52 protein-coding genes and 1 tRNA gene (1 of these 53 running past the window's edge) are annotated in these 57,671 nt (G+C 36.5%); 32 read left to right on the plus strand and 21 right to left on the minus strand.

All coding sequences use genetic code 11. The features are described from left to right. The 3 genes from I9192_RS09360 to I9192_RS09370 form a co-directional block, all read left to right on the plus strand. A protein-coding gene (locus tag I9192_RS09360) for an OmpA family protein (protein ID WP_151961815.1) crosses the window boundary here: on the plus strand, positions 1–762 show its final stretch. The gene continues 777 nt to the left of window position 1, outside the view; only the last 762 of its 1,539 coding nucleotides appear in the window; the start codon falls outside the window, past its left edge; its stop codon occupies positions 760–762. Between the two features lie 122 nt (positions 763–884). Continuing rightward, positions 885–1,922 (plus strand): hypothetical protein, encoded by a 1,038-nt coding sequence (locus I9192_RS09365; RefSeq protein WP_005029451.1) that lies wholly within the window; start codon positions 885–887, stop codon positions 1,920–1,922. 106 nt (positions 1,923–2,028) lie between these two features. Further along, the gene (locus I9192_RS09370; RefSeq protein WP_005029449.1) at positions 2,029–2,808 is read left to right on the plus strand and encodes a Rossmann-like and DUF2520 domain-containing protein; all 780 of its coding nucleotides are present in this window, start codon (positions 2,029–2,031) and stop codon (positions 2,806–2,808) included. Between the two features lie 39 nt (positions 2,809–2,847). On the opposite strand, the gene I9192_RS09375 is transcribed toward I9192_RS09370, so the two are convergent. Together I9192_RS09375 and I9192_RS09380 are read right to left on the minus strand one after the other, a co-directional pair. Continuing rightward, the gene (locus I9192_RS09375) at positions 2,848–3,009 is read right to left on the minus strand and encodes a hypothetical protein (protein WP_004831130.1); all 162 of its coding nucleotides are present in this window, start codon (positions 3,007–3,009) and stop codon (positions 2,848–2,850) included. A gap of 124 nt (positions 3,010–3,133) precedes the next feature. Further along, positions 3,134–4,537, minus strand: a complete 1,404-nt coding sequence (locus tag I9192_RS09380) for an aminotransferase-like domain-containing protein (protein ID WP_200150352.1) — start codon at positions 4,535–4,537, stop codon at positions 3,134–3,136. Between the two features lie 161 nt (positions 4,538–4,698). On the opposite strand from I9192_RS09380, the gene I9192_RS09385 reads away from it, so the two are divergent. Continuing rightward, positions 4,699–5,544 carry a hypothetical protein gene (locus tag I9192_RS09385; RefSeq protein WP_227567283.1) on the plus strand — a complete coding sequence of 282 codons (846 nt, stop codon included), beginning with the start codon at positions 4,699–4,701 and terminating at the stop codon, positions 5,542–5,544. A gap of 59 nt (positions 5,545–5,603) precedes the next feature. Here the strand turns inward: I9192_RS09385 and trmB are convergent, their stop codons facing one another. The 3 genes from trmB to I9192_RS09400 form a co-directional block, all read right to left on the minus strand. Then, entirely contained in the window at positions 5,604–6,320 is a 717-nt protein-coding gene (gene trmB, locus I9192_RS09390; protein WP_004831127.1) for a tRNA (guanosine(46)-N7)-methyltransferase TrmB, read from the minus strand. Positions 6,321–6,514: 194 nt separating this feature from the next. Further along, a complete protein-coding gene (locus tag I9192_RS09395) occupies positions 6,515–7,069 on the minus strand; it encodes a lipocalin family protein (RefSeq protein WP_004831126.1) in 555 nt (184 codons plus the stop codon). A gap of 154 nt (positions 7,070–7,223) precedes the next feature. Further along, positions 7,224–8,132, minus strand: coding sequence for a LysR family transcriptional regulator (locus I9192_RS09400; protein ID WP_005029445.1), 909 nt, complete (start codon positions 8,130–8,132; stop codon positions 7,224–7,226). Positions 8,133–8,224: 92 nt separating this feature from the next. Between I9192_RS09400 and I9192_RS09405 the strand changes: the two genes are divergently transcribed. The 4 genes from I9192_RS09405 to I9192_RS09420 all read left to right on the plus strand — a co-directional run bounded on the left by I9192_RS09405 (position 8,225) and on the right by I9192_RS09420 (position 11,672). Then, on the plus strand, positions 8,225–8,647 hold the full coding sequence (locus tag I9192_RS09405) for a PACE efflux transporter (RefSeq protein ID WP_009583960.1): 423 nt from the start codon (positions 8,225–8,227) through the stop codon (positions 8,645–8,647). A 240-nt stretch (positions 8,648–8,887) separates the two neighbouring features. Then, positions 8,888–10,147: a putative DNA modification/repair radical SAM protein gene (locus tag I9192_RS09410; RefSeq protein WP_005029443.1), complete on the plus strand. Its 1,260-nt coding sequence runs from the start codon at positions 8,888–8,890 to the stop codon at positions 10,145–10,147. Further along, positions 10,148–10,927, plus strand: coding sequence for a TIGR03915 family putative DNA repair protein (locus I9192_RS09415; RefSeq protein ID WP_005029442.1), 780 nt, complete (start codon positions 10,148–10,150; stop codon positions 10,925–10,927). Positions 10,928–11,081: 154 nt separating this feature from the next. Beyond that, a complete protein-coding gene (locus I9192_RS09420; protein WP_005029441.1) occupies positions 11,082–11,672 on the plus strand; it encodes a Type 1 glutamine amidotransferase-like domain-containing protein in 591 nt (196 codons plus the stop codon). Positions 11,673–12,568: 896 nt separating this feature from the next. Here I9192_RS09420 and I9192_RS09425 read toward each other — a convergent pair. Continuing rightward, on the minus strand, positions 12,569–13,378 hold the full coding sequence (locus tag I9192_RS09425; protein ID WP_005029438.1) for a siderophore-interacting protein: 810 nt from the start codon (positions 13,376–13,378) through the stop codon (positions 12,569–12,571). 574 nt (positions 13,379–13,952) lie between these two features. On the opposite strand from I9192_RS09425, the gene I9192_RS09430 reads away from it, so the two are divergent. Then, positions 13,953–14,029: transfer RNA gene (locus I9192_RS09430), tRNA-Ile, on the plus strand. Positions 14,030–14,394: 365 nt separating this feature from the next. Beyond that, a complete protein-coding gene (locus I9192_RS09435) occupies positions 14,395–14,985 on the plus strand; it encodes a hypothetical protein (RefSeq protein WP_005029437.1) in 591 nt (196 codons plus the stop codon). Positions 14,986–15,263: 278 nt separating this feature from the next. Here I9192_RS09435 and I9192_RS09440 read toward each other — a convergent pair whose 3' ends face one another. Beyond that, complete coding sequence (locus I9192_RS09440; RefSeq protein WP_005029436.1) at positions 15,264–16,463, minus strand: MFS transporter; 1,200 nt, start codon at positions 16,461–16,463, stop codon at positions 15,264–15,266. Positions 16,464–16,597: 134 nt separating this feature from the next. Here I9192_RS09440 and I9192_RS09445 point away from each other — a divergent pair, with 134 nt between their 5' ends. Then, positions 16,598–17,182, plus strand: a complete 585-nt coding sequence (locus I9192_RS09445; RefSeq protein ID WP_005029434.1) for a TetR/AcrR family transcriptional regulator — start codon at positions 16,598–16,600, stop codon at positions 17,180–17,182. 242 nt (positions 17,183–17,424) lie between these two features. Here the strand turns inward: I9192_RS09445 and I9192_RS09450 are convergent, their stop codons facing one another. The 3 genes from I9192_RS09450 to I9192_RS09460 all read right to left on the minus strand — a co-directional run bounded on the left by I9192_RS09450 (position 17,425) and on the right by I9192_RS09460 (position 20,674). Then, positions 17,425–18,450 carry an IS30-like element ISAba125 family transposase gene (locus I9192_RS09450; RefSeq protein WP_004994718.1) on the minus strand — a complete coding sequence of 342 codons (1,026 nt, stop codon included), beginning with the start codon at positions 18,448–18,450 and terminating at the stop codon, positions 17,425–17,427. A gap of 129 nt (positions 18,451–18,579) precedes the next feature. Next, positions 18,580–19,110 (minus strand): porin family protein, encoded by a 531-nt coding sequence (locus I9192_RS09455; RefSeq protein ID WP_004831114.1) that lies wholly within the window; start codon positions 19,108–19,110, stop codon positions 18,580–18,582. Between the two features lie 457 nt (positions 19,111–19,567). After that, the gene (locus tag I9192_RS09460; RefSeq protein WP_042088622.1) at positions 19,568–20,674 is read right to left on the minus strand and encodes an OmpW/AlkL family protein; all 1,107 of its coding nucleotides are present in this window, start codon (positions 20,672–20,674) and stop codon (positions 19,568–19,570) included. 884 nt (positions 20,675–21,558) lie between these two features. Here I9192_RS09460 and I9192_RS09465 point away from each other — a divergent pair. Together I9192_RS09465 and I9192_RS09470 are read left to right on the plus strand one after the other, a co-directional pair. Further along, complete coding sequence (locus tag I9192_RS09465; protein WP_005029431.1) at positions 21,559–22,122, plus strand: 1-acyl-sn-glycerol-3-phosphate acyltransferase; 564 nt, start codon at positions 21,559–21,561, stop codon at positions 22,120–22,122. Between the two features lie 106 nt (positions 22,123–22,228). After that, complete coding sequence (locus I9192_RS09470) at positions 22,229–22,978, plus strand: YebC/PmpR family DNA-binding transcriptional regulator (protein WP_004831110.1); 750 nt, start codon at positions 22,229–22,231, stop codon at positions 22,976–22,978. Positions 22,979–23,636: 658 nt separating this feature from the next. Here the strand turns inward: I9192_RS09470 and I9192_RS09475 are convergent. After that, on the minus strand, positions 23,637–24,110 hold the full coding sequence (locus I9192_RS09475) for an Lrp/AsnC family transcriptional regulator (RefSeq protein WP_004831109.1): 474 nt from the start codon (positions 24,108–24,110) through the stop codon (positions 23,637–23,639). A gap of 249 nt (positions 24,111–24,359) precedes the next feature. Here I9192_RS09475 and I9192_RS09480 point away from each other — a divergent pair, with 249 nt between their 5' ends. The 5 genes from I9192_RS09480 to I9192_RS09500 all read left to right on the plus strand — a co-directional run bounded on the left by I9192_RS09480 (position 24,360) and on the right by I9192_RS09500 (position 27,890). Then, positions 24,360–25,142: a HesA/MoeB/ThiF family protein gene (locus I9192_RS09480; protein ID WP_005029429.1), complete on the plus strand. Its 783-nt coding sequence runs from the start codon at positions 24,360–24,362 to the stop codon at positions 25,140–25,142. 39 nt (positions 25,143–25,181) lie between these two features. Further along, the gene (locus I9192_RS09485) at positions 25,182–26,480 is read left to right on the plus strand and encodes an ABC1 kinase family protein (RefSeq protein ID WP_005029427.1); all 1,299 of its coding nucleotides are present in this window, start codon (positions 25,182–25,184) and stop codon (positions 26,478–26,480) included. Positions 26,481–26,582: 102 nt separating this feature from the next. After that, entirely contained in the window at positions 26,583–26,963 is a 381-nt protein-coding gene (gene folB / locus I9192_RS09490) for a dihydroneopterin aldolase (RefSeq protein WP_005029425.1), read from the plus strand. Next, entirely contained in the window at positions 26,920–27,357 is a 438-nt protein-coding gene (locus I9192_RS09495) for a 2-amino-4-hydroxy-6-hydroxymethyldihydropteridine diphosphokinase (RefSeq protein ID WP_005029423.1), read from the plus strand. The genes folB and I9192_RS09495 overlap by 44 nt, the downstream gene beginning before the upstream one ends. A gap of 11 nt (positions 27,358–27,368) precedes the next feature. Further along, the gene (locus tag I9192_RS09500) at positions 27,369–27,890 is read left to right on the plus strand and encodes a hypothetical protein (protein ID WP_005029421.1); all 522 of its coding nucleotides are present in this window, start codon (positions 27,369–27,371) and stop codon (positions 27,888–27,890) included. Positions 27,891–28,012: 122 nt separating this feature from the next. On the opposite strand, the gene coq7 is transcribed toward I9192_RS09500, so the two are convergent. Both coq7 and I9192_RS09510 read right to left on the minus strand, forming a co-directional pair. Continuing rightward, complete coding sequence (gene coq7, locus I9192_RS09505) at positions 28,013–28,648, minus strand: 2-polyprenyl-3-methyl-6-methoxy-1,4-benzoquinone monooxygenase (protein WP_004831102.1); 636 nt, start codon at positions 28,646–28,648, stop codon at positions 28,013–28,015. Between the two features lies 1 nt (position 28,649). Further along, positions 28,650–29,969 (minus strand): MFS transporter, encoded by a 1,320-nt coding sequence (locus tag I9192_RS09510; RefSeq protein WP_005029418.1) that lies wholly within the window; start codon positions 29,967–29,969, stop codon positions 28,650–28,652. 175 nt (positions 29,970–30,144) lie between these two features. On the opposite strand from I9192_RS09510, the gene I9192_RS09515 reads away from it, so the two are divergent. Continuing rightward, a complete protein-coding gene (locus tag I9192_RS09515; RefSeq protein WP_005029416.1) occupies positions 30,145–32,871 on the plus strand; it encodes an autotransporter assembly complex protein TamA in 2,727 nt (908 codons plus the stop codon). A gap of 35 nt (positions 32,872–32,906) precedes the next feature. Beyond that, complete coding sequence (locus I9192_RS09520) at positions 32,907–37,448, plus strand: translocation/assembly module TamB domain-containing protein (protein ID WP_200150354.1); 4,542 nt, start codon at positions 32,907–32,909, stop codon at positions 37,446–37,448. 182 nt (positions 37,449–37,630) lie between these two features. On the opposite strand, the gene I9192_RS09525 is transcribed toward I9192_RS09520, so the two are convergent. After that, on the minus strand, positions 37,631–38,086 hold the full coding sequence (locus I9192_RS09525) for a hypothetical protein (protein WP_227567226.1): 456 nt from the start codon (positions 38,084–38,086) through the stop codon (positions 37,631–37,633). Between the two features lie 576 nt (positions 38,087–38,662). On the opposite strand from I9192_RS09525, the gene I9192_RS09530 reads away from it, so the two are divergent. Further along, a complete protein-coding gene (locus I9192_RS09530) occupies positions 38,663–40,519 on the plus strand; it encodes a M48 family metalloprotease (RefSeq protein WP_005029410.1) in 1,857 nt (618 codons plus the stop codon). A 107-nt stretch (positions 40,520–40,626) separates the two neighbouring features. Here the strand turns inward: I9192_RS09530 and I9192_RS09535 are convergent, their stop codons facing one another. Next, complete coding sequence (locus I9192_RS09535; RefSeq protein WP_005029408.1) at positions 40,627–42,255, minus strand: long-chain-fatty-acid--CoA ligase; 1,629 nt, start codon at positions 42,253–42,255, stop codon at positions 40,627–40,629. Between the two features lie 681 nt (positions 42,256–42,936). Between I9192_RS09535 and I9192_RS09540 the strand changes: the two genes are divergently transcribed. The 6 genes from I9192_RS09540 to I9192_RS09565 all read left to right on the plus strand — a co-directional run bounded on the left by I9192_RS09540 (position 42,937) and on the right by I9192_RS09565 (position 47,473). Next, a complete protein-coding gene (locus I9192_RS09540) occupies positions 42,937–43,149 on the plus strand; it encodes a hypothetical protein (protein ID WP_004831094.1) in 213 nt (70 codons plus the stop codon). 125 nt (positions 43,150–43,274) lie between these two features. After that, positions 43,275–43,991 carry a hypothetical protein gene (locus tag I9192_RS09545; RefSeq protein WP_005029404.1) on the plus strand — a complete coding sequence of 239 codons (717 nt, stop codon included), beginning with the start codon at positions 43,275–43,277 and terminating at the stop codon, positions 43,989–43,991. Positions 43,992–44,039: 48 nt separating this feature from the next. Next, entirely contained in the window at positions 44,040–45,008 is a 969-nt protein-coding gene (locus tag I9192_RS09550) for a 2-hydroxyacid dehydrogenase (RefSeq protein WP_005029402.1), read from the plus strand. 96 nt (positions 45,009–45,104) lie between these two features. Beyond that, positions 45,105–46,547, plus strand: coding sequence for a M48 family metalloprotease (locus I9192_RS09555; protein WP_004831090.1), 1,443 nt, complete (start codon positions 45,105–45,107; stop codon positions 46,545–46,547). A 109-nt stretch (positions 46,548–46,656) separates the two neighbouring features. Beyond that, positions 46,657–47,016, plus strand: a complete 360-nt coding sequence (locus I9192_RS09560; protein WP_200150355.1) for a hypothetical protein — start codon at positions 46,657–46,659, stop codon at positions 47,014–47,016. Between the two features lie 301 nt (positions 47,017–47,317). Then, on the plus strand, positions 47,318–47,473 hold the full coding sequence (locus I9192_RS09565; RefSeq protein WP_228289336.1) for a hypothetical protein: 156 nt from the start codon (positions 47,318–47,320) through the stop codon (positions 47,471–47,473). A 246-nt stretch (positions 47,474–47,719) separates the two neighbouring features. On the opposite strand, the gene I9192_RS09570 is transcribed toward I9192_RS09565, so the two are convergent. Both I9192_RS09570 and rpsU read right to left on the minus strand, forming a co-directional pair. Beyond that, positions 47,720–48,166, minus strand: coding sequence for a GatB/YqeY domain-containing protein (locus tag I9192_RS09570; RefSeq protein ID WP_004831087.1), 447 nt, complete (start codon positions 48,164–48,166; stop codon positions 47,720–47,722). Between the two features lie 39 nt (positions 48,167–48,205). Beyond that, positions 48,206–48,421 (minus strand): 30S ribosomal protein S21, encoded by a 216-nt coding sequence (rpsU, locus tag I9192_RS09575; RefSeq protein WP_001136722.1) that lies wholly within the window; start codon positions 48,419–48,421, stop codon positions 48,206–48,208. Positions 48,422–48,566: 145 nt separating this feature from the next. Here rpsU and tsaD point away from each other — a divergent pair, with 145 nt between their 5' ends. Beyond that, positions 48,567–49,592 (plus strand): tRNA (adenosine(37)-N6)-threonylcarbamoyltransferase complex transferase subunit TsaD, encoded by a 1,026-nt coding sequence (tsaD, locus tag I9192_RS09580; protein WP_004831086.1) that lies wholly within the window; start codon positions 48,567–48,569, stop codon positions 49,590–49,592. A 571-nt stretch (positions 49,593–50,163) separates the two neighbouring features. Here tsaD and I9192_RS09585 read toward each other — a convergent pair. The 4 genes from I9192_RS09585 to I9192_RS09600 form a co-directional block, all read right to left on the minus strand. Then, positions 50,164–51,264: a DUF6670 family protein gene (locus I9192_RS09585; protein WP_151804730.1), complete on the minus strand. Its 1,101-nt coding sequence runs from the start codon at positions 51,262–51,264 to the stop codon at positions 50,164–50,166. 332 nt (positions 51,265–51,596) lie between these two features. Next, entirely contained in the window at positions 51,597–52,136 is a 540-nt protein-coding gene (locus I9192_RS09590; protein ID WP_005029394.1) for a hypothetical protein, read from the minus strand. 118 nt (positions 52,137–52,254) lie between these two features. Then, positions 52,255–53,313 (minus strand): asparaginase, encoded by a 1,059-nt coding sequence (locus tag I9192_RS09595; protein WP_004831082.1) that lies wholly within the window; start codon positions 53,311–53,313, stop codon positions 52,255–52,257. 303 nt (positions 53,314–53,616) lie between these two features. Beyond that, positions 53,617–54,852, minus strand: coding sequence for a pyridoxal phosphate-dependent aminotransferase (locus I9192_RS09600; protein ID WP_004831081.1), 1,236 nt, complete (start codon positions 54,850–54,852; stop codon positions 53,617–53,619). Between the two features lie 151 nt (positions 54,853–55,003). On the opposite strand from I9192_RS09600, the gene msrB reads away from it, so the two are divergent. From msrB to I9192_RS09620, 4 genes are all read left to right on the plus strand, one after another. Further along, entirely contained in the window at positions 55,004–55,423 is a 420-nt protein-coding gene (gene msrB / locus I9192_RS09605; protein ID WP_004831080.1) for a peptide-methionine (R)-S-oxide reductase MsrB, read from the plus strand. Further along, positions 55,420–55,902, plus strand: a complete 483-nt coding sequence (locus tag I9192_RS09610; protein ID WP_004831079.1) for a glutathione peroxidase — start codon at positions 55,420–55,422, stop codon at positions 55,900–55,902. Before msrB ends, I9192_RS09610 begins: the two co-directional genes overlap by 4 nt. A gap of 35 nt (positions 55,903–55,937) precedes the next feature. Then, positions 55,938–56,783, plus strand: coding sequence for an AraC family transcriptional regulator (locus I9192_RS09615; RefSeq protein ID WP_200150417.1), 846 nt, complete (start codon positions 55,938–55,940; stop codon positions 56,781–56,783). A gap of 73 nt (positions 56,784–56,856) precedes the next feature. Next, positions 56,857–57,477: a LysE family translocator gene (locus tag I9192_RS09620; RefSeq protein ID WP_200026474.1), complete on the plus strand. Its 621-nt coding sequence runs from the start codon at positions 56,857–56,859 to the stop codon at positions 57,475–57,477. Positions 57,478–57,671 lie beyond the last annotated feature (194 nt).

A 57,671-nucleotide genomic window follows, 5' to 3' on the forward strand; every position in this document is an offset into this window, starting at 1 on the left:
TGCCAAGCACAATCCAGTAGCCAAACTTTGTTGGATCAATTAAAAGGTGCTGTTGCCTCTGTTTTTGGTCAAGCAGATCAGTGTCAAATTACAGCCAATACAGCTTATGCAGGTGACTTGCCAGATCAAAATGCAATCAATCAAGTTTTAACAAAAATTAAAGGAATTCCGAATATTTCATTGGCATGGATGGGGGATCAATTTACCATTCAAGCCCCAGATTTGGCTCAAGCACAAAAATTGGCTGATGAATTAAAAGGTATTATTCCAAATGTAAATATTACAGCAAACCAATCAACTGCGAATCTCGCTGCATCGGATGCGACAGCAAATGTCGATACAAGTAATTCACAAGCTGATCAAGCATTGTCAAATATTCAAGTAGACTCAGCGAATGTCAATGATATTGCCGCAGCTTTAAACCTTCAGGTGATTAACTTTGCAACTGGTTCTACAGGTATTCCTGATGCCAATAAAGCCATTTTGGATAAAGCAGCGAGTTTGTTAAAACAACTGCCTGATGCAAAACTTGTGGTCAAAGGTTTTACTGATAACGTCGGGAATGCAGCCTCAAATAAAACCTTATCCGAAAAACGAGCGAAATCCGTTGTCGCTTATTTGGTTGAAAAGGGAGTTCATAGTTCTCAGCTTACTGCGGAAGGACATGGTCAGGATAACCCGATTGCAGATAATTCGACGAAAGAAGGGCAATTTAAAAATCGTCGCATTGAGTTTGAAGTGGTGGGTGCAACCACACCTTAAGATTCTCATTATAATGAAATGAATAAAAAAGCTTCTGGACAAAGAAGCTTTTTTATTTTTTGCTCGAAAATCGCATCAAATTTTGTTTAAATGGCGCAGATAAAAAGATGATTGGATAAACAATGAATAAATCCTTTAGCCCTTTACTTATAATTATAGCCCTTTCAAGTTCTTTGCTATTGTCAGGATGTGATTATTTTAAAAAGAAAAAAGATGACAACAATACCGCACTTGCTGAGTGGAGTTGTACCAACCAAAGCAATATTGATCAAATTCAGAAATTTTTAAAAGATGAATATTTACGTCAAGTTTCAGACAATATTGCCAATTCAGGTTATGAAGCAGACCAAGCATTATTGCAAAAAATCAATAATGGTCTGAAATTTGAAGTCAAAAATGTACGCACTCTTAGTAATGATTCTACCAAAACCAATCAGTTAGAGTGTGAAAGTCAGCTGGTTGTACAATTTCCTAAAGGCTTACAACAGCGTGCTGAAAATGCCTATGCTGAATATGGTCAAGATTGCCGTAGCGAAGAATGTGAAGGTGAAGGTTATCGTACACTTCGAGAATATATTGAAGCAGGCGAGTCTAAACTGGTGCTCGGTAATGATCAGCTAAAAGGCAAATTTAATTATAATGTGGTTAAAACAGATCAAGATGGTTTAACGCTGGATGTGTTAAATCAAGATGCAATTATTCAAGGTGTCAGTTTTGTGTCTGTCAAAGCTGTGCAATATGCTGCTTATATTAAAGAAAATAAAGATATACGTGAACGTCAGCAAGAAAATCAGATCGAAAATGCGGCACAGACTGAGCTTGCGCAGAAAGCCATGGATATCCGTAAAAAAGAGCTTGATGAAGAAAAAGCCAAACAAGTTGATCGTTTAAATCAAACTTGGGACAGTTTAACGGAAGAAGCGAAGGCACAACTCAAGCAAGATCAAGCAGAGTGGTTTGAAAAGCGTGATGTAGACTGTAAAGTGATTTCACAAAAAAGTTATAGTGAACTGCCTGAAAGTGAGGTTGAAACCTATCAGCAACAACGCCAATATTGGGATGATGCGATGTCTCAACAAAATAAAGAAATGCAATATACCAAGTGTTTTAATAAGCGAACTGCTGAACGTATTATTTATCTCAATAACGCGTTAAATTAAACTAAATATATTCAGATCATTTTTCTGAAATATAAAGAAAGGGATGAATTGATTCATCCCTTTTTTATTGGCATGCTGTAAGCCAATTTAAATTTAAGATGTTGCTATGCGTATTAGTTTCATTGGTTCAGGTCGTGTTGCGACTCATTTAGCACGAAAATTGTCAGAACAACATGACATTGTACAGATTTATAGTCGTGATTTAATTCACGCAGAAACATTAGCATCTCAAGTAAATGCACAAGCGATAGAACGGCTAGTGCATATTGATCCTAAAATTGATCTCTTGGTGATTGCTGTCAGTGATCAAGCCATTGCACAAGTGATTCAATCTGTTCATTCTCAGCTGACTGAAGTTCTGATTGTACATACTTCTGGTAGTACCAATTTGAAAGTTTTGACCGAGTTTCATCAAAAATCAGGGGTTTTTTATCCCTTACAAACATTTAGTTTTGATCGTAATGTTGAGTGGAAAACGACACCTTTATTCATTGAAACTGAATTAACTGAGGATTTGGCAATACTGACAGGGTTAGCCAATAGCCTAAGTGAGCGTATCTATCACTATACTTCAGCACAACGTTTAAGTTTACATTTGGCAGCGGTATTTGCATGTAACTTTAGTAATTATTGTTATGACATGGCAAAACAAGTGGTTGATGCGCAACATGTTGATTTTAACTTGTTGTATCCGCTGATTTTAGAAACTGCACATAAAGCGACCCAGAATGATCCCGTAGCCATGCAAACTGGACCTGCAATGCGTGGTGATAGGAACGTTTTAAAAATGCATCAAAATATGTTGGAACAACAAGGACGTCTGGATCTTAGCTGTGTCTATAGCTTACTTAGTCAACAAATACAAAAAAAACACTCACTGGAGTAAAGTGAGTGTTTGCTGTAACTTGGTTACTAAAATGACTCATCATTTAATGATAGCAGCGTGATCTGCACCAATGGTGACGATGACTCCGATGCAAAATAGGCTACAATAGATAAAAAACCAGATAATCATTCGTTTAAAGGCTTTGTCCGAAATAGAACTATCCGCATATTGTGGTTTTTTAGGGCTTTTGTCATCATTCATCGCAAAATCTCTTTCTGCTTAATATGATTGAATTATGACGATATAAGTTGATATCGCGTAGATACAAAAAATTAGAAAAAAAATATAACAGATGAACTGCGAAACTTTTCATCTGTTATAAAAATTAGTCTTTTAGTGCTGCTTCAATGATCGTAATTAAATGGTTAAGTGCTTGAATAAATGTTTCATTTAATTCAAAAGAGCAATTGATTCGAATAAAATTATTTTGTTGGTTTGTGATATTAAATAAATTACTCGGTGTAATACTGACGCCTTTCTCCAACATTTGATGATAGACATCATTGCTATTGACTTGTTCGGGTAGTTCAATCCATAAAAAATACCCTGAAGGATAATAGTTCACATGACATTGTGCAGGTAAATGGGCTTTGAGATAATTAAAGTATTGCTTTTTATAACGTTGTAAAGTTGAGCGTAAAGTTTTTAGATGTTTTTCATAATGGCGATGAGATAAATATTCGACCAAGGCATTTTGAATAAATGAATTGACTGAAAGTGTACTCATTAATTGAGTGTGTTGAATATGTTCAGAAAATTTTCCTGCATAGACCCAACCTATTCTAAAACCTGCCCCCAAAGTTTTAGAGAAAGACGAGCAGTGTAGAACCCAGTTTTGCTGATCAAAATATTTCATTGGGAGCGGTTTTTTTTGACCATAGTAGAGTTCTTCATAGACATCATCTTCAATGAGATAAATTTGATGAGTATGCAGAAGTTTGGCGAGCTTGAGTTTAATCTCATCACTTACAGTGAAACCAATGGGGTTTTGACTATTCAACATCATCATACAAACTTTGATGGGATATTTAAGAATAGCTTGTTCAAAAGCCTCTAAATCAATACCATGCTCAGCATGTTCAGGAATGGTAATCACTTTTAAACCGAGACGTTCAGCTGCTTGCCATGCGCCATAAAACATGGTTTCTTGCAATAAAATGTAATCTCCAGCATGCGTTAGCGCTTGTAATGAAAGATTTAAGGCATCTAATCCACCAGAAGTCATCACAATATCTGAGGGATCAGTTGGGATACCTTGCATGGCATACTTTTGTGCAATAGTTTTACGCAGTTGATAATTTCCTGGCGGTAAACTGGGTGTTTGTTCATAACTGCGCCGTTGCTTTGCAAGTTGTCCTAGTGATTGAATAAGCTTGGCTGAATATAACAATTGGCTATTTGGAAATGCGGAACCCAGTGGGATGATATTTTCAGATTGTATCGATTTTAAATATTTAAATACCACTGAGTTGATTTCTATCGTTTCATTGACGACATGTACTGGTAGGCTGTGTTGAGAAGTTTGCTCAACGACAAAATAACCAGACTTTTCTTTTGAATAAATCAAACCCTGCGCTTCAAGTTCTTGATAAGCATTCATGACGGTAATTAGGCTGAATCCAGATTGTTCAACTTGCTGTCGAAGTGAAGGGAGTTTTTCATGTGCTTTCCATGTCCCATTTTCAATCAATACTTTAAGACTATGAGCCAGTTGTTCGGATTTATACATGACATTATTCAAGACAAGTTGTGAAATAACTATAACAGATCACATCGTTTTAGCTCTATCTGTTATATATTTTTTATAAATATTTGTGACTATATTTATTTATGATTTCTTTTCAGAATACTGTTACTTGAGGTGGTAGAAAGTGAGTTAGAGAAATGTTTATGACAGCTCAGTTGAATGTGCTTACACAGTTTTTATCTGATCATGCTTGTTCAACGACAGTGATCAATCATTTAAATCAGAAATTTGTTAACTTTGAAGCAACATTATTACGTGCCAAAGTTTTGCGTGAGTTTTCTGAAAAAAGACATATATTGATTATCCAATCTGAAATGACCACCAAACAAACAGACTTTGCCTATTTGTTTGCGCCGTTTATTTTGGCAAATTTAAATCAAACCGTTTTGTACACTTCACCACTAACAGACCAACTCCAAAGTCTACTCAAGCCTTATTATCAAATTGAAAAAACCATAAATTTAACTGAAAAAGATGAAACTGTCCTAGAAAGCTTAAAGTTACGTCTTGATTTTCAGGATCAAGCATTAATCGAGCAGGATTTTATTTGTTTTGAGTTGTTCAAAGCGCTGACACTGTCTGAAATACAGACCATTTTTTTAATTACAGATTATTCAATCGACATCCAGGGACTATATGAAATTGAGCGTTATTTCAGAATTAGAATTTTTCTGATTCGTCCACAGGATCATCAACTACAGAGCTCATTTCAATACCAAGCACATGACTTAAATATGCAACAACTGCTTTTTAAATATAAAGATGCTACGCACATGGCATTATGCCGAGAATTCTCTGAAATGAATGCGAGGATTTTAACTTTATTAGGGCTTTATGATAATTATCGAGCGCAAAACTTAGTTGAAGATATGTTTTATTCTGAGCACATTTATGAAAAATTGTCTGTATATGCTGAATACATGCAAACAAAACTACAGAACAATGTGCTGAGCCCGAAATTCAAGTCCGTATCGAGCTTGACGATGTAAAAGACGTAAAAAAGCTGTAACGATTGTTACAGCTTTTTTGATGGCGAAGAAATTCTGATTTAGTTGATTTTTTTGAAAATAAAGTCATTGATTTTATGACCTGATTCAATTCCACGGCGTTCAAACTTAGTTTGTGGGCGCCATTCTGGACGAGGATAACTGTTGCCTTTCCCAGCAAGATTTTCTAGGCGGGGGCGATTATCCAAGACATCAAGCATCCATTCAGCATACGGTTCCCAGTCTGTTGCAGCATGAAAAGTACCACCAATTTCAAGTTTTTCTTCCACCAATGGCATACGATCATGTGACACAAAACGACGTTTGAAATGACGTTTTTTCTGCCATGGATCTGGAAAATAAAGTTGAACAGTATTGATACTATTATCAGGCATTTCACGAAGCACTTGAATTGCATCTGCATCTAAAACACGAAGATTTTTGACTTCTGCCATACCTGCTTCATAAACGCACTGCGCAATACCGGGAACATGAACTTCGATTCCAACGAAGTTACGCTCAGGATTGGCTTTTGCCATCAACACTAAAGAACGCCCCATACCAAAACCAATTTCTACAGTCAGTGGGCGTTCCGGATGTTCAAAATGCTGTCGCAAGTCGCCAACAGGGTATTCCAAAATTAACTCACGATGTTGCTCAAGTGCAGTACGTTGTGAAGTATTGAGCGGCGACGATCTGCGCATAAACGTCACAATTTCGCGGTGTTCTTGCAAATTGTCTAAGTCAACAATTTGTGCTTCGATTTGATCGTTTGACATGATTTTGGTAATACTGGAAATCTAAAAGGCGTATTGTAAGTCCTGAGCATGCCAAGTCAAATTTTTTATGGTCAGACTGATTGTATTCAAGCAAAAAATCGAGACTGATGCTGAATGAATAAAAATTCGATGCTTGAAATTTTGTTCATTCGCCGTTTTAACAAGCATGCCTTTATAAATTTTCCAAGTCTTTACTATTTTTGCTTGGTGTAAATTAAATCTTTTAAGTCATAGCCTAAGTGTTGTGCATAATTTAAATATTCTTCAACAACTACAGGATCTAGTTTTTGAGAACGGCTGAGTAACCAAAGATACTTTTTATTAGGTGTTCCGACTAAAGCCACTTGATAGTCTTCATCGATTTTTAGAATCCAATAATCACCGCGTCCTACAGGTAACCAACGTAAAGCTTTCGGTAAAAATGTAACTTTTAATTTTGAATTTACAGGTGCATTTTGTACTTTAGCGACCCCAATCGATTGCTGAAGTTTTCCATCTTGACTATAACAAGTATTATCCACTCTAATGCTTCCATTTTCATTTAATGAATAATGAGCAGTTACGTTATAATCACATTTTTTCTGAAAATAGAGGGGTTTGCGAGCGATTTCATGCCATTGCCCCAAGTATTTATTTAGATTGATATCTTTAGCTGTTGGGATTTTTTCATGCTCTGAATGAGCGAGTGCAGCAACACTAAGTAATGCAATTCCACTGACTAAGGTAAATACCCTTAATTTATTATTCATAACAAAGCCTTATCTGTTTTGATCATTCAATCAATATACCTAATGATGGGTAAATGTGGATTATCTATTGTAAATTTACTTACAAGTCATGTAATTGAAGGATGAGATTTAGAAACTTCTCAATTTCATTTTAGGCTATATTTGATCGTTAAATTTAAGCATTATGGCAGCTATCCTGATCTAAACTTTGTCTGATCAATTCGATCAGTTCTCGAGTAGCTTTAGGGAGTGCTTTATCTTTTAGCCAAATCAAATAAATCGGGACAGAAAGTTGGTTATAAGTATTTTTAAAATTAATTTGAATTAAACGCCCCTCCTCAATATACGGTTTGACCAGTGAATATGGAAAGTTTCCCCATCCTAAACCTGCTTCAACCATATCAATAGCTGTTTGTAGATTATTGGTCCTCCAGTAAGATGCACCAATTACTGGTCTTAAGTCAGTAATATCTAAATCGGTACTCGCCACAATAATTTGACGAATATTGATCAGATCTTCGATATAAATAGGGTGGTTGTGGTGAGTGATTAAATCATGTTGAGCAGAAATAGTTGCAACGACGGTTTCCAAACTAACCAATTGCAAATGTTCTTGTATTTTAATATTTTGCCCAGAACCTGCCAAACAGATACTGATTTGCTCAGAGTACAATAAATGTAAAATATCATCTTGTGGCGCAGTAATGATTTCAATATTTAATAACGGATATTTGCAGGCGAGTTGATCAATTGCACGCAAAAGCTTCTGATTATTTACATCCGATACCACACCTATTTTTAATATGCTTTCTAGACCTAAAGAAAGTTCATAAGCATGTTTACTGAGTTGTTTTAATTGTTCAGAAATAATGCGAGCTTGTGGGGCTAATGCCAGTGCAGTTGCTGTTGGAATGACTTTTCTTGGTGTTCTTTCAAAGAGTTGTAAGCCTAATTCAGCCTCAATATTGGCGATTCCCATGCTTACTGCTGATGGAACCCTATTCAGGGCACGAGCGGCAGCTGAAAAAGAACCTGTATCAATCACTTTGACAAACAATTCAATATTTTCACTGGTGAAATTCATAGTTTGGTATCAGCTCAACTGAAAGCTATTATCTTTATCTATTATTATAACTGAAATTAAAATAGCCTTTCTTAAAAAATTGAGATTGATTTATGCAAGGGTTTAAACGTCGAGTGATTTATGTGAGTAGTTATGAAATCATCGGATTGACAATTTCATCTTTAGGTCTTGCATTACTTTCAGGGACTCAATTGAGTCATACGGGTCCATTGGCGATTTTTATTACGACCATTGCTGTGAGTTGGAATTTTATTTATAACCTTATTTTTGAGGCTTGGGAAAAACGTCAACTTTCACGTCAACGTACGGTAAAACGTCGTATTGTTCATGCTATTGGCTTCCAACTGACCTTAATTGTGTTTTTAATCCCCTTGATTGCTTGGTGGATGAAAATCAGTTTTCTTGATGCTTTTCTGTTGGATGCGGCATTGATTGTCATTATTCCTATTTATACATTTATTTTTAACTGGTCATTTGATCGCATCTTTGGACTGCCACTTTCAGCGCAAGCTTAGAAGAACATTGATTTTACTATTGAGGTTTGCCCATCAACATGAATGGGCAACGTTTAAATATTTTAAATTCATCGTATATTTCTAGTTTTTATCTAAAAGTTTGAGTTGATAATTTACTGTAAAAATAATGGATTATAATTTATACGTCAGCTCATGTCGTGATGATGATTAGATCAATATTTTACAGCCTTCAGAGTTTATATAATGACTAAAATTCATTGGTAAAATTGAGTTTAAGTCATGACAGAACGTATCAGAGAAAAATTGCAAATTTTGGCAGATGCTGCAAAGTATGATGTGTCATGCTCGTCCAGTGGAAGTCAACGTAAAAACAAGGATAAAGGGCTTGGAAATACTGGTTCTGGTATTTGTCATAGCTATACCGAAGACGGGCGATGTGTTTCCTTACTTAAAATCTTATTTTCCAATGTATGTATTTTTGACTGCTCTTATTGTGTTTCTAGGCGCTCAAATGATGTCAAAAGAGCGGCATTTACTGTGCAAGAAGTCGTGGATTTAACCATTAATTTTTACCGAAGAAATTATATTGAAGGGCTATTTTTAAGTTCAGGAATTTTTAAATCTGCTGATTACACCATGGAACGTATGTTGCAGGTGGTGAAAAAACTACGCCTAGAAGAAAATTTTAATGGCTATATTCACCTTAAAACCATTCCAGGTGCGTCACAAGAAATCATTCATGAAGCTGGGCTTTATGTTGATCGTATGAGTATTAACTTGGAAATGCCGACCGAAGAAGGGCTAAAAAAGTTTGCACCAGAAAAAACTCATGGAGAAGTGCAAAAAGACTTAGGCATTGTACGAGATCGATTAATTCAGTTTAAAGATGAGAGAAAAATTATAAAGTCTGTGCCGAAGTTTGTGCCGGCAGGGCAAACCACACAGATGGTTGTGGGAGCACACAATGAAACAGACCAAGATATCATTCTCATGGCAGATCATCACTATAAAGAATTTAAACTTAAACGGGTCTATTTTTCAGGATATATTCCGATCAATGACCAAGAAAAAGCATTGCCTGTTGTTGGTTCTGCACCGCCACTATTACGTGAGAATCGTCTATATCAGTCTGATTGGTTAATGCGCTTCTATGGTTTTGAGGCAACAGAAATTGTCAATGAAAAACATCCGAATTTAGATTTGGATATCGACCCCAAACTGAGTTGGGCATTACGACATCCTGAGCAATTTCCTGTAGACATCAATCGTGCTGAGTATCGTATGATATTGCGCGTACCTGGTATCGGTGTACGTTCAGCCAAAAAAATTATTCAGGCTCGACGCTTTGGTAAGATTCATATCGATCAAATTAAGAAAATGGGTATTGCATATAATCGTGCTGTCCATTTTATCCGTTGTGCTGATACGCCTGCGTTTGTAAAGGATCAATCACCGAGTCAGATTCGTCATCAAATATTACAAACTGGTCAATCAAAATATACGCAACAACTTTCACCACAGTTGGCCCTTTTATTTTAAATGGCAAAGTATATTTTTGATGGAACGATGACTGGCTTATTATGCTGTGTGTTTCGTGCATTTCAGTTTAAAGAGCTGGATGTCTTGATAGCCAGCCAAAATAGTCTTCAATCCAGTTTATTGGATGAAACGATTTTTATTGAGTCTAATGAAATTCATGCTGATCGCGTGTGGAAGGCATTTAAGCAAAAGGTTTCATCTAATACATTGCGTAATTTTTATTATACTTTTTTATCTGAGCAGGAAAGTGCATTTCAACATTTGTTTAATTTGAGTATCTACGTGTTTTCATCACATCGACGTGTCGATGCTGATTATGGTCATGCAGATGTGCTTGCTGTTTCTAAATGGGCGAAACAAGTGGGGCGTGAGAAGCACCGTATGGAGGCTTTTGTCCGTTTCAAAAAGTGTAAAGATGAATTATTTTTAAGTTTGGTACGTCCTGATTTCAATGTTCTTCCATTGATTGAAAGGCACTTCAAAACAAGATATCAAGATCAACGTTGGCTCATTTATGATGAGTTGCGGAATTTTGGCATTTATTATGACTTAAAAAATATTCATCAAGTCAGTATGAATGTATTTGAGATTGATCAAAATATTGCTAAGGGGACCAGTCAAGATTTTAGTATTGAACTGGATGACGATGAAATCCTTTATGACCAACTTTGGAAAGACTATTTTAATAGTGTCAATATTTCGGCACGTAAAAATATCAAACTTCATATTCAATATGTTCCAAAACGTTATTGGCGCTATATGAATGAGAAACTGATTTGAGCATTGTATTTTTACATAAAATCCGTCGCAGTGCTGTGCTATGATGAAGTTGGACTGATTTGAATATCTAGATTTATTGTCTTCATTTAAGATTTTGAATTATTTTAAAAATTAACAATATTTTTTAATACAACCTGAAAATAGAGCGTTCATCATGAAAAACCTTTTTCTAGCAGCTTCTTTTGCGGATGTTTATTTGGATTTTGCACAGCATATTGATCAGCCTCTAATCGGTAAGTCTGTTACATTTATTCCGACTGCAAGTAAGCCTGAATCAATTACATTTTATGTCGAAGATGATAAAAAAGCCTTTGAAAAGCTAGGCATTCAGGTTGACGTTTTAAATATAGATGAGCAAGACATCCAGTCAATTGAAGCGACGCTAAATCGGAATGACTTTATCTTTGTTTCAGGAGGGAATACCTTCTATCTCTTACAAGAATTAAAACGATCTCAGGCTGATAAAGTCATTTCAAAGTTGATCAATCAGGGAAAACCTTATATAGGCAGTTCCGCTGGCTCTATCGTATTGGGACAAGATTTAGAATATATCAGAACAATGGATGATACTTCAAAAGCACCTTATTTACAGGATATTCAAGGATTGGGATTGATCAATTTTTCAATTTTACCGCATTTTAAAGATGAACCATTTTCAGAAATTACCACACAGATATTCAATGAGTTTTATGCTAAACAGGTTTTAGTTCCACTCACCAACCAGCAATTTATTTATATCAACTGATTATTTTTTAGGTCATCGATGAAATATTGTGGTTTGATTATAATTTTAAGTTCTTGTTTGATTGTACAGGGATGTAAAAAGAAATATATCCAAGATTTTAAATATGAACGCGTGAATCAAAATATATGTGCGCTGAAGCCCCAAGCCATATTCAATTCTGACGATTTCTCAAGGTTTGATATTGTGTTTTTATATGCAAACGGAAATGTAAACGATGTGTTGACAAGCAAAGTGTATCAATCAAGTTTGCACAACTTAGAGAATCATCAGCAAAAATATATGTTTTGTTTGAATCAGGTAGATTTTTTCAAAGATTATTTAGAAACCCAGATTCGGATTGAGCTCATACAGGACAAAATGATTAAGGAATACGAGTTTCGTAATTATTCTTGTGTGTTATTGCATCATATACAGTTAAATTTATCAAAGAATAAAGCCATGAAATATTGTGATTAAGACTTGAACATATTAAAAGCGTAATTGGAAGATTGATTGTGATACTTTTTATTTTATTAGGTCGGAGTTTTTTATAAGCCTGCTCGCTCAACGAAAGATTTTTGTTATTCAACAAGATTTTCATTACATCGCTTTTATTGATCAAGGTAAGTCATATTTTACGGTATGAGTTTTTAATAAATTGGCTCTATCATTAAATATGAAATAATGATTAATTTGTACTTTTTTGAATGAGGAAATTACTTGAAATGTTGAAATGATTCACAATCACAAACCAGTCTCATTTTTTTGATTTATGCCAGATGCCTATTCACCGATATTTTAATTTACACTGAATGATTAAAGTCTCTACACAGAGAACGAGCATAGAGACTTTTGTTTGAACTTCAATCAGTTGCACTGTAATAAATCAATTGAGATATTGGACTCACAACATTATTTCAATCATCAACAACTTTAGAAAATCGCTCACTGTCTGCTTTACCAATTTGCCAATATGAGCATGCATAACAATCTTCTTTCCCCCAGTCACTTTGTTTTCTGAGAATATTCCGACAAGCACGTACAGCTTGTAATTCAGCAGTGATGTGTGCATAACGACTCGGCGGTAGATTGATCAGCTCAGGATGTTTCGCTAACTCATCTGCCAATAAGCTTTGCTTCAAGGGCGTAGGGTTATATAACCATATTTGTTCTAAATCAGCTTGCGTTTTTAATTCGATTCGATCTGCGATAGTTGGTACTTCTGCAATCACATAAGCTTTGCTACTTGCAGGTAATGTTTTTAAAATTGCTTGTGTAACGGCTAAACCTGTACTATCCGTAATAATCAGATAATGTTGAAGCCCAGTGGGAATCAAGTCTCGTGTCGCAGTAGACATGGTGACACCAATTTGATCACCTCGTTGCGCACGATCAGCCCAATGACAAGCAACCGTATCTGTACCATGCATTGCGAACTCAATGGTTAAAGTTTTATTGATTAGATCAATATCACGATGGGTATATGTGCGAATTTCTGGCATAAGGGTAGGATTGTTGACGATCCATTTACGTTGATCAAAATCAAAATCTGGAAGCTCTATTTCACTTTGGTCAGGTCTTGGAATAAAGACTTTATTGTTATCGCCAATACTTGTATGTTTGAATTTATCCGTATCTACACAGTCAAAAATGATACGAATATAGTTGGGACCTAAATATATTTTTTCCTTCACTTGAATAAAAGTACGATGTGCATTCAAAGCCATGATTCATATTGCTCAATTAATAACAATTATCATTATCGTATATGTTTTTGAATAGAAGTGCCACTATTACAGTAATAATTCCAAAGTTTAAAAAGTCAGTAGGGTGAATAAATTTGTGTCTTATCTTCGTGATTAAATGAAGAAAACCAAAATTAATAATTAAAAACAATAGCATAAGATTTATTTTGTTTTAAAAACAACCAACCTCATATTCACTATCGATATTGAATGTTTTAGACTTTAGTCTTAGTTAAGCAACGAGCTTAAAATTTTAACAATGCGCAAAAGGATTGCAGTGTGTTTATGACCTTTTTTATTGTGATGATCTTTGTCCTTATTTTGATTTGTTTATGGAGCGGGTTGGAAGTTTATTTAGATAAACGTAAAAATCCTCACTAGTCATATTGGTGTAATCGATATTGCAAAGTAGAGTTGCTTTGTCATAATTCGTTGAATTCTCTCTCTAATGTTCAAAAAACATGCATTAAATCTAAGTTGTTGTTAAAGTTCTTGTAATTCAATTTTATTTTCGCTAGTATTCTTTCTCGAAAATACTCTATCGTCAGTATTTATAGGGCCTGTAGCTCAGTTGGTTAGAGCAGCGGACTCATAATCCGTTGGTCCCCAGTTCAAGTCTGGGCGGGCCCACCATATCAAACCTCGTAGATCACTGATTTATGGGGTTTTTTATTGCCTGTTATTTTTAGACCATCGGATTTTTCGGTCTATTTTGTGGTCCATCCGTTCGATAGTCCGTTGTTCTATATCCCACATGTAAATTTATACCCAACTAAACGTTTTCTAGCACTTCGGCTTTCCACTCGATCTACGATGAAGATGAATCTTCTATGATCTAGAACATCGAGGCGTAAAGCGTGTGGAAAACGAAAAGGCTTGGGGGAATTTGGACTTTCTGTTGTTTGACCTTTTCTCTTATGAATCAAACATTTAAATCAATAAGTGGACCTTGAGTTTAGCTGATTATTTCCAAATTTAGAAAAGAGTACTTGCATTAAATGATGCCAACAAAAATATCCACACTTGTTAAATTAGTTTATTTACTCCAACTTTCAATGGCAGTAACTTTTTGTTATGCAAATGATTGGGAGAAGCAAATTATCTCGGATAACTTTAAAGCGATTGATAGTTTCAGGCTTTACAGTGACTCTGGTCATGAGGCAATTCGGCTATACCAAAAAGAAGGTAATTTTGCGAAAGCACTGGGTTATCCTGAAAAAGCAGTATTTTTAACTCTTTCCGTCGCTTTGACTGCTAATTCAGGAGTAAGTAAAACTGCTCGATTTATTGATTCCAATAAGCCGATATATATCAGTATGGATAATGGTATCAATCAGAAACTGCAAACAACAGACTTTGCGGATGAGGGATTAAAAGCAATACAAATTTTATTTGTTGCAACTGATCCGCAGGAATCCTGTGGACTGATGGGAGAGTTAATCCATTCTAAAAAATTTACAATAAGTTACCATCAGTTTGATTCTCCAGAAAAAGTTAAAATTGATTTTACAATGCCAGAAAAAAATGAACTGATCTATGAGCTGTTTAAGTTGGATCAGGCGACGGATTGTTTAAAAGCAAAAAAATGACCAAGAAAAACTTGAGCGTGGTTTATTTTAGATATTTGAATCTATAGATTTTTTAAATAGTAATACTGAGAAATGAACTTCAATTTAAATGATTTTGAAGTTCACCAGTTTTGTAAAATGGAATATTAGCTGTCGAAAAGCGCTTTAAAAAACATCATTCAATGCAAAAAAGCTTTATCTTAACTATCGCCCTAAGGAACAATGAATTTTTGATATCAATATGATTCACGTCTGATGTCCTATTTTTATGAGTTGTGAACAAGCTATTTTGAATGATTTTAACCTGACGATTGTTCATGATGTCTTAAACGATAATTTCCAAATAGTGCAAGGATGAATACGATTGCACCCGCACCCAAGGCGATCAAGAATCCATATTCTAAACCATAGCGATCAAGCATTTGCCCTGCACTTGCTGCGCCTAATGCTACACCAATATTTAAACCAGCCAATAACCATGTCATTGCTTCAGTTAAGCGGTGTTTCGGGACAAGACGTTCTACCAGTGACATTGCCACGATCATCGTCGGTGCGAAAAATATTCCAGCCACAAATACAACACAAGTCAGAATAGCGATACTGTTAATCCAAGCTAAGGGAATGGTTGCGATGGCTGTAGCTACACCGCCACATAATAAAAGTCGATGTAAGGGCATTGACAGCTTAAGTGCACCAAACCACAGACCAGATATACATGATCCTAGAGCATAAGCAGAGAGGACTAGACTTGCAGCAGCGGGTTGAGAAACTGCTTCAGCAAAGGCGACACTCACGATGTCCACTGTACCGACAATAACGCCCATGCTCAGCATAAGTAAAGTCAGTAAACGTATATTTGCAAGTTTGATAATCGAGCCAGAATTCGGCAGATGGGTATTTAAATCGTCCAATTGGGGTTCGGTTGCACGTTGAAGAACCAATATAATAACGCCAATAATCAGTAATAAGATTGCAACGATTAAGCTGGCTTGAGGGAATAAAATGATAGATAAGCCTACAGATAAGGGAGGTCCAATAATAAATGACACTTCATCAAGTACTGTTTCTAAGGAATAAGCCGACTGTAATCTGGGGTGATCACGATAAAGTTCTGTCCAACGGGCTCTCACCATTGCCGATATGCTTGGCATAAAACCTGCTAAAAATGCTCCAATAAATAAGCACCAATTGCCAGTTTGCTTCCAAGCACTATAAATTAAGATAACAAAGCCAACTGTGCAGATGATCGTTACGATTGGAAGTATATCTCTTTGTCCATAGCGATCAACGAGCCTTGATACTTGTGGTGAAATAAGCGCATAAGTGAGGACAAATGTAGCCGACACTAAACCTGCAAGGGCATAACTATCATACAACTGCGAAATCATAAGGATGATTCCAATACTACTCATCGGCAAAGCGATACGTGCAATTAAACCAGCCATCGTGAATGTGGTCGTATGGGGTTTTAAAAATAATTCTCGATATGCATCAATCATTCGGTCTTCCTAAAAATGATTTCTTGTAAAGATACAAGGATTTTGTAAAATACATACGCTGCGTATGAATAAAGCATACAATCATACGAGGCGTATGTAAATATTCATACGAAATGTATGTAAGGAGTTTTTTTATGGTTCGTCGCACCCGTGCTGAAATGGAAGAAACCCGTGCAGCTTTGATTGCAATGGCACGTATAGTATTTAGTGAAAAGGGTTATGCAGAGACCTCAATGGATGACCTGACTGCTCAAGCAGGCTTTACCCGTGGAGCGCTCTATCATCATTTCGGAGATAAGAAAGGACTATTAGCAGCGGTTGTGAAGCAAATTGATAGTGAGATGGATCATCAGCTACAGTTTATTTCTGATCATGCTGAAAATGCTTGGCTTGGTTTTAGTCAACGTTGTCATCGTTATTTAGATATGGCTTTAGAACCAGAATTCCAACGTATTGTCCTTCGTGATGCCCGCGCTGTTTTAGGAGGAAGCTCATTAGAGTCACAAAAAGACTGTATTGATTCGATGCAAGAACTCATTGAAAAACTTCTCCAAGAGAATGTGATTGAACCCGTTGACCCACAAGCAATTGCTTCTTTAATTTATGGCAGTCTAACAGAAGCTGCATTTTGGATTGCTGAAGGGGGAGATAATGTACAAAGATCAATACATGCACGAGAAGCTTTAGATTTATTATTACGGGGATTGTTGATCAAGTAAAATTATGATGTGTTTTAAATCTTGTGCAATATCTAAGTTTTTTATAAAACACGAGTTTAAATTTGATACTGAAGCAGCATGTCTATTATGCTTGCTATCGCTACTTTTAAATTCGTCATTATTTATAAGATGAATAAAATAAATTGACTGAGCGAAATTTACCTAAAAAATTTTATTTAAGTAATTATTGGTGTTTTGAATCGCTAACTCATATCAAACGATCAGTATGATGAATGGCGAATTCAAACATGAGGTGCGACAGTTTCAAAAGCCATATGATAATCAACAAGCTGAGCAAATTTCTCTAATGGTGTAAGCCAATCTAACGCCTTTCTAGGACGAGTATTCAGTGACATGGCAACTTGATTTAAATAATGCTGATCTGCCTGATTTAAATCAATCCCTTTAGGTAAATATTGCCTAATTAAACCATTCATATTTTCGCATGTGCCTTTTTGCCAGGGTGAATGTGGGTCACAGAAATATACATCTATGCCTAAATCTTCTTCGAGTATTTTATGTTCTGACATCTCACGTCCACGGTCATAGGTCAACGTTTTACGCAGTTCTGCAGGTAAATATTTCAGAGCTTCAGTTAAAGCCTTGCGCACTGATTCTGCCTTTGCATCAGGTAATGTTGCCAAGATACAGAGCCGTGTATTTCGTTCAATAAGTGTTGCTATCGAACTTTTATTGTCTTTACCTTTAATTAAATCAGCTTCCCAATGACCCGGTATTTTTCTTTCTTGAACTTCGGCTGGGCGCTCATGAATAGTTTTAATATCCTGTAATATAGAATCTTTTTTAGGTTCACCGTTAGCTTTTCGCTTTTTATTTTCATGACGTAGACAGGATAATAAGTCTTTTTTCAACTCACCCTTTGGTAATGCTCGTATCGTTGAATAAATCGTTGTATGGCTTACATTCATTGTTTGATCCAAATCAGGAAATGTCTTTAAACGCTTTGCTATTTGCTGAGGAGACCATAAACAACGGATCGCTTCAACAATAAATTTCCAGAGGATTGAATCGATTTTGAGTTTTCTGTGACCACGTCTACGTCTAGCGAAGGTGTTATCAGAAGCATATCGAGCTTGATAAACGTCATTGATGCTATTTCTTTTAAGCTCACGATAGATCGTACTAGGATGTCTTTTAATGAGTTCAGCAAATTTTCTGGCTGAAAAGCCTTCTTTTCTTGACTCAAGCATTAATGCAGTACGATCTTCAAAGTTAAGATGATGGTATGACAATTTTATATACTCCATAAACCCTTTAAATTAATTAGGTGGTTTATGTCGCACTTCAAGTTTTACTCTGCCAATGATGTATATCGTTTTTATTTTACTTTGTGATTTAAGAAAGAAGGATATTTATCCTTCTTTCTTATTGTTAACTTAGAAGTTATATTTTAATTGAAGATTCACACCATTAAAGCCATCAAAAGCGCTAATGTATGTGTATGCTAATTCAGCTGCAATATTCTTGGTAAAGTTATAACCGCCACCAGCTTGAATAATCACACCTGAATCATCTTCACTTTCAGATACTTTATAACCTAAAAATTGAGCATCTACATCAAGATCAACACGTGTATATCCAATCATACCTTTAGCATAAAAATTGTTTTCTAAAGGATATTTACCCGTTAAAGCAACACCATAATATTGAACATCTGCATCAGTTCTTACGCCTAGCTCTTCAAAGTCTTCATCAAATTTGATGTCATTTACTGATTTGTTCCAAAATGCTTCAGCACCAATATATTGGTTGAATTGAACACCAGCATTGAGTCCCAAAAAGTGAATATCAACATCATTATCTAAATATGTATAACCTGCACCCACATAAGGTTGAATTTCAGTATTCGCTGCATGGCTAGTTACTGATAGAGCACCCAAAATTGATACTAAAAGTAATTTCTTCATCTTTTTTCCAAAGTTTAGTTAAGTATAGTTAAAATTTTTAATGATCAATATCTGTTTAAAAATTTTGCATATAATGAGAGTATTGTCACGAAATTGCAACAAATTTAGAAAAATGATTGTTCTTAATATTTTTATTTGCTTGATAAGTAGTCGAGTTTTATTGGTTTAAATAGTTTTGTTTAAGCCGAATTTCACCTATTATCTTATTTTTTGTTGTTCTATTTAATTTTACTATTCAAGTATTTTAATAAAGCCGAAAAATTATTTGTTATGCGCAATTTTGCTTTATTTTCGCTGTATGAAGATGAAATACGATAGCCAATGCGTTTGACCTACAGGTTTTTAGCGAATAAATGCAAATTCATTTTCGAGTCCAATTTTTTAAATCCTAATTGAAGTCATTCCTTTATCGAATATAAAAAATGACTTCAATTTTTATTACTTTATATGTTAAAAATTAGAAACGATAACCAACACCAACGTATGAGATCAGTGGATCAATCTCGATTTTAGTTTTCGCTTGGATTAATTTTGCATTGTTATTGGTATTCACCACACTGATTGTCGCTGTATTATCTAATTTAGCATATGAAATAGATGCCGTAGCAAACCAGTTTGGTTTAAAGTCATAGGTAAATCCAGCCGTGACGATAGGTGCAAGTGCATCTGTAGCATCGACCTTAACTTTCATATTGCCACTTGATGGTTTGCCTTCAAGTGAAGCACCTGCCTGACCATCATGAATATTTTGGATCATATGCCCCGCATTGACCAAATCATTTTTAATTCCTGAATTGATTTTAATATCATTGAAATAGGCATACATAACACCTGCGCCAACAAAAGGTCTAAATTTATTGACACCAGATTTTCCAAAATAATACTGTGCTTGAATTGCGGGTGTCCAAGCTCTGGCAGAAGCAGCAGTGTTATAGCGATCTAAATCTGTAATCAAAAGATTGTTCTTTAAGTATAGATCACCAACCAAGCCTTGAAGAGGTTGAGATGTTGCGGTGAAGGGTGCATAAACAGCACCTTTGCCTTTTAAATCAACTTTAGGTGGGACACCGCCAATCAGCTGAACAGCAACATTGTCTGTAACATTATAGGTAAACATCAAACCGAGTGTATCAACATCTTCAACTTCTAAACCTGCATTTGATGTCCAATTGGCAATGCCATTGATTTCAGCAATTCCTGTTAATTGATCAATCAAAGTGGGGTCATCAGCCATGATAACTTCGAGTAAATCATCAAATAAATATCGACCTTCTGTACTACTGGGCGTATTAAGTAACTCGATGAGTGTTGGGTCCATCGCATCAATACGAGATTGATCCACATTATCCAAAATTGTTTGCCCTGAAATTACACCCACCGCTGCTTTTGTATTCGCACCAACCGAAGTATTGATTCTAAATGGCTGCGCTTTTCCCATAGACGTCATATGTAGCCAGCCTGTAGAAACTGAAAAGCGTTTAAAATCTTCAGCTTGGCTAACCCCTGTAAGACACAATAGAGAAGTTGTAACGATGGCTTTTTGAAACATCTTTTTTGTTTTCATTAGATTCATCCTTTTAAAGATCATCATTGTCTTCTTGACAATGAGTTATTTAAAATTACACAAAATAATCAACAAGTAGAGTAAAAACTCTAATTTAAAAGTGCAATTAAGACTAAAAAAGTAATGAAAAATAAAGTATTAATATTGTATCTAAATGAAAATCAGAAATTTATTTAAAAAAATTATATTTTTTAGTTTATTTTTTATACAAATAAAATATTGCAAAATAGTGACATAGTTTTACTTTTTGATAAATTGAATTATTTTTTGATCTTGCTAAAAAAGCATAAAACAAATTAGTATCTCTAAATTAATTTTTAAGTTATATTATTTTTTAGGTGAATTTTATAATTAATTGAGTGGGTTAACGCAATATTCAAAAATACTAAAATACAAAGGGGGTGGATTAAATGTAAGCGTTCCTTAAAAAGAAAAAAGTGCTGATATGTCATGATTTATTTTATAATTGATACTCATTTCTCTATTTGAAAAACGATTAGGATGTAGAATAATGTATTATGAAGAATAAGGAGATGAACATGGAATATAACGGTGTTTGTTTTTAAACTTTAGATTTATATTTTATAAGCGATCAGTTTTATTTGAATTTATTAGGTCGATCAATGGTTTATATTTATTTAAAACCTACTGCATTTTTAAATTTATTGCGTTGTAATGTCGTGTATCGGCTTATGATCAGGATATAAGTCTAATACTTTTCAAATTTGTATTAATAAATCCATTCATGTTTTGGTTGCTTTAAGAAAAGACGATTGTTTTAAGATAAAATATACAAGTGTAGAAAAATAAGCGTAATAGTGATTGTTTTTTTTTGCTTTTGCTCAGACAATCCTCAAATCAAATTTTTAAGGCATACATGTTATATGAAAAAGTTTTTGGGAGAACTTACTTTTAAGCTCTCGGGTTGGTCTTATGACGTGGATCAAAGTGTACTTGAAAAAAAACAAGTGATTATTGGCTTTGAGCATACGTCTATGATGGATGCTGTGCTTTCACTTGCTATATTTCAAATTCATAACATTAAAATTCATACTTTAATCAAGAAAGAATTATTTAAAGGACCCATGAAACCAATTTTAGAAAAAATTGGTGGGATTCCTGTTGACCGTAAATCAAATAAAGATATTGTTTCACAAATGGTTGAATTGTTTCAAAGTCAGGATGAATTCAATTTGGTGATCGCACCTGAAGCTACTCGTGCTGAACGCGGAGAAGCACGTAAACCGATTCGTACAGGTTTTTGGCATATAGCCAAAGCTGCAGGTGTGCCGATTGTTTTAATGTATGCCAACTCAAAAACCAAGCAAGGTGGAATTTTTGGAAAAATTTATCCAAATGATTTAGATCAGGATCTCGCAGAAATTAAACGGTTATATAAAGAGCACACAGGATTGGATATTGTAATTCCTGAACCAAAAAACTCTTAATTTGCATCAAAACTAAAAAATAAGCACTTTCTCATAAAAAAGTGCTTATGGTAGAATTGCTGCAATTTGATATGGCATAAGGCCAATCTACAGGAGCATATTTCGCATGGCGGGTCATTCCAAGTGGGCCAATATTAAGCATCGTAAAGCAAAACAAGATGCAAGTCGCGGTAAAGTATTTACCAAATATATTCGTGAATTAACCACAGCAGCAAGACTTGGCGGTCCTGATGTGGGAAGTAACCCTCGTCTACGAGCTGTTGTTGAAAAAGCACTTTCAGTGAATATGACACGTGACACCATTAATCGTGCTATTCAGCGTGGTGCTGGTGGTGAAGATAACGATGATTTAAAAGAAGTCACTTATGAAGGTTATGGTGTTGGTGGTGTAGCAGTTATTGTTGAAACGATGACTGATAACCTCAATCGTACAGTACCAGACGTTCGTCATTGTTTCTCTAAAACCAATGGGAACTTGGGTACAGCAGGTTCGGTTGCTTACTTATTTACCAAGCGTGGTGAAATTACTTTCGAAGATGTTTCTTTAGAAGACAAGATTATGGACATTGCTTTAGAGGCAGGTGCTGAAGATATCGAAGTCGATGAAGACGAAATCTTGGTAATTACTACACCAGAAACGTTTGGTGATGTACAAGATGCTTTAACTGCAGCAGGCTTGAAATCTGACAATGCTGAAGTGGTGATGAGTCCATCAACCAAAGCGCTCATTTCTGATGTAGATCAAGCAAAACTCATCGTGAAGATGATTGATATGTTTGAAGATTTAGATGATGTTCAAAACGTATATACCAATGTTGAGTTTACCGACGAAGTTTTAGCTGAATTAGAAAATTAATTCTAATTTGTGTAAAAGAAGCGCACTCTTGAGTGCGTTTTTTTATGCTGGTTTTTATTTGTTAAATTCTGCCGTAATTGAGTTATCGCCACTCTATAAACTCAATCGCTTTTCGCCACGTTTGAAGTTGTTTAAAAGATCAAGCACATGGTAATAATGAGAACAGTAAATAGCTAAAATATCGTTTTACTGAGTAAATCATCACGGTTAAACAACTGATCAATTGTCTTTTTAAAGGCAGATAAATTTAGCTTATTATTTTATATATTTAACATTTACTTAAAAATATTTGACTTGTGTCTCGTTTTTGATTAATTTTAAATGATCGGTTGATCAGTAAAATTGGCTCATTCTTAAGGATAAAAAGTGTTTGTAAAATATAGAGATAAATACATTAATTCAGCAAACATCAAGTTTATGGAAGTTGAGACGATACAAGGGAACATTCATCAAGCGAAAATTTTTTTTATCGACGGTAGCAATATTGATTTAAAGTTTCTTGATAAAGTGCAGTTTGATTCATTTCTACTTAAATTAACAAACAACAATTAAGATCATTTAAATTAAAAAAATTGATTTTTGTCTAAAATTTTTGTCTAAATAAGGGAAGGAGAGATCCCTTATTTGTCTTATAGAACGTCAGCACTTGAATCAGCAACTAAATACGATTAAGTAAGCCAGTACAGTTAAATACTCGATTATATTCTTTGATCACAAAGCTTGAATGTAGCGCAACCACATGATCAATTTTACCAATACGTTTAAGTAAAATTTCACTGTAGTTTTCCATATCTTTAGCAATCACTTCAACCAAGAAATCTGCGGTTTGCCCCGTGACTAAAAAGGCATTAATCACTTCTGGAATATTTTCCAGTTCCTCTAAAAATTTTGCAAAAGTATCAGTGTCATGTTTACTAAGTGAAATCTGTAAAATCACATGTAGCTTAAAGCCTAATTTTTCGAAGTTAATATCACGTTTTAGATTGGTCATGATATCTGTTTCAATCAAATGCTTGATGCGACGGTGTACTGAACTCACAGATAGATTAATGCGTTCTGACAATTCATTTAAGTTGATATCTTCATGGGTTAATATTTCTAATATTTGTTTGTCGTAACGGTCAAGTTCCATAGCTATACTCAGTGTGAAATTTTTTTCTAAGCTAATGTAGAATGAAATTTATAAATTTTCAATATTGAAATAATACTTGAAAAATATTTGCGATAAATAAAATAATTTAGCAACTTTCTACTTTGGATAGGTCATTGAGCAAATACTATTGTTCAAGCACTTATTTCAGATTCATTTTTACAATGTTCTACGTGATAAACCTTGAAAATGTTATATTGCAGATGGGAACAGCGGAATTATTTTTAGTACATGATGGATATGGATTTAGAACTGAACGAATCTGAAATGCACCTCTATTCGCGCCAGATTTTATTAGATGGTTGGGATTTAGAGGCACAGGAAAAATTAAAGCTTGCCAATATCCTGATTGTAGGCTGCGGTGGGATTGGCTGTACCACCGCTGAGCTATTGGCACGCGCAGGTGTGGGTAAAATTAGCCTGATTGATGCAGATATTATAGAAATAAGTAACTTACAAAGACAGATTGCCTATGTAGAGCCAGATATTGGTTTCTATAAAGCAGAAATATTAGCCAAACGATTGCAACAGATTAATCCCTTTATTCAAGTAGAACATTATACCAGCCGGCTTGATCAACAGAATGCACAAATGCTGATCTCACAACAAGACTTGGTGCTTGATGGTTGTGATAACTTTGCTACACGTTATCTTGTCAATCAAACCTGTACACATGCTCAAACTCCTTTGATTAGTGCTTCCGCAATTGGTTTTCAAGGTCAGCTGTTTATGGTTGAAGGGGATTCAGCATGTTATGAATGCCTATTTCCCAAAGGGCAGCAGCAAAATGAAAGCTTACGTTGTGCGGACTCTGGCGTATTGGCGACAACTCCAAATGTCATCGCCAGTTTACAGGCACATCATGCACTTTTATACCTCGGTCTGGGAAGGACACCGCTCAAGCAAAAATTATTGCTGTGGGATGGTTTAACAATGAAACAACGAATTTTAGCCTTTGAAAAAGATCAAGATTGTACAAACTGTCAGCTTAGCCATACTGCAAACGCTGATTAATTTGTTAAACTCCAACAAACTCAATTTAATGTTGACATTATGAAAAATAATATCTTTCTCGATGGTCTGCGTTCAGTCGCCCGCGTTGGGGAAACGGCTGTAATTGCAGCGAAAGCAGGCATTAAATATGCCACAGAAAAGCCCAGTAATGCCAAATTGATGCGTGAAACCTTTGAATCATTAGGTTCAACGTATATTAAATTAGGGCAATTTATTGCCAGTACACCCTCATTATTTCCTCGTGAATATGTTGAAGAGTTTCAAGGTTGTTTGGATCAGACCCCTTATTTACCATTTAGTTATGTACAAGGTGTGTTGCAACAAGAGTTTGCAGGGCGCGATTTGTCAGAAATATTTGCTTCTATTGATGAAAAGCCATTAGCCTCAGCATCGATTGCACAAGTGCATGCTGCACGTTTAGTCACTGGCGAAGATGTTGTAATCAAAGTTCAAAAGCCTGGTGTAGAAACCATTCTTTATACTGATTTAAACGTTCTACATTGGGCAACCAAGGTTTTGGAAAAAGCCATTCCTAAAGTTAAATTTGCTTCTTTGGCTGACATTGTTGAAGAAATCAAAACACGTATGGTTCGTGAAGTTGATTTTATTGAAGAAGCTAAAAATTTAGATGATTTTGTCAATTATTTGAATGTCTCTCGAAATACTGCTGCAACAGCTCCTAAGGTTTATCATCAATTTTCTACTCGTCGTGTTCTTACAATGCAACGTTTATATGGTGTACCACTGACAGATTTTGAAGTAGTCAAAAAAGTTGCTAAAGACCCTTCGCAGGTACTGATTACAGCAATGAATACTTGGTTTGGTAGTTTAATGTTGTGCCAATCTTTCCATGCAGATTTACATGCAGGCAACCTAATGCTGTTAGAAGATGGACGAATTGGCTTTATCGACTTTGGGATTGTGGGGCAGTTAAAACCTGAAGTTTGGCAAGCATGTATGGCATTTATGGATGCATTGCAAAAGACCGATTACAAACTAATGGCTGAAAATATGTTGCAAATGGGTATGACCAGTACTCAAATTGACACTCACGTTTTAGCAGACGATTTGGAACGTTTATTTAGTGGTGTATTGCTTGCTGATCCTCAGCAAATCATGACTTCAAATCCATCTGATCTTAACGATATCATGATGGATATGGTGGCAGTCGGGGAGCGTCATGGTATACGTTTCCCACGTGATTTTGCTTTATTGTTTAAGCAAATGCTGTATTTTGATCGTTTTATGCGAGTACTTGCACCCTATACAGATATCTATGCTGACCAACGTTTGCAGATGATTCAAAATATCGACCCAGCATCATTATTAAAGCATTAATATGAAGCGCCCCTTGTGAAAAGTATTTGAAAGATTGACGACAAGTCTTGATAAATACATTTTCGCAAGGGTTTTTCATTGAATAAGAGAAATTTTAAAATCATGGATGCAATTATTATTGAAGGTTTGAAAGTCGATACTGTTGTTGGCTGTTTTAACTGGGAACGTCAAATTATCCAGCCTTTAATGCTTGATTTGCATATTCAAACCAGTTTAGAGCAAGCTTCAAATTCTGATGAACTTGAACATACGTTAAATTATGCTGAGATTTGTGACATTTCAGCCAAAGTGATTCAAGATGCTGCCCCAAAATTGATCGAACATGCGGCGAAATTGGTGTTAAATGCGCTTTTCTCTACCTTTCCTGCGATTGAATCGATTATGATTACCATCCGTAAGCCTGCTATTATCCCGCAAGCAAATTCTGTAGGAATTCGTCTTGAACGCCACCGAAACGATATTCGCTCTAGCGCTAGCCAGTAATAATCAACCACAACATCATTTTCAAAAATCATGGACTCAAATTAAAAAACTGGGGGAAGCTGTTTTTTCTCCAATTTATTTAATTCCTTGTCGTGATGGAATTGGTGCAGATTATTGGAATGCTGCCTGTTTATTAAAAAGCCATTTATCAGTCGATCAGATGATCTGTCAATTAAAACAGATGGAAGCAGAGTCAGGACGTACTCGACCATCTCATCATATTTCTTTGGATATTGATTTAATTGCTTGGGGAGCGGAGTTAAATACAATGCATTTTAATCCCAAAAAACTTCCACTGGCTTTGGACGTTAAAATCCCAATGTTTGATCTTTGGCAAGATGTACGATTCAGCTATCCACTTCATCAATTTCCTGTGATTGATCTACCCGCATAAGGTGAGTACATATGAATATTCGATCTATGATTTTAATGAGTGCTGCATTTTTGTTAAGTGCTTGTACAACTAGTCATGAAAAACCACAAAAGCAACCTGCTAAATCGACAAGTTCGTTGTCATTGCAACAGCGTGAGATACACTTAAAACAGCAAGTAGAAAGTTATACTCAGGGTCAGCCTACATTTAATGTTGCATTTAATGACCTGAATCAAGATGGAGTGGAGGATGCGATTGTCCTTCTAAGCGGACAGGATTGGTGTGGCTCTGGGGGCTGTACTATGTTGGTCTTTAAAGGTGGAGCAAATCAGCAGTTTGAGTTTTTAAGCAAAACCACTTTGGTAGACACACCTGTATATGTGACCAGTTATATGCACAATGGCTGGAAGCAACTGTTTGTATATACACATCAGCATGGGCAAGTGATGTTAAAATTTGATGGGAAAAAATATCCCTTAAATCCATCTTTATTACCAGTACAAACAGCAAAATTGGCGCCTGATAGTGCCCAGTTGATATTTGGTCAAGAGTGATATTTAATCAGCATAAAGATGTGGTTTTGTTTAGCAGCTAAATATTTAGAACAGTTAAAATTTTCAAAAATAAAGTTAAAAAATAAGCCCAATTCAAGGGCTTATTTTTTTAGATACTGCCATTAAATATAATAACTGGTTTTGGTCATCAGTTTTGAAATGGCAGTCATGGTAATTTTAACAGGGATTGGAAGTTCTACACCACCGGCAGTTAATGCAGTATCACGATGATGTAATTCATCTTCATTCATTTGTACCAAGATCTTACGCGAGCGTTCATCTTGAGCAGGGAGTTGACTGATATGGTGTTGCAAGTGAAGGCTCACTTGGCGTTCAGTTTCAGCCACAAAGCCTAAACTGTATTTATCACCCGCGATACCTGCAAGTGCACCCATACCAAATGAAAGACCATACCATACTGGATTGAGTAAACTGGTGTGGCTGTCCAACTCTTTTAAACGATCTTCACACCAAGCCAAATGGTCTTGTTCTTCAATGGCAGCAAACTCCATTTCACGACGCACATTGGGAAGTTTTGCAGTCAGTGCTTGTCCATGATAAAGCGCTTGTGCACAGACTTCGCCACTGTGGTTGACCCGCATTAAACCTGCTACATGGCGTGCTTCACTAACAGCGAGTTGAGTTTCAGTCTCAGTGGATGGATTGGCTCTTTGTGCAGATGTCGCTCCAGGAACTAAGCTTCTTAACGCTTGATCAAAAGAATGAATCAATTTATCAATGCCCGTATATTGACGCATATTAGTCCTCCAAAGAAACTTGAGTGGTTGCGATTAATGGCTTTAAACGAATTAATAACCATGTGCTAAACAATGCGCTTAACACAGCAGTAATACAAAATAGAATTTTAATATCTATTTTTAAGATACTTAAGATGATAATAGAAAAAATCGCCGATGAAACCATGAATATCGCATTAAAGATATTATTTGCAGCAACAACGCGTGCTCGATGTGATTTTGGTGCATATGCTTGCATCATGGCATATAGGGGAACAATATAAAAACCCCCACTAATCCCCAGTAAAGTCACTGCCAACATCACGTGATAGTAAGGGGCACCAGAACTAAACATATCTGTAACGGAAATCAAATCACCAGTACGTTCAGGAACAAAAGCCAGACTGCCTGCAAGGTAAATTGCAAATAAAGTTAAACCAATCGCACCCAATGGCACCATTTTAATATTCACTTCAGTACCACCAATTTTGCGGCATAATAATGAACCAACACCGATTCCCACAGAGAAAAATGTCAGGAGTAAACTCACCACGTTTTCATTGCCATGCAGGTTTTGTTGGGTCAATTGAGGAATTTGCGTCAGGTAGGTCGCGCCGTAGAACCAATACCAAGAATTACCTAAAAGAACCATAAAGATTAAAGGCAAACTTTTTGCATAGCGAATGGTTTCGAAACTGGTTCTAAAGAAATTCCAGTCAATTTTTAAATCAGTGTTGGTGGTTGATTGTTTGAGAATAAAGCGGCTCGCTATATAGCCCATTACAGCGATTGAGACAATGGTTAGACAAATCCAAATCATATGTCCTTGAGAGAGTGATATAACCGCGCCACCCAAAATCATCCCGATCAAAATAGCAATGGATGTTCCTGACTGAAATAAAGCATTTCCCGACATTAACTCGTTTGGTTTTAAAATTTCAGGCAAAATTGCATATTTGATTGGACCAAAGAAGGTGCTGTGAGTACCCATTAAAAACAAAGCAAACAGTAAAATCCACAAATTACCCAATAAAAAACCTGCCGAAGCAATCAGCATAATAATGATTTCAAGAATTTTAATATTTCTGACTAAAAATGAACGTTCATACTTATCCGCAATTTGACCCGCTGTCGCAGAAAAGATGAAATAGGGTAAAATAAATAGAAGTGCGGCAAGATTATTTAAGGTACTTACACTTGCTGATTGTTGCTGAATCCATCCATAGGTAATGACGAGCAATAAGGACTGTTTATACACATTGTCGTTTAAAGCGCCAAAAAATTGGGTGAGGAACATCGGTAAAAAACGTCGGGTCCCTAAAATATGCTCATTTTTTTCCATTGTAGAAGACTTCATTTAGTTATATATAAGAAATGTGTTGAAATGGTAACTATCTCTCAAAATCATGTATCATGTTTTTACCTTAAATCATGTGTAAAACCAATTGGTTTGAGTATTTGAAAGATTTTTAATCATGGATCTTTCTACAAATAAATTTAGGTCATTCGAGCGTGGTATGCCAGCAAAAATTAATTTTAAAAAATCTGTGCTTTCACATAGTGTTCATTTACACTTTGATCGTTATCATATCAATAAACTGATATGTTCAAGTGTTTTTTTAAGTATTTTTGCAGTACCCGTGAGTTACGCAGAGCAAGCACAGAATAGTCAGAACATAAACTCAAGTACTGTAAATATTACACATGATCAAGAACAATTAGAGTCGGCAGCAAGACAAGAAGGCTTATCGAACGAGAAAATTGATCAACTCGATGAGAAAGTAAAACAGGCTCAACAGCAGCCCGAACAATTTGATAGTGCAAAGATGCTTGAACAGCAACAGCAGAATATTGGTGTTCAGGATGATTTCAAACCGATTGAATTTGAGGACTTGGAAGATTTACCCGCGGTCAGTGTTGACCAGTCTATGGCAAACGAAATTTACAGTGTGGCAGAGCAGGCTAAAACCGAAGCACAAAATTTTCGTAATGGCATGAGCAAAACGCCTGAGGTTGAAGTCAGTAACGCCACACAACAAGAGTTAACCGAGATCACTCAAGCCCCAGTCAATGTTGATCAATTGATACAAACCATTCGTGCAGATAACCAAATTTCTGTTCAGGAAAATGAAGCTGGGAAAACCCTGGTTGATCATAACGCGAATCTTCCAGAGGAAGAGCAACCTAAAAAAGGTTTCTTTAGAAATCTTGTCAATAAAATTCGAGGACCACAGGACAACGGCGCACCGATTGCAAAAATCAGTGTCTCTGTTTCAGGTGCACCTCCTGTTTTGGCAAACAACTTAAAAGCCAAACTCGGAACGTTTACTCAAGAAGCTTATTCTGATTTTAATGGTTCAGTGCCACAATTGCGAACACTTGCAGTTCAGGCTGCACAAGCTGTGGGTTATTACAATGCCCAATTTAGATTTAATAAAATTGATGAGAGTCATTTAGGTGTAAAAGTTACTCCAAATGATCCTGTAAAAGTTACTGAACAAAACATTGAGTTCACAGGTCCTGGTGCAAATCTTGCTCAGTTCCAAGTGATTGGTGTATTACCTGACTTGGATGAAGGTGATATTCTGAATCATGGTTTATATGAAACCACCAAAACCAGAATAGCAGATGCAGCTTCCAATAATGGATTTTTTGATAGTTATTGGCGTTTGCATGATGTCAAAGTGGAGCAACCACAAAATAAAGCGCAGATTAATTTAAAGTATGAAACAGGCGAGCGTTATAAATTAGAAGATGTCGAGTTTAGAATGAGTGACCCTTCTAAACCGTTACCGATTGATTTAAAAATCTTAAAAACTTTAGCACCGTGGAAAGATGGCGCAGATTATACGGCTTGGCGTGTCAACGGTCTGGCAAATAATCTCACCAACTCACGTTATTTTAATTACACGCTTGTAGATGCGATTAAACCTGATGCGATTGTAAAACCACTGGAGTTGCCAGCAGATTTACAAGCTTTGGTTGATCAGGAGCATGTTGCTGAATCAACTTTTGCAGCACAAACAGATGCTGATAAGGCACATCTATCAGATAAAGAAGTTACCCAGAATGTAGTTAATGAAAATCAATTTGCCGGGACTCAGGGCGAAGAAGCCAACCCAAATTTAAAACAGCTGCAAGCACAGCAAAAAGAAAAAGAGTCTGATGAGGATCAGCTCAAGGATAAAGCGCGCGAAACCAAAAAAATCCCAGTGATTGTGACTTTAAATGCTGATCGTTTAAATAGTCTGGAAACAGGTATTGGTTATGGAACAGATACAGGCGTTCGTTTGCGTGGTCAGTATAGACGCGCCATTGTCAATCACTTAGGTCATTCCTTTGATGCAAACATGGAGCTGTCACAGATTCGTCAATCAATTGATGCGCGTTATAACATTCCTTATAAACATCCTTTAAATGATTATTTCAGTTTAGTTGCCGGTTATGAACGCGAAACTCGCGATGGTATTGGTAATGACATGGACTTGGTCATTGAATCTGCTGTAGCTGGGGTTGACCGCATCATTAAAGGATCACGTAAAGAGTGGCAACATATTCTGGGTGTGCGTTATCGTTTAGATCGAGTCACTCAAAATGGACCTGTCGATATAGCCAATATTCCTGACGCATTTTTGATTCCAGGCTCTGATCAAGAGCAAGAATCACTATTGTTAGGTTATGAAGCAACCAAAACGATCAGTGATAATCGTGTCAATCCAACACGTGGCTATAAACAAAGTTATAAAATCCAATTGGGTAGTCAGTCATTACTTTCTGATACGGATATGGCAATTACCAGTGCTGAATGGAAAGGTTTGTATTCTTTTGGCGAAAATGACAACCATCAAATTGTGGGTGGTCTGAATGTGGGCTATATTTTTGCCAAAGACTTCGAAAAAGTACCTTATAACTTAAGATACTTTGCTGGTGGCGATCAAAGTCTTAGAGGTTTTGATTATAAAAGTTTATCACCTGTTGAGTATGGGTATAAAGTAGGTGGACAAGGTTTAGCTGTAGGCTCGTTAGAATACAATTATCAATTTAAAGATGGTTGGCGTGGTGCAGTATTTAGTGACTTTGGTAATGCTTATGACAAGTCATTTAGTAATGATACTGAATATAGCGTAGGTGTGGGTCTACGTTGGAAGTCGCCAATTGGTCCGATTCGAATTGATGTTGCATCTGGAATATCCGATCCAGCAAAACCAATTCGTTTGCACTTCTTTATTGGTTCGCAACTTTAATTAACTAAAAATATAAGAGAATTACTGGAAATATTATGGCTGATGAAGAACATCAAGATGTTCAAAATGAACAGCAAAATGATCAACCCAAGCAAGAAATGACCCCGAAGAAGCGTAATTTATTACGTAATATTCTGATGTCTTTACTTTTGGTCATTATTTTATTAATTGCTGCTTTGGCTGTAATGTTCAGTACTGATAAAGGCAGTAAGTTTTTATTAGATCGCGTTGCTGCAAGTCAAAAAATCATTACTTATCAATATGAAAGTGGGAATTTGCTGCAAGGAATCATTCTTAAAAATGTCTTGGTTACCTTGACTGCTGTGGATGTTAAAATTGATCGTGCAGATATTTCTTTGGGATGGCGCGCAATTTTAGAAAAAGAAATTCATCTGAGTCATGCGGATGTCAATAATTTAAGAATTATCAGTAAAAGTCCGCCAAGTGATGAACCTTTTAAATTCAGTGAAATCAAATTGCCATTTGTTTTGCGTTTAGACAAAGCAGATGTGGATCATTTGCAATTTCAGACCAGTTCCTCAAAAGTAGATATCAATGATATTCATTTGGAAAATGCATTGTGGTCAGGTACTGCTCTGAAGTTTGAAAATTCAAAAATGGACATGGGCTATTTGTCGGTCAAAGATGCCACAGGAAACATGGATTTTAAGCAAGGAGATTACCCACTCAATGCCAAAGCTATTCTTCGTCTACCTTCGTTAAAAAGTTTAAATGTTGAAGATATTTACGTCCATGCCCGTGGTTCTTTAGCCACTATTAAAGCCGGTGTTGCAACTAAAACCCCAGATTTGTTGACGGGGTGGGCAGTCATTCATCCAATGCAACATGATGTACCTATGAATGGTGCTTTGATATTTAAAGATTATCATTGGCCATTGATGCTAGACCAAGAACTTTTATCAAAAAATGGTTTAGCTAAATTTCAAGGGGATGTAAAAGGTCTAAATCTCGAACTCAACACAGATATTAGTGGTAAAAATATTCCACAAGGTCAATACACGGCTTTGGCACATACTGATTTGGTTAATCAGCTCAATATCAATAACTTAAATGGTCAGCTCATGGGGGGGGCGGTCAACCTTACCGGCTTAGTCGGCTGGCATGATGTTGTACATTGGGATATACAAGGGCGTTTAGATCGACTCAATCCAAAAGATAAAGTGATACCTCAGGCGATTCAGGATTTTCTGCCAGTTTCATTGGATGCAAAAATTGCTTCAGTTGGTGAGTTAAAGCAAGGTATGCATTTAACAGCCAATTTGGACTTTGATAAATACGAATCGTGGAAAGTTAAACTTGATCAAGCAGAACAAAAGGGCAAAAAACCTGAACCGATGTTGCTGGGTGTAAATTGGAGTAACATCGATCGCGCTGTGCCTTATGTAGGTTGGTTGAGCAGTGAACAGGGACAAGTCAATGTCGCACTTGTAGAGGGGCAACAAAATATTCATGTTGCAACGGTAGTACGTCAGCATGAAAAAGGCAGTTTGCCAGCAGGTAAATATAATGCTCAGGTCGACCTAAAAGGCAATGATTTACATATTCCAGCCTTTGAATATATGGCAACAAAAGGCAGCTTGTCTGGAAATGCTGTGGTTGAATTACCGACTGAAAAACGTCAATTGAAGTGGAATGCATTGTTGAATGCAAAAGATTTTAATCCACAGAGTGTGGTTGCAACTGCACCAGTGGATCTGTTGAATGGACAAATCAAAGCCAATGGCTATGCGAAACCAAACCAACAGTTGATTAATTTAGATGCGATTAACTTAACGGGACGTATTGCTGATCAGGCTAAAGCTGAAACCATTCAATTGACGGGTAAAAGCACAGCTGCAATTATTTTCAATGATGCTAAAGCTGGAGGTGCATTTAAAGGTTTTGCTGTGAATTATGATGGTGCTTTAAATGCATCGCAAATGAAGCAAGGCAGTGGTTTACTCAAAATTCGTGTTGCAGGAACACCTGAGCTGATCAAAATTTCTGAACTTCAACATGATGGTGTTGCAGGAAAAATTTTAGCCAATGGTTTGGTGCATATCAGCAATGGTATTGGTTGGGACATCAATGCTTCTTTAGTTCGTTTTAAACCACAATATTTTGTCTCATCAGTTCGTGGAGAAGTTTCAGGCAATGTCAAAACACAAGGTAACTGGTCAGATCGTTTAAAGAAAATTAATATTCAACAATTGAATATTGCAGGGATGATTAACAATAAACCGTTGCGAGGGCGCGGTAATTTAGCAGTCGTGCTGAACTCTGACCTTAAAGGTTTGATGCCTCAACAGTTTGAAGCAAATAATCTCTTTTTGTCTTATGCAAGCAATCAGGTTCAAGCATCAGGTAATGCACAGAATTTAAGATTAAAATTGAATGCCCCTGCATTATATGAACTTTACCCAGGGTTGCGTGGTACAGCACATGGTTATTTAAACTTACAGGCACAGCCTCGTTTAAGTGCGACAGCCAATCTCGCGGTGGATGATTTTAGATTCAATGACAGTTTAAGCATCAAGAAATTGAGCTTAAAAGGTGAGTTACCGACTTCAGAAACTGTGCCTTCTAAAATGGTTGCGCAATTGGAAACTTTGCGTAGTGGTAATCGTGAGATTCAACACGCAGGTATTACACTTTCAGGAACACGTAAAGCTCATCTACTACAATTACAAGCTTGGAACTATTATTCAAAGTTCTATGTGCAATTTGCGGGTGGGTTTAATGCCCAAAATGATTGGCTGGGTCAAGTGCAAAAAGGCGAATTTGACTCTGTGCGTGCACATTTATTGCAACAACAACATGCACCTATTATTTTCAATTCAGCTAAATCAGAACTGTATGTCGGACAACATTGTTGGTTAAGTCAACAAAGCCAATTATGTTTTGACCAGCCAGTTCGTGCGAGTCAGAAGCATGGTAATGTTTCATTTGTCACTAAAAATTTAGACTTAAATGACTTTGCTGCATTTATGCCAGAAGGTTTAGCGCTTACAGGTAAGCTAAATGGTTATGCAAAAGCATCATGGGCGCAAGGGCAACAGCCTAAATTGGATGCCAAATTGGTGACACGCAATGGACAAATTGGTATTGCAGCAGAAGATCCAAATGATCCGTCAACATCCATGAATTATGATGAAGCAAGTATCATTGCGAAAAGTATCAAAGATGGTTTGTTATTGCGTACTGATTTGAAAGCGCCGAATGTGGGAACGGGATATGCGAGCGTTGTAATAAACCCGTATGTCGATGCTAAACCGATGCGTGGTGAGGTTGCTTTTAATGAAGTTCAACTGAAAATATTAAAACCATTTATTGCGGATGTGCGTAAATTAGATGGAACTTTGTCATTGGCAGGTAAGATCAATGGAACGCTGACAAAGCCGTTATTTGATGGCGAAATGCGTTTGAAAAATGGTGAAATCAGTATGATTTCACTGCCAGTAAACTTAAACAATATTCAGCTTTATACTTCAATTCGCCAAGATGTTGCCACAATCAATGGAGCTTTCAACAGTGGTCGTGGTGTAGGTAAAATTAGTGGAAGTGTCGACTGGAAAAATGATCCACATGTACAAATGCGTTTGACAGGTGATAAATTATTGATTCGCCAAGCACCTTTAATCACTGCAATTGTTGATACGGATATGGAGCTTGATGCATTACCATTAAGTAAGAAGTTAACAGTGAAAGGTAAGGTTGATGTCCCTCAGGCACTTATTTCAATGCCTGAATCAAGTGCGACAGTGGTCAATGTTTCACCAGATGTGCGTATTGTGAAAGAAGGGCAAAATCAGCTTGCTTTACTTAAGGCTGCACAGCCATGGTCGATTCGTGCAGATGTTTCAGTAAATTTGGGTAATAAGGTTATTTTCCAAGGTTTTAACAGCCGTATTCCTTTAGTCGGACGTTTATATCTTTCACAACGTGGTTTGGAAACAGCAATGCGTGCCAATGGTGCGATTGGCGTCAGTCAAAAAGTGACTGTGGAAGCTTATGGTCAACGTTTGGATCTAAACCGAGCGATTGCACGTTTTAACGGACCTTTGTCAAATCCGACATTAGATGTGGATACCAATAAGAGTATTTCGGGAAGTACAGTCGGATTACGTGTGACTGGAACAGCTTCGAGTCCAAATATTCAGGTTTATAACGATGCAGGATTATCAGACCAAGAAGCCATGAATGCGTTGATTACAGGTCGTATCAATGAAGGTTCAAGCGGATTAAGCAATGCTGAAGGATTTAAGTCTGATGTGAACAATACCATTGCCGCAGCAGGGATCAGTTTAGGCTTAGGCGGGACGCGCGCGTTTACCAATCAGATTGGGCGAACATTTGGTCTAAGTGGTTTATCTTTTGATGCGCAAGGGACAGGTGATGATACTCAAGTGAGTTTAACGGGCTATATTACACCTGACTTATATATTCGTTATGGTGTTGGTGTATTTACCCCAGTCAATAAATTGACTTTACGTTATCAAATGAATAAACGTTTGTACTTAGAAGCAAGTCAGTCTTTGGAAAAAGCCATCGACTTGTTCTACCACTGGCGTTTCTAATTTAATCTTAGCTGTTGTTTTAAAAGGACTCGGATTTTTTAGAAATTTAATCTGATAACTTTAAAAGCCCAAATATCCGATATTTGGGCTTTTTATTGGAATAAATTGATCAACTGTGTCAAAGCGATGATTATTTTATGTATTTTTACTATGGATTGAGGAGGATAAGCCGATGCTGGTTTTTATGGAGTAGGTTTGGCTGTCTCTCGTGCAATACCTTCTTTTCTTGTAGCCGCTGTTTTGTAGGCACAAGCCCTTAGTCGGTATAATGCAATTGTACATTGATTACTTAGACTAAACGGATAAGTGTGGAATTTGCTTGTATTTAGCTCATCGGCAAGTCGATTATAATGCAAAGCGATTTGATTTAGTTCACCAGTAGTAACTAATGTACCTTGTTTGTTGTTGCTGTATCTTTCCTCCCATGGGTGTGCAATTGCCAACGCAATAGATTGCTCAGTATTATTTCCTTTTTCATCAAAACATCGGATTGCGCTGCTCGCATGACGAAAATTTCTTATCGCGTCTTGTTCATCCTGACAGTCAACTTGCGAGGTCCATTGATTACTTCCATGCTGTATTTTTGAAAGTTGAACATTGGCTGCTTTTTCTGATTGTGCATTTGTATATTGAGTCATAACGAGTGTGGAGACGGCTATAAAGATACTTTTTCTGATTATCATTTTACCCACCTCTTTTTTTTGTCCTTTAATTATACAGCATTCTGATGAGTTGTTTGGCTTATCTGTCATTGCAGTTTTTATTCTCTATTTTAACAGTGGAAATGATAAAAAATAACATTAGCAGCTTTGTTGTGGATGGCTAAAAGTTTATGTTTAAAATGTGTAGGTGATATGAGTCCTGATGCAAGATTTCATATTTTTCCGATCATGTCTAGGTTTACATAAACTCCTTGATGTGAATTGGGTATATAGGATTCAAAATAATGATGATATTTCAAAATAACAAACTACAATCATGCCAATCTAACTTTTGTATAAATAGAGCCTATAGGGGAGATTAAAGTCTAGAGAAATGAAGTATCTCAATCGTGTTAAGATTTGAGTGTTGAATTTTTTTACTTATATTTGCCATTACAAGAGCAAGTAAGTATTAGAATTTAATGTCTGAGTTTTCGATTAAATCAATTGAAACAAAATTGGGTCATTGATATAAAAGAATCTAATCATGAAAAGAATATATGGACAATAACAATGTACAGCCAAGAAACGATTGCTCGGCTTGAGCAAGAATTACGAGAAAATCCCAAAGCGTATCACCGTAAAGTAAAAATACTGGCATGGCTGGGAAATTTATATATAGCATTTGGTGTCGTGGTTTTGGTGATTTTATTGATTTTAGCCTGTCTATCTATTTTGGTTTTAAAGGCTTTTGCCATTAAGATCATTATTCCAGTTGCGATATTTCTATATGTCATTGTGAAATCACTTTGGATTAGTGTAGAAAAACCTCAAGGGATTGCTATTCAAGAAAAAGATGCGCCTGAGTTATTTAAAATCATTAATAACTTAAGTCTAAAATTAAATTCACCTTCATTTCATCATGTACTCATTACAGATGATTTTAATGCTGCCGTCGTTCAAACACCTCGACTTGGGATTCTTGGATGGTATGAAAATTATTTGATTATTGGTTTACCATTAATGCAATCTTTATCGGTGCAGCAATTAACTTCAGTACTCGCACATGAGTTTGGGCATTTGTCTAAAAATCATGCTAAAACAGCGAATTGGATTTATCGCCAAAGGATTCGTTGGGCTCAGCTTTATCAACTTGTAGAGCAAAATGCCAGTCGAATAGATATTATTTTTAGACCCTTCTTTAAAAAGTTTGTGCCATATTTTGCTTCTTTTTCTTTCCCTGTTGCACGGGCAAATGAATATGAAGCTGATAAAATTTCCGTAGAATTGACATCTGCTGAAACTGTGGCACAGACCTTAACTACGGTAAATGTAGTAGGATGTTATTTAAGCGAGGAATTTTGGCCAACCATCTTTAAGCATGCCGAAAATATGCCCAAACCCACAATTTCTCCATATCTTGGATACGTTAATCAGTTGAGTGAATTTTCTGAACCACATAAAACCAAGAAATGGTTGGATCAGTCTTTAAAATTACAAACTAATTTGGAGGATACCCATCCATCATTAATGGATCGTTTAGAATCAATTGGGCAAACAGCACAGTTGGTATTTGCTGAAAAAGGGCATACAGCCGATTTACTTTTAGGTGACCAACTGTCAAAAATCACCACCACTTTTGATCATCAATGGCAAAATAACGTTTTGGATGTTTGGCAACAACACCATCAGCATATTCAACAACAAAAAGAATATTTAAAACAATTGAATGAAAAGTTAGAGCAAGGTGAAGCACTCTCTACGGATGAAAAATTTGCACAAGTAGAACTTACTGATACAGTTTTGCATCAACCAGATATTGCATTTGATTTGATGAAAAAACTATATGAGGAAGATCTAGAAAATGCTTTGGCAAATTATATCTATGGTCGTCTTTTGTTGGAGCGCAAAGATCAAAATGGTTGTGCTATTTTAGAAAGATCAGCTCAATTGAATGAGTTTTATCAAGTAACAGTTTATGAAATGCTTTACCAATTTTATCAAGAGCAAGGCATAGCTGCTGAAGCTGAAAAGTATCAACAACTTATGTTTGATCGTATCGCACTTGAACAGTTGGCAATGAGCGAACGACAAGAGGTGAGCTTCAGAGATCATTTCATGCCTCATGGATTGACCCAAGAAGCATTAGAAGATTTATTACAACAACTTAGAAAGTATACGGGTATTCAACAGGTTTGGCTGGTACAAAAGCAGGTGCAACATCTTAAACATATACCTTGCTATATTTTAGGTTTTAGTCTGAAGAAAGGCTTCGGCAAAGTGGATATTGAGGCAATCATACAAACCACAAAAGCATTACATGAAAATGTGATCTTTCCTGGTGAGACATTTCTACTATGTTTTGATATTGATGAAAATCAAAAGATAAAAAAGAACATTAAACAAGTACAATCTGCTCAAATCATTTAACTTTATTGATCTAAAAAGTTTTCAAAATTTCGATAAAAATAAACAGCCCATCTGATGATGGGCTGCTTTAAGTTGAGTTAATGCTTTAAATCAGCATGATGTTTCAGTTAATCTGTTAATAACACATCGCCATATTGTTCACGTAAATCACGTTTCAACATTTTACCCGTGCCAGTTAATGGAATAGATTCTACGAATACCACTTTGTCTGGGATTTGCCATTTGGCGATTTTATCTGAGTAATAATCAAGCAAATCTTGCTCTGAGATTTGTGCGCCTTGATGTTTGATCGCAATCACTACTGGACGCTCATCCCATTTTGGGTGATTGGCAGCAATTACCGCAGCCATCGCAATCTCAGGATGGTTCATGGCAATATTTTCAAGTTCAACCGAAGAAATCCATTCACCTCCAGATTTGATTAAGTCTTTGGCGCGGTCACTCAAGATGAGATAGCCATCCTCATTGATTGTCGCAATATCTCCTGTGTCGAACCAGCCATCTGCACTCAATGCGTTTTCGGATTTTCCATAATAAGATTCAATGATCCAATGTCCCTTCACTTGCAAGTTGCCCGTCGTATGCCCATCACGAGCAACTTCATGCGTACCATTTTCCTCATTGGTAATCCGTAAATCTACACCAAAAGGTGGGCGACCTTGAGACAAGCGGATTTTAAATTGCTCTTCAGCACTTAGATTTTGGTGTTTGGCTTTGAGCTGATTGCCAGTGCCAAGAGGGCTCATTTCTGTCATTCCCCAGGCATGAATTGTTTCACACTGATAATTATCTCTAAAAGCTTTCATCATGGCAGGAGGACATGCTGAACCGCCTACAACATTTCGTTTAAGGCTTTCTAGTGTGCTTCCTGATTGTTTTGCAGCAGCAAGTAAACCTTGCCAAATGGTAGGCACACCCAATGCAATGCTCACTTTATAATCATCTATCATCTGGACCAAACTTGCACCATCTAAACCAGGACCCGGCAAAATCAAGGTACAACCGACCATTGCTGCTGCATACGGTGTTCCCCAAGCATTGACATGGAACATCGGTACGACAGGTAACATAATGTCTTTGGCTGATAAATTCAAAGAATCAGGTAGCGAGATTGCATAAGTATGCAAAATCGTTGAACGATGGCTATACAACGCACCTTTAGGATTACCTGTCGTACCAGAGGTATAGCATAATGAACTTGCAGTATTTTCCTCCAAGTTTGGCCATTCATAATCTCCCGCATTTTCCGCGATGAGTACATCATAAAATTTAGCATCAGGAAGCGCATCTGCTACATCTTGATCAAAAGCACCAAGATAAACAAAGTGTTCAACATTTGGTGTGTGTGCTTTAACAGCTTTTATAAGGGGAAGAAAGGTTTTATCAAATAACACCACTTTATCTTGGGCATCATTGATAATAAATATCAGTTGTTCAGGAAAAAGTCGAGGATTAATGGTATGGCAGACTAATCCGCTGCCTGAAATTGCGTACCATGATTCTAGATGGCGATGATTGTTCCATGCAATTGTCGCCACTCGATCTCCTGAATGAAGCCCAAGATTTTTAAGTGCATTGGCAAATCGTTTTGCGTTTTCAGTGACATGGGTCCAATCTGTTTTTGTGATTGTGCCATCGGTATTTTTAGAAATTATTGCGGTATCACCATGATAACGTGCAGCATGTTCGATCAAGCTGCTGATTAACAATGGTTGTTGCATCATACGTCCTTGCATGAAAAATTCCTTTATAGTCTTGTTGATCGGCTTAAATTTTGATTTTCTCAAAAGCTTTCTAAATTAAAAGTAAAGACAAATAGAAGAAGCTATGATTTCATCCTATATAAAAGTCAGATTAAATCAAGCTTAAAAATCATCTTTTTTTAAACTATTTTTTATTTTTTAAAGCAATATAAAACAATGATTTAGATAAATTATCATGATTTGAAAATTTAAACAGAAAAATAATGGTCTTCGACTAAAGGCGAATAAAAAATTATTACGCATAGACTTTTAAATATGATAAACATATCACATGTCTTTCTAAGATAGTGATGTTTCAGGATGAAACTTTAAATGATGTGAGATTTCTAAAAGGAGTTTGATGATGTTGCAAAAAATCAGAAAATTATTGTGTATCCACAGTTTTGAATATGAAATTGGTCATAATATTGTGGTTAAAGAGTGTCGTAAATGCGGTGCTCATCATTAGTTTTCTTTAAACTTTAGCAAAATATCACCATATGATGATTTTATGGAATCAGTATGGTGATATTAAAAAATAAGTGTAACGATAGTACCAACAATTCATACATTTTTTTGTCACGTGCAAAGATGCGCTGTCTCTGATTTCCTCCATTGATTATATTTATGTTATATGCGTTACAATAGGATCAACTCCCTACTTTCAATTTGATTATGTCTAAAGATTTCTTGGCTGAAAGCTATATTGTTGATGAGCATCTTGCAGATACCTTATATTGGCTTTGTCAGCATCAAGATTGTTATGATGCTTTTCAATTTGATGTTGTTACTCAGGAGCTAAAAGTTCATCACGCCAATGGCACTGACATCATCCGTCAAGGGATGTACCTGACAGCAAAATACGGCATTCTCGTCACTTCACTGTAGTGGATGGGTGTGATTGAGTGTTTTAGCTGGACGTGTAGTGTTTCTGTTCTTGAAGTCTAATTTATCCGCTATTTTGTGTCGATTGTTGCGACAAAAAAAACAAACATCGCTAGAATATAGCCTGTATGGAAAATATTGAATCTGTAATGAATGTGATTGTATCGGAACATCAACGTAGCATTTTGGCTACGATGGGAGTAGACCTGTGGATTAATAAGGTCGATGTACAAACACGCCATTATCAAAGTGCTTTATATCGAGATATTGAACAATCACATCCTGTAATACATCAATCGTTTGAGCCTAAAAATTTATCTACGCAAATCGATGCTGAGCGCACTCAAAAGACATCGAATATAACAGCTGAAAAGACTCAAGTTTCCGAAGTCACATTACTTGAACGTAATCCAGAAACACAGCTGACTGAAGAAGTTTCAACATCAAAACATATTCAGCAACATACCCATTTTGGGACAGAATCCGCACTAGAGTTGTCTGCATTTGAAATTCAAGCCTATGCGATTGAACATTGCCTATTATTGGTTGAAACAACTGACTTGAATGCTGAACAATTGACTTTATGGAGCAATATTCAACGTGCAGTCAACGGACATACTCATGAATTGAAATGGCCGTTTCCCTTGCCACAGTATCAAGATGGTCGAGGAGCTAACCTTTATATTCAAGGTTTTATTGATGCATTGAGCGTAGAACGTAAGGTAATTAGTCTTGGGCAAATCACTCATCTTGTGCAACAGGATATTTTGGAGTTGCCGAGTTTAGATGAAATGCTGAAAGAACCACTGCTAAAGCGTAGATTATGGCAAATGATGCAAAAATAAATATCGAAAACTTATTGAATGATTGTGTTGGAAGGGAGTTTGATCTAAATGAAACAAAAAGTTGTTGTTTTTAGCCAAATCGATTCAGAAATTCTGTCACGTTTAAATCATCAATTTAAGGTGGTGGTTTTAGATCCGAAACAAGGTGATATTAATCAACAGATTCGTACTGAAGTGGTTGATGCTGATGCAATGATTGGTGCAGGTCGTCTACTGAACGAAACAAATTTAGCAACGGCACAGCAGTTAAAAATTATATCTTCTGTCAGTGTCGGTTATGATAATTATGATCTTGCCTACTTAAATCAAAAGAAAATATGGCTGGCAAATACCCCTCATGTACTGACAGAAACAACCGCAGATTTAGCTTTCACATTATTAATGAGCGCAGCACGAAAGGTCCCAAGTTTAGACCAGTGGACCAAGCAAGGTGAATGGAAACGTACCATCAGTCCAGCTCAATTTGGTAAAGACATTTTTGGTAAGACTCTAGGGATCATTGGCTTAGGTCATATTGGTGCCGCCATTGCCCGTCGAGGTTTTTACGGTTTTAATATGAATATTTTATATCATAACCGCCGTGAGAAAATAGAAGTCGCTCAGCAGTTCAATGCACAGTACAAAAGTCTTGAAGATTTACTTGAGCAATCTGATTTTGTAGTGACTGCAGTGGATTTAAATCAGCAATCTCAAGCGCTAATCGGTGCAGCTGAACTAAAACTTATGCAGAAGCATGCGATATTTATCAATATTTCTCGTGGCTCTGTGGTTGATGAACAAGCACTGATCGACGCTTTGACCAATCAACAGATTTTTGCTGCAGGATTGGATGTTTATCAAAAAGAACCTTTGGCTGAATCACCACTATTTCAGCTTGAAAATGTGGTGACATTACCACATATTGGTTCAGCAACTGCAGAAACCCGTAAAAAAATGGCGGAATTGGCTTATCAAAATTTGATTGATGCGTTAGCAGGTCATATGCCAAGATATTTGGTGAATCAAGACTTTAATTAAGATGTAAAGTAAAGTTAAAACAATATAACACTTCATTGCAAATTTGTTCTAAATTCAATGTTATATTGAAAACACAAAGATTATTGAGCCGATCTATTGAACAAGACCTTACTCAGCTTATGTTTATGTTTGAGCATTTCAATCAGCTCAGCAGCGACATTTACCCAGCATCAAAATGGGGGGCAATTTGATGTTCCTGAAATTGGTGGTGGGGTAGGGTTTATTGATCAACAAAAAGAAAAAACCATTGGTGAAAAAGTCTATCGTCAAGTTCAACAGCAGATGCCTGTACTCCATGACCCATGGTTAGAAGACCAGTTTATGATGGTTTTCTCCAGAATCCTAAGCCAGACCCAACTTGGACAACCTGTCGGCTTGGTGCTCATCAAGGATTCACAAATTAATGCTTTTGCTGTTCCGGGTGGTTTATTTGCGCTCAATACAGGGATGGTCACAGCATCAAACAATATCGATGAAGTTGCCAGTGTGATGGGGCATGAAATCGCCCATGTTACCCAGCGTCATTACAGTCGCTCGCAAGAAGCATTTAAAGGGCAAGGCTTATTGGCACTCGCAGGTATTATTGTCGGTGCTGCATTGGCTTCCAAGGCAGATGGTGATGTTGGCGGTGCTGTGATGATGGGTACACAAGCTGCACTCATGGACAAACAACTGAGTTATAGCCGTAACCAAGAGCGCGAAGCTGATCGTATCGGTATGCAATTTATGTATGGTGCGGGTTATGATCCAGAAAGTATGGCTGACTTCTTTGAAATTATGCATCGAGCAACCAGTCAGCTTAGTTTTTTACCTGATTTTTGGCTTACGCACCCGCTAACAACAGAGCGGATGAGTGAGGCGAGGTTAAGAGCAAATCAATTTCCAAAAGTCACTACACATAGCTCACAGCAAGAATTTGATATCATCAAATGGTATACTTTGGTGGTTTCAGGGCAAGCCAATGATCGTCAGTTAATGGCTTTTGCGCGAAAAAATAATTTTCCCGGTTTGTTGGCATTAAGTGAGTTTTATTTACTCCAAGGTGATTATGACAATGCTCAATCTCAGCTTAATTTGGCTAAACAAATCAATCCAGACCATACTTTGGTAAGCCTAATTCAAACCAATATTTATTTGGGTAGAAACAAAATCGATGATGCTTACCAAACCATTATCACAAAACAGCGCATTACGCCTGAAAATCGGGCATTAAGCTATAAATTGGCTGAAGTGTATTTAAGACAAAATAAGCCGAAAGAAGCTGAACAATTGGTTAATCGATTTGTCAGTAAAAATAATAAAGATATTATTGGTTGGCAATTGTTGCAACAGGCAGCGAATTTAGACAAACAAAATCCGATGCGTACTGTAAATGTTCTAAGAAATAGAGCGGAAGCTCAGTATTGGACAGGTGATGAAGAAAATGCCATTAAATCACTTTTACATGCCAAGCGTCTTGCTAAAGAAAATAATGCAATGAGTGCGCGAATCGAAACAAGGCTTAAAGTAATGCAAGACGAACGAAAAATGAAAATTTAATCGTATTCTTTGTTTTAAATAAACAGATTAAAGAAAATTTACTTTCTATTCTGCTATGAACAGGTTAATCTTAAGAGACTGAGAATGTATAATAAAGTATTTGATTCACATGAAGAAAATTCTAATTTTTTTAAGCGTTTTACTATTTACATATAGTTTATCTGCTGCGGTGCCAGAACAATATGTTCGTGAAGTAGAGCGTATCTCTGCTCAATATAATGCTGATATGAAGTTTTTTTTGCGTAGTTTAGACCCTAAATTGACTCAATTTAATGAACAACAAAAAGCACAATTTTGTTCAATTGTTCAGAAATATGTGAATGATATGTATAAAACAACTGATGAAAGTCGCCAGTATTTACCTTTGTCAGTTCAGTCGATGACTAAGCAAAATGTGATTGATAAAGTAATGTCTTCTCCTGAAATGCAGTTACTTCATAAATATAATATTCAATGTGATTTGAAATAGTCTTTGTCTTGATCAGAGGGTATCTAGGAAACATTGAGTTATAGATATGATGCAATTTAAAATTGCAAATAATCAAACATGCTCTACAACTTATTCAACCCTCTGACACACATGGTTTATTTCCTACAATACAAGATACGCTAACTGTGTTGAGGAGTTTTCTGAAACTTGCATAGGCATTGGATGAACTATATTTGTAGACGTTCAAGGCTTTTGTCAATCACGCTTGATCGCATTGTAAAACCAAGAAAACTCTGTATTTATTATTTGTTTAAATGCTTCAAATGAGGTTTAAGGTGTTATGGATAATCACAATATTGATGGGCAGCTCAATATTGTATCGATTAGTTTTTGGGGAAATGCAAAATTTAAGCAAAAAGGTGATATAACTCAAGCATCAAAGTTGTTTGTCCATACCTTATTTTCTAAATGGAAGTTTCTTGTTTTTAAACGCTGATGTTGAAAACTTACTGGCACGAAAGTTGTGTGAAAAGGACGTTTTTTTGCTGAAAGTCTTGAATATCAATCTGTAAAGATTCAGTTGATGGTAGTTCGAGAGACGCTTGCCATTATCAGATTAAATATCGAATTGAAATGCTTTTTGATATGATTATTTGGACTATTTAACTGTGTATTATTTCATTGCAAAATAAATGGATTAAATAGACCAAATCAAACAGAAATGTAGATTAATGACTGGGGCTTAGCCAAGTTTTGCTTTAATTTTGGCAGAAACTTGTGCAGGATCGGCACGTCCGGCTATGATCGGACGTAGAGAATTCATCACCTTACCCATATCTTTCATGCTAGTTGCACCTTGCGCTTCAATTGTTTGCGCAATGAGAGAATCAAGCTCGTCCTCTGACATAGCTTCAGGTAGAAATTGAGATAAAACTTCAATTTCGGCTTGTTCTTTACTAGCTAAATCTTCACGGCCTGCGCCTTCAAAGGCTTTGACCGATTCTTTACGTTGTTTGATTTGCTTTTCAATGACCGCAAGAACTTGATTATCGTCAAGCTCTATGCGCTCATCGACTTCGATTTGCTTGATTGCTGCCTGTAGACCACGTATTACCGTTAACTTATCCATTTCTTTAGCACGCATTGTTGCTTTCAAAACATCAGTTATTTGGTTTTTTAAAGTCGTCATTATGTTGTCCAGGTTGAGTCAATCAATCACAAATTAATCTTAGTAAAGGCGAGTTGTACGTACTGATTCACGCGCCAATTTCTTTTGGTAGCGTTTAACAGCAGCAGCTTTTTTACGTTTACGTTCTTGAGTTGGTTTCTCGTAGAATTCACGTTTACGAACGTCAGCTAAAACACCCGCTTTTTCGCATGAACGTTTGAAACGACGAATAGCTACGTCAACTGGTTCGCCTTCTTTCAATTTAACTTGTGGCATGAAGAATCCTCATTAAGTTATGGATAAGATCAGGGTCGAATTACCCTAGATCACAAGTGAAGGTCAGTATTTTACTCATTTACATCTCATATCACAAGTCTATAATAGCTTTGGCAATATTTTGAAATAGGTAAAAGGCAATTTAATGATCGTTCTTGGCTTAGAAACTTCGTGTGATGAAACAGGTTTGGCACTTTATGACAGTGAAGTCGGCTTAAGAGGACAAGTGCTATATAGTCAAATTAAATTGCATGCAGAGTATGGTGGTGTGGTTCCAGAGTTAGCCTCACGAGATCATGTGAGAAAGCTAATTCCTTTGATTAATCAATTGCTTGAGCAGAGTGGTGTTAAGAAGTCTGAAATTGATGCAGTAGCATATACACGTGGACCAGGCTTAATGGGTGCATTGATGACAGGCGCTTTGTTTGGTCGAACTTTGGCTTTTGCTTTAAATAAACCAGCGATTGGTGTGCATCATATGGAAGGGCATATGTTGGCACCATTATTATCAGAAACTCCTCCAAAATTTCCATTTGTTGCTTTATTGGTCTCAGGTGGACACACCCAATTGATGGCTGCGCATGGAATAGGTCAGTATGAAATTCTAGGTGAGTCGATTGACGACGCTGCAGGTGAGGCATTTGATAAAGTTGCGAAAATGTTGAAATTACCTTATCCCGGCGGACCTAATATTTCAAAATTAGCTGAACAAGGCAGTAAAGAAGCATTTGAATTTCCGCGACCTATGTTGCATCAAGGCTTGGATTTTTCATTTAGTGGTTTAAAAACTGCGGTTTCAGTACAACTGAAAAAACTTGAAACTGAACATGCCAATACTGAAAACTATCATGCTGACATTGCAGCTTCATTCCAAGAAGCTTTGGTGGATACTTTAGTAAAGAAATCAGTAAAAGCACTAAAACAAACGGGTCTAAAAAGTTTAGTGATCGCGGGTGGCGTAAGTGCAAATAAACGATTAAGAGAACGTTTAGAGTTAGACTTAGCTAAAATTAAAGCAACAGTTTATTATGCTGAACCTGCTTTATGTACCGATAATGGTGCCATGATTGCATTTGCTGGTTATCAGCGTCTAAAAGCGGGGCAGCAGGATGGATTAGCTGTGACCACAACGCCGCGGTGGCCAATGACAGAATTAACACAACCTGCTTAATTAAATTGAATGATTTGATCTAATGAAAAGAGGCAGAAGCCTCTTTTTTATGGTGACAATATTGCTGTTGTTTTGAGCATTGAGACTTAATATATAACGTGAGTTCGATGCAATTAAATATTCAACTCATTGAAAAATAATAAATCCATGCAGATATTTGCTGGATTTTCATCCAATTTGAGGATGAGGAGCGGAGATCCGTAAGCGCAACCATCAATAGCGTTTCATTTCTCTTGATCAATAAAATGAAAGCGATCAATAGATTGTTTGATGATCTAAAGCTTGCACTGCCATGCTTTACTTCTAAAGTTTAAATTGTTTTGCGTAGGCGATACCTCACTTTTCAGAGATGAAAAGTGACAAAAATCTTTCGTTGAGCGAGGGGTACATCCTTTACCCCCGCTCAACATGGCGACATCCATGTCGCCTCACGATAGCAACAACATCAATGATTCAAAAAGTACAAAATAAATGAATCATCTAAATCACTTATATGAATAATCAGGCAGTTTGACTGTATCATCTTTCATCAAGGATTTTTATCGAACTCAGGTTATATAAAGTTAATAGATCAATCATTAAAACTATTCTGGTCGACCATATCAATATATTCAATATAGCCACGTCCTTCAACCGCAGTTTCTAAATATTGCCCTGCAAAATTATAGGCACTCGCATAACCACGACCATGCCCATAGCGATAAGGGCTATCAATTTCAGCGGTAATATCTAATATAAGTTCATGGGTATCATTATGAACTGTCCAACTAAATAAACGTGGTAAACGCATCATATGTCCGTCTGGTGCAACATAATCATCAACGTCATGTGCGATTACTTTAAATTCTACTTGTGTATAGACTTCCGCAGGACGATCAGTATGTCGTATATGTAAGGTGTACGCAGCAGGTTTTCCAAGTACATCAACTTTGGTCAACAATAATTGCGTTGCACTATCCAAATTAATGATTTGGTAGGTAAAGAATGTTAAAGGAATTTTATTGTGCTCCTCAAGTAATGTCTTTGAAAGGTTATAAGGACCAACTGCACGTGCATATTCATACGTACATAAGCCTTCAGTAAGCGTATATTCACCTTGATATTCTAATTTTCCTTTAAAGTGACTTAACAGACTAAAATGATCATAAATTGGTGATTTTACAAACCATGATGCATGATCGGAAACATTTAAATCAAATTCAAAATCTAATCCACAATAATGTCCTTTCAAATGAATGTAAGGCAATTGACCAGAAATTGAGACTTCTTCACCTAACGTTATCAGATGATCTGAATCCGAAATATGTGTTTCTTGTGGAATCATATAGGCTTTGAGTAAATGATCTTCTAAGGCTGCGGTACTGGAAAAGAATGTAGCAGATTGTCGAGGATCTCCGTGGGTAATTGCGTCATGATCAAAAGCCAAGACACCTGGAGTACCAATAAAAATCATAATATTTAAGTAGCGATGTGGTTCAGGCAATAGCGGAAAGAAAATTCCATAATGCGTCCACGAATAAAATTTATCATCCAATCGTGGGTGAATGATGTCGGCAGCTGAAAATGGCAAAGTTGAATATTTAACAGCTTGATCAAGCAAAGCTTGTCCTAAAAGTAAACTCCTTCCAGAAAACTTGCTCAAAAATGAAAATTTAGGGAGTATTTTGTTCATTGTATTTCACTAAAATTCTGTCATTTTTATCCTAGGAGGAATAACAAAGGCTCAGAATTGGAGTTTAGGACAAGTTCTATGCTTTACAGGACATCACCGATTTATTTTGTCTGACAATTTAAAACGACAACAAAATCAAAAATGAACAAAGAAAATATAAAAAGATGATAAAAACCAAACTAATCAAAACTAACGCTTAATTAGGAACATATAATGTGGAGCTATTGAGTCAAAAAAGCCAAGAACTTGTAATAGAAATACTTGATCTTGGCGAATTGTATGAATTGGACAAAGCAACGTATAGCGCGTGTTAAATTACTCAGCAGAGCGGATTAATCTGGATAAGGAATCCATGTCTTTTTTTTATCATCATATTGATATTGAACTTTGTCGGTATAGGTAGAATCAAAAGATGTAAATGAGCGTTCTTTTTTGATGCTAAAACAGTTTCGAATATTGCTATAGGTTTCATGCGTACCAGGATGATCACCATCAAACTGCGAGCCCATCAAACATAATTTTGGATCATTTAAGGAAAATGTATAGGATGGTTTCTTTTTAACATTGCCTTGGTTATCTTCCCAGCCCGTAAATTGATAATTGAGTGGGTAGGCAATACCAGTTTGGGTATCTAATGCAATCATTTCTAATGAGTCAGAAGTTCCAGTATTTAATAGGATATATTTTTTATCAAAATTAGCCTTCATGTTTTTAAGTGCTGTTTTATATTTTGCGATATTGGCTTTAGCGCAATAATCGCCATTAAAATAATCACTATCACACTCAGATACTTTTTTAAAAGGGACATTGGCAGAAGCGCTAGAAAGGCAACAACCTGAAAGTATGAGGAGTGTTATCAGCTGTATTTTCATTATTTGCACCAAAATGATGTTGTGGTTTTTGCTCAATATTTATTTTTAATGACCATCATAAAAAATGCCACATATTATCGATACAGTTCAATATGTGGCAAGTATTTACCCTAAAGCATTAATATTCCCAGAACATACGCTGGATTTCTTTAGGATCTTTGGTTTTTGTGAGCGCTAATGCCGCTAGAAGTTTGGCTTTTTGTGGGTTTAAATCATGTGCTACAACCCAACCGTATTTATCATCTGGTTGCTCAGCATTACGCAAGATAAAGCCTTGTGGAACACGTGACGAACGAATGATTTGTACGCCTTGTTGTTGAAGTTGATTCAATGTCGGCACAATATAATTCGCAACAGAACCATTTCCTGTTCCCGCATGAATAATTGCTTTAGCGCCAGCTTTTGCATAAGCCAAATATGCATCTGGAAGCATATTGCCAGAACCATAAACGATCTGTACAAGTGGGAGTGTATCACCTTGAATATTTTCAATATTAAATTCAGAACTATTGTTAAAACGCTTAGCAACATTTCTAAACCAATATGGCTTTCCTTCAACCAGTGTGCCTAAAGCACCCCATTGGCTTGCAAATGCATCAGTATGGATATTGATGGCTTTAGTGACATCGCGTGCTGCAAAAATATCATCATTCATCAGCACAAAGACGCCTTTTCCTTTGGCAGTGTCTGAAGCAGCCAATGCGACAGCACTATAAAGGTTCAAAGGTCCATCAGCAGAAAGTGCTGAAGGTGGGCGCATAGAGCCAACCACGACAATCGGCTTATCAGTATGAACTGTGAGACTAAGAAAATAAGCTGTTTCTTCTAATGTATCTGTACCATGTGTAATGACCACACCATTCACATCAGATTTTTTAACCAATTCATTGACTTTACGCGCAATAGTTAACAGCTCTTTGTCGGTTATACTTTCAGAAGCGACCTGCAAAGCTTGTACACCAGTCACATTGGCAAGGTTTTGGATCTGTGGAACAGCATTGAGTAAATCGTCCACAGGAACCTTTGCCGCAGTATAGGTTGCACTGTTGGTCGAGCTTGCACCTGCTCCAGCGATTGTTCCACCTGTTGCAACAACAACGACATTATTTTTTGCATAGCTACTAAAGGGCAAAATCATGCCAATTGCAAGCGCAAGCGCAGTAACCGTCTTTTTCATAAGTCTTCCTTTTCAGTCTTTGTTCTGGTCTTAAGCATTTTTTATGCCAGTTTTAAATCTATATAAATACTGGAGTGTTGCCCATACTTATTTAAAAATGTAAGTTTCTAAATAATCATTCAAATTTATAGTTACATACTCTTAAAATGAGATAAAGTCACGATCAGGATGATTTTTCAGCATTCGATGAATATATTGTGCAATATACCGTCAATAGTGTTGTTTGAGGGCATACTGAAGGTTGAGAAGTAAAAAAGGCATTCAAAAATGAATGCCTTTCGGTATGCTTGGGATCGGTGAAAATTAACGCATTTTCGCCAAGAAACGGCTTAAACGGTTCATTGCTTCACGAAGCTCATTTTCAGCTGGGAGGAAAACCACACGGAAATGATCAGGCGTAGGCCAGTTAAAACCTGTGCCTTGTACCAATAAAACTTTTTCAGCTTTTAAGAAATCTAACATGAATTTTTCATCATCTTCGATAGGATAAATTTCTGGATCAAGTTTAGGGAAGCAGTACATTGCGCCTTCAGGTTTAACACAAGATACCCCTGGAATGTCGTTCAACATTTCCCATGCAATATTACGTTGTTCGTACAAACGACCACCAGGACGAATCAAGTCATTAATCGACTGATAACCTCCTAACGCTGTTTGAATCGCATATTGTGCTTGATGGTTGGCACACAAACGCATTGACGCAAGCATGTCTAAACCTTCAATATAATCTGCAGCACGTGATTTATCACCGGTAATCGCCATCCAACCTGAACGGTAACCTGCGATACGGTATGCTTTAGACAGACCATTGAAAGAAATACATAACTGATTACCTGCAAGTGCAGCTACAGAAACGTGTTCGATACCGTCATAGACGATTTTGTCGTAAATCTCGTCTGCAAATAAAATCAGATCATATTTTTTAGCCAGTGCAACAATCTGTTCTAAAACATGACGTGGATACACCGAGCCTGTTGGATTATTAGGGTTAATGACCACAATACCACGAGTATTTGGTGTGATTTTACTTTCCATGTCGGCAATGTCTGGGTACCAATAGTTTTGATCATCACACTTATAATGAATCGCAGTACCGCCCGAAAGATTTACCGCAGCAGTCCATAATGGATAATCAGGCATAGGAACCAGCATTTCGTCGCCATCATCCAATAAGCCTTGCATTGCCATAACAATCAGTTCAGATACGCCGTTTCCGATATACACATCTTTGACATGTAAATCCAAAATTCCTTTTTGCTGGTAATACTGACAAATTGCCTTACGTGCCGGGAAAATACCTTTGGAATCTGTATAGCCGACTGCATTCGGTAAATTTAAAGCCACATCATTGATAATTTCTTGAGGGGCTTCAAAGCCAAACGGGGCGGGATTCCCAATATTGAGCTTAATAATTTTATGACCGGCTTCTTCCATCTCATTGGCCGCTCGTAACACTGGTCCACGAATGTCGTAGCAAACATGCTCTAACTTTGACGATTTTTTGATTTCGCGTGGGGTTGTGTTACCTAAAACGGACATAATCTTATCCAATTATTTTGAGTTAAAAATATAGATTACTGAAATATCACAATCTATGTTGAAATTTAGCTAGAAATTTTCCAAGCTCTAGCGTAAATATGGAAGTACTGAAGCATGACATTGAATGTCAAAGATTTAAAGGAGTTTAATGATGGGAAAACTCAATAAAACAGACCGAGAATGGCAAAGAGAGTTATCACCAGAGGAATTTAAAATTACCCGACAAAAGGGCACAGAGGCTCCTTTTACAGGTAAATATTGGAATACTAAACAGCATGGAACCTATGTTTGTCGATGCTGTGGTACAGAATTATTCACCTCTGACACCAAATATGACAGTGGTTGCGGATGGCCGAGTTTTTTTAAACCGATTAATAATAGTGTTATAGAAGAACAAGATGATCACTCTCATGGGATGGATCGTGTCGAAATTATATGCCATCATTGCGACGCACATTTGGGACATGTGTTTGAAGATGGACCACAACCGACGGGCTTACGCTATTGCGTGAATTCCGCTTCTTTAGAACTAAAATCACAAGAAAAAGGCGACGAGGAAACGTATCCATGACCAACATTTATCAGTTCGAGGCTGAGTTGTTAGAGGGTGAAAATAAATCTTTTTCAGATTACCAAGGAAAAGTTTTATTGATTGTCAATACTGCGAGTAAATGTGGTTTCACTCCACAGTTTGCAGGATTAGAAAAACTTTATGAAAAATATAAAGATCAAGGACTTGAGGTTCTAGGGTTTCCTTGCAACCAATTTGGTGGACAAGATCCGGGTACCAATGAACAAATTGGCAGCTACTGCCAGCGTAACTACGGTGTTTCATTTCCTATGTTTGCCAAAGTCAATGTCAAAGGACCAGAAGCACATGTGATTTTCCGTTATTTAACCAATAACAGTAAAGGTATTTTGGGGAATGGCATTAAATGGAATTTTACGAAATTCTTGATCAACAAAAAAGGAGAAGTGATCAACCGTTACGCGCCTACAACCAAACCTGAAGATATTGAGCAAGACATTGAAAAAGCCTTGGCTGAATAATCAAACATGTGTATCTCAGTCAAATTGCTAAGATGATGTACTCAGATACAACTGTTGAATTTTGGAGTGATCCACGAATGCCCTATGTTGAAACACGTAGGGCATGTCAGAGTCGAATTTGTTATAAATCCCATAGTCATCCGACATTTTCAATTGGTGCTGTGGATTGTGGTATCAGTCGATTTAGCAGTTACTTTGCTCAGGACCAACAAATACAAGCAGGTAGCTTGGTCATTATTCCTGCAGAAATTGAGCACTCCTGTAACCCACTGGAAAATGAGGTTTGGAGCTATCAAATGATGCATTTGGATGCACATTGGGTTGTTCAACTCTTTTCTGAATTGGTTGAGGATATTGAGCAGCTTTATCCTCAGCATGTTCCGGTATTAAAACCTCAGATTATCCATCATTCAGATGCTTATCAGTCATTCACTCAACTCAATGAGGTATTGTTTGATTCATCTTTATCCATTTCATTCAAGCAACAAAAGTTAGTTGAAGTCTTATCTGAAATTTTACTGTCACATTTTGAGTTGGATCTTTTAAAGCAATCCGATTATTTTCAAAAGTATTTGAGTAGAATGATTGCTTTAATTGAAAGAAGTCAGCACATTCTTTCTTTGGATGAATTAAGTCAAGCGGTGGGAATTAGCCGTTATGCGATTATTCGCTTATTTAAAAATAATTTTGGTCTTACACCACATGCTTACCAGCTTAATCAGAAAATAAATACTGCCAGACATCTTTTAAAGTCGGGTCAAACAATCGTTCAGACTGCGCATGCCTTGGGCTTTAACGATCAAAGCCATTTTCACCATGTTTTTAAATCCCATACAGGTATAACACCTAAACAGTTTCAGACCCAATTTTTGAGCGCATAATTGCGCAATTTTTTACAAGATTAGTGGGTCCAAAAATATCTAAGCTGATTTAAATATTTTTTGGAATCGGCTAATGGAACTGTTTTTAATTGTTGCAGTCACACATTTTATTGCTTTACTTTCTCCCGGACCTGATTTTTTTCTGATTTTAACCACTTTATTTAGAGAAGGGCGACACGCGGCAAAATGTGTATGTCTTGGTATTGTCTTCGGTAATATCGTGGTGATCGGCTTTGTGTTTATTTCACTGTTTATACTGGGGCAACTTCATCATGCTATTTTAGATGTGGTGAAATGGGGTGGGATAATTTATTTAAGCTATTTATCCTATCGCTGCTTTACATATGCATGGCATGCTGATTTTACTCATGATACTCAAGTAAGTAGTAGTGAGCAGAAAGTCCCTAAAAAACTAAAATCATTGTTTTATGGCATTCAATCCAGTGTTTTAAATCCTAAAAATATTCTATTTTACGGCACAATCATTTTAGTGATCTATCGACCCTATACAACATGGCAATTATGCTTGGTGAGTTTATGGATGGTCTGTGTCGTATTATTTTGGAATTTATGGCTGATTCATCTGATGAGCCAAAAAAAGGCGTTGCATTGGTTTCAATCGAAAATAAAAGCGATTTATTATTTATCGGGGCTATGTTTTGCCGTATTTGCTGGGATGTTGTTGTTTAGCTGATTGAAATGCCGATCTAAATTTTGCTTTAGATCGGCATTATTTTTTGATTTACCCGTTTTTCCTAATATTTAACGTGAGTTCGATGTAACCACATCTTTAACTTATTGAAAAACATTAAGTCTCGGCGGAGTCTTGCTGAGTTTTCATCCAATTTCAGGATCAGCCTGCGGCTCGTCATACTTTTGTTTTGGCAT

Origin of the sequence: Acinetobacter bereziniae (assembly GCF_016576965.1) — a bacterium.
GTDB classification, from domain to species: domain Bacteria; phylum Pseudomonadota; class Gammaproteobacteria; order Pseudomonadales; family Moraxellaceae; genus Acinetobacter; species Acinetobacter bereziniae.

Excerpts from the sequence above, each read along its gene's own strand:
- I9192_RS09615 (WP_200150417.1), top strand. The coding sequence starts at position 55,938 with ATGTACTCAGATACAACTGTTGAATTTTGGAGTGATCCACGAATGCCC.
- I9192_RS09435 (WP_005029437.1), top strand. The coding sequence starts at position 14,395 with ATGATGCCAACAAAAATATCCACACTTGTTAAATTAGTTTATTTACTC.
- I9192_RS09460 (WP_042088622.1), bottom strand. The coding sequence starts at position 20,674 with ATGAAAACAAAAAAGATGTTTCAAAAAGCCATCGTTACAACTTCTCTA.
- I9192_RS09600 (WP_004831081.1), bottom strand. The coding sequence starts at position 54,852 with ATGTCCGTTTTAGGTAACACAACCCCACGCGAAATCAAAAAATCGTCA.
- I9192_RS09465 (WP_005029431.1), top strand. The coding sequence starts at position 21,559 with ATGAAAAAGTTTTTGGGAGAACTTACTTTTAAGCTCTCGGGTTGGTCT.
- I9192_RS09510 (WP_005029418.1), bottom strand. The coding sequence starts at position 29,969 with ATGGAAAAAAATGAGCATATTTTAGGGACCCGACGTTTTTTACCGATG.
- I9192_RS09610 (WP_004831079.1), top strand. The coding sequence starts at position 55,420 with ATGACCAACATTTATCAGTTCGAGGCTGAGTTGTTAGAGGGTGAAAAT.
- I9192_RS09480 (WP_005029429.1), top strand. The coding sequence starts at position 24,360 with ATGATGGATATGGATTTAGAACTGAACGAATCTGAAATGCACCTCTAT.
- I9192_RS09590 (WP_005029394.1), bottom strand. The coding sequence starts at position 52,136 with ATGAAAATACAGCTGATAACACTCCTCATACTTTCAGGTTGTTGCCTT.
- I9192_RS09405 (WP_009583960.1), top strand. The coding sequence starts at position 8,225 with ATGCAAGGGTTTAAACGTCGAGTGATTTATGTGAGTAGTTATGAAATC.
- I9192_RS09535 (WP_005029408.1), bottom strand. The coding sequence starts at position 42,255 with ATGCAAGGACGTATGATGCAACAACCATTGTTAATCAGCAGCTTGATC.
- I9192_RS09500 (WP_005029421.1), top strand. The coding sequence starts at position 27,369 with ATGAATATTCGATCTATGATTTTAATGAGTGCTGCATTTTTGTTAAGT.
- I9192_RS09530 (WP_005029410.1), top strand. The coding sequence starts at position 38,663 with ATGTACAGCCAAGAAACGATTGCTCGGCTTGAGCAAGAATTACGAGAA.
- I9192_RS09370 (WP_005029449.1), top strand. The coding sequence starts at position 2,029 with ATGCGTATTAGTTTCATTGGTTCAGGTCGTGTTGCGACTCATTTAGCA.
- rpsU (WP_001136722.1), bottom strand. The coding sequence starts at position 48,421 with ATGCCACAAGTTAAATTGAAAGAAGGCGAACCAGTTGACGTAGCTATT.
- I9192_RS09395 (WP_004831126.1), bottom strand. The coding sequence starts at position 7,069 with ATGAATAATAAATTAAGGGTATTTACCTTAGTCAGTGGAATTGCATTA.
- folB (WP_005029425.1), top strand. The coding sequence starts at position 26,583 with ATGGATGCAATTATTATTGAAGGTTTGAAAGTCGATACTGTTGTTGGC.
- I9192_RS09375 (WP_004831130.1), bottom strand. The coding sequence starts at position 3,009 with ATGAATGATGACAAAAGCCCTAAAAAACCACAATATGCGGATAGTTCT.
- I9192_RS09560 (WP_200150355.1), top strand. The coding sequence starts at position 46,657 with ATGAAGAAAATTCTAATTTTTTTAAGCGTTTTACTATTTACATATAGT.
- I9192_RS09365 (WP_005029451.1), top strand. The coding sequence starts at position 885 with ATGAATAAATCCTTTAGCCCTTTACTTATAATTATAGCCCTTTCAAGT.
- msrB (WP_004831080.1), top strand. The coding sequence starts at position 55,004 with ATGGGAAAACTCAATAAAACAGACCGAGAATGGCAAAGAGAGTTATCA.
- I9192_RS09585 (WP_151804730.1), bottom strand. The coding sequence starts at position 51,264 with ATGAACAAAATACTCCCTAAATTTTCATTTTTGAGCAAGTTTTCTGGA.
- I9192_RS09440 (WP_005029436.1), bottom strand. The coding sequence starts at position 16,463 with ATGATTGATGCATATCGAGAATTATTTTTAAAACCCCATACGACCACA.
- I9192_RS09415 (WP_005029442.1), top strand. The coding sequence starts at position 10,148 with ATGGCAAAGTATATTTTTGATGGAACGATGACTGGCTTATTATGCTGT.
- I9192_RS09380 (WP_200150352.1), bottom strand. The coding sequence starts at position 4,537 with ATGTATAAATCCGAACAACTGGCTCATAGTCTTAAAGTATTGATTGAA.
- tsaD (WP_004831086.1), top strand. The coding sequence starts at position 48,567 with ATGATCGTTCTTGGCTTAGAAACTTCGTGTGATGAAACAGGTTTGGCA.
- I9192_RS09620 (WP_200026474.1), top strand. The coding sequence starts at position 56,857 with ATGGAACTGTTTTTAATTGTTGCAGTCACACATTTTATTGCTTTACTT.
- trmB (WP_004831127.1), bottom strand. The coding sequence starts at position 6,320 with ATGTCAAACGATCAAATCGAAGCACAAATTGTTGACTTAGACAATTTG.
- I9192_RS09385 (WP_227567283.1), top strand. The coding sequence starts at position 4,699 with ATGACAGCTCAGTTGAATGTGCTTACACAGTTTTTATCTGATCATGCT.
- I9192_RS09565 (WP_228289336.1), top strand. The coding sequence starts at position 47,318 with ATGGATAATCACAATATTGATGGGCAGCTCAATATTGTATCGATTAGT.
- coq7 (WP_004831102.1), bottom strand. The coding sequence starts at position 28,648 with ATGCGTCAATATACGGGCATTGATAAATTGATTCATTCTTTTGATCAA.
- I9192_RS09570 (WP_004831087.1), bottom strand. The coding sequence starts at position 48,166 with ATGACGACTTTAAAAAACCAAATAACTGATGTTTTGAAAGCAACAATG.
- I9192_RS09455 (WP_004831114.1), bottom strand. The coding sequence starts at position 19,110 with ATGAAGAAATTACTTTTAGTATCAATTTTGGGTGCTCTATCAGTAACT.
- I9192_RS09545 (WP_005029404.1), top strand. The coding sequence starts at position 43,275 with ATGGAAAATATTGAATCTGTAATGAATGTGATTGTATCGGAACATCAA.
- I9192_RS09475 (WP_004831109.1), bottom strand. The coding sequence starts at position 24,110 with ATGGAACTTGACCGTTACGACAAACAAATATTAGAAATATTAACCCAT.
- I9192_RS09515 (WP_005029416.1), top strand. The coding sequence starts at position 30,145 with ATGCCAGCAAAAATTAATTTTAAAAAATCTGTGCTTTCACATAGTGTT.
- I9192_RS09445 (WP_005029434.1), top strand. The coding sequence starts at position 16,598 with ATGGTTCGTCGCACCCGTGCTGAAATGGAAGAAACCCGTGCAGCTTTG.
- I9192_RS09550 (WP_005029402.1), top strand. The coding sequence starts at position 44,040 with ATGAAACAAAAAGTTGTTGTTTTTAGCCAAATCGATTCAGAAATTCTG.
- I9192_RS09400 (WP_005029445.1), bottom strand. The coding sequence starts at position 8,132 with ATGAATTTCACCAGTGAAAATATTGAATTGTTTGTCAAAGTGATTGAT.
- I9192_RS09485 (WP_005029427.1), top strand. The coding sequence starts at position 25,182 with ATGAAAAATAATATCTTTCTCGATGGTCTGCGTTCAGTCGCCCGCGTT.
- I9192_RS09470 (WP_004831110.1), top strand. The coding sequence starts at position 22,229 with ATGGCGGGTCATTCCAAGTGGGCCAATATTAAGCATCGTAAAGCAAAA.
- I9192_RS09520 (WP_200150354.1), top strand. The coding sequence starts at position 32,907 with ATGGCTGATGAAGAACATCAAGATGTTCAAAATGAACAGCAAAATGAT.
- I9192_RS09525 (WP_227567226.1), bottom strand. The coding sequence starts at position 38,086 with ATGACTCAATATACAAATGCACAATCAGAAAAAGCAGCCAATGTTCAA.
- I9192_RS09595 (WP_004831082.1), bottom strand. The coding sequence starts at position 53,313 with ATGAAAAAGACGGTTACTGCGCTTGCGCTTGCAATTGGCATGATTTTG.
- I9192_RS09420 (WP_005029441.1), top strand. The coding sequence starts at position 11,082 with ATGAAAAACCTTTTTCTAGCAGCTTCTTTTGCGGATGTTTATTTGGAT.
- I9192_RS09425 (WP_005029438.1), bottom strand. The coding sequence starts at position 13,378 with ATGGCTTTGAATGCACATCGTACTTTTATTCAAGTGAAGGAAAAAATA.
- I9192_RS09540 (WP_004831094.1), top strand. The coding sequence starts at position 42,937 with ATGTCTAAAGATTTCTTGGCTGAAAGCTATATTGTTGATGAGCATCTT.
- I9192_RS09410 (WP_005029443.1), top strand. The coding sequence starts at position 8,888 with ATGACAGAACGTATCAGAGAAAAATTGCAAATTTTGGCAGATGCTGCA.
- I9192_RS09450 (WP_004994718.1), bottom strand. The coding sequence starts at position 18,450 with ATGGAGTATATAAAATTGTCATACCATCATCTTAACTTTGAAGATCGT.